The organism is Nostoc sp. (genome assembly GCF_054880495.1).
On sequence record NZ_JBTYKD010000313.1, the window covers coordinates 1 to 44,728 of the forward strand.

General features: G+C 41.7%; 44 protein-coding genes. 17 read left to right on the top strand and 27 right to left on the bottom strand.

The annotated features are described in order from the left end of the window. Both ACYTXL_RS27140 and ACYTXL_RS27145 read left to right on the top strand, forming a co-directional pair. Positions 1–203 (top strand): hypothetical protein (locus ACYTXL_RS27140; protein ID WP_461927406.1); only part of this gene is annotated, 203 nt, incomplete at its 5' end. A gap of 18 nt (positions 204–221) precedes the next feature. Next, positions 222–692, top strand: coding sequence for a DUF4079 domain-containing protein (locus ACYTXL_RS27145; protein WP_461927407.1), 471 nt, complete (start codon positions 222–224; stop codon positions 690–692). A 50-nt stretch (positions 693–742) separates the two neighbouring features. Here the strand turns inward: ACYTXL_RS27145 and ACYTXL_RS27150 are convergent, their stop codons facing one another. Then, positions 743–1,417, bottom strand: coding sequence for a DUF1997 domain-containing protein (locus ACYTXL_RS27150; RefSeq protein WP_461927408.1), 675 nt, complete (start codon positions 1,415–1,417; stop codon positions 743–745). A 178-nt stretch (positions 1,418–1,595) separates the two neighbouring features. Here ACYTXL_RS27150 and ACYTXL_RS27155 point away from each other — a divergent pair, with 178 nt between their 5' ends. Beyond that, positions 1,596–2,252 (top strand): NAD(P)H-binding protein, encoded by a 657-nt coding sequence (locus tag ACYTXL_RS27155; RefSeq protein ID WP_461927409.1) that lies wholly within the window; start codon positions 1,596–1,598, stop codon positions 2,250–2,252. On the opposite strand, the gene ACYTXL_RS27160 is transcribed toward ACYTXL_RS27155, so the two are convergent. Then, complete coding sequence (locus tag ACYTXL_RS27160) at positions 2,235–2,366, bottom strand: hypothetical protein (protein WP_461927410.1); 132 nt, start codon at positions 2,364–2,366, stop codon at positions 2,235–2,237. The genes ACYTXL_RS27155 and ACYTXL_RS27160 overlap by 18 nt on opposite strands. A 39-nt stretch (positions 2,367–2,405) precedes the next feature. Then, complete coding sequence (locus ACYTXL_RS27165; RefSeq protein WP_461927411.1) at positions 2,406–2,696, bottom strand: hypothetical protein; 291 nt, start codon at positions 2,694–2,696, stop codon at positions 2,406–2,408. Positions 2,697–3,228: 532 nt separating this feature from the next. Here ACYTXL_RS27165 and ACYTXL_RS27170 point away from each other — a divergent pair. Next, positions 3,229–3,915 (top strand): glycoside hydrolase family 24 protein, encoded by a 687-nt coding sequence (locus tag ACYTXL_RS27170; protein WP_461927446.1) that lies wholly within the window; start codon positions 3,229–3,231, stop codon positions 3,913–3,915. A 7-nt stretch (positions 3,916–3,922) separates the two neighbouring features. On the opposite strand, the gene menH is transcribed toward ACYTXL_RS27170, so the two are convergent. From menH to metG, 5 genes are all read right to left on the bottom strand, one after another. Next, the gene (gene menH, locus ACYTXL_RS27175; RefSeq protein WP_461927447.1) at positions 3,923–4,738 is read right to left on the bottom strand and encodes a 2-succinyl-6-hydroxy-2,4-cyclohexadiene-1-carboxylate synthase; all 816 of its coding nucleotides are present in this window, start codon (positions 4,736–4,738) and stop codon (positions 3,923–3,925) included. 187 nt (positions 4,739–4,925) lie between these two features. Next, the gene (locus ACYTXL_RS27180) at positions 4,926–5,327 is read right to left on the bottom strand and encodes a metal-sensing transcriptional repressor (protein WP_461927412.1); all 402 of its coding nucleotides are present in this window, start codon (positions 5,325–5,327) and stop codon (positions 4,926–4,928) included. Between the two features lie 287 nt (positions 5,328–5,614). Continuing rightward, entirely contained in the window at positions 5,615–6,823 is a 1,209-nt protein-coding gene (lptC, locus tag ACYTXL_RS27185) for an LPS export ABC transporter periplasmic protein LptC (RefSeq protein WP_461927413.1), read from the bottom strand. After that, positions 6,823–7,452: a LabA-like NYN domain-containing protein gene (locus ACYTXL_RS27190; RefSeq protein WP_041565095.1), complete on the bottom strand. Its 630-nt coding sequence runs from the start codon at positions 7,450–7,452 to the stop codon at positions 6,823–6,825. The genes lptC and ACYTXL_RS27190 overlap by 1 nt, the downstream gene beginning before the upstream one ends. Before the next feature lie 166 nt (positions 7,453–7,618). Then, a complete protein-coding gene (gene metG / locus ACYTXL_RS27195; RefSeq protein WP_461927414.1) occupies positions 7,619–9,223 on the bottom strand; it encodes a methionine--tRNA ligase in 1,605 nt (534 codons plus the stop codon). 383 nt (positions 9,224–9,606) lie between these two features. Between metG and ACYTXL_RS27200 the strand changes: the two genes are divergently transcribed. Together ACYTXL_RS27200 and ACYTXL_RS27205 are read left to right on the top strand one after the other, a co-directional pair. After that, a complete protein-coding gene (locus ACYTXL_RS27200) occupies positions 9,607–10,332 on the top strand; it encodes a lysophospholipid acyltransferase family protein (RefSeq protein ID WP_461927415.1) in 726 nt (241 codons plus the stop codon). 73 nt (positions 10,333–10,405) lie between these two features. Next, positions 10,406–11,233, top strand: a complete 828-nt coding sequence (locus ACYTXL_RS27205) for an alpha/beta fold hydrolase (RefSeq protein ID WP_461927416.1) — start codon at positions 10,406–10,408, stop codon at positions 11,231–11,233. Between the two features lie 153 nt (positions 11,234–11,386). Here the strand turns inward: ACYTXL_RS27205 and ACYTXL_RS27210 are convergent, their stop codons facing one another. Next, positions 11,387–11,722, bottom strand: a complete 336-nt coding sequence (locus ACYTXL_RS27210) for a CFI-box-CTERM domain-containing protein (protein ID WP_461927417.1) — start codon at positions 11,720–11,722, stop codon at positions 11,387–11,389. Then, positions 11,719–12,066, bottom strand: a complete 348-nt coding sequence (locus ACYTXL_RS27215; RefSeq protein ID WP_461927418.1) for a hypothetical protein — start codon at positions 12,064–12,066, stop codon at positions 11,719–11,721. The genes ACYTXL_RS27210 and ACYTXL_RS27215 overlap by 4 nt, the downstream gene beginning before the upstream one ends. A 935-nt stretch (positions 12,067–13,001) precedes the next feature. Here ACYTXL_RS27215 and ACYTXL_RS27220 point away from each other — a divergent pair. Both ACYTXL_RS27220 and ACYTXL_RS27225 read left to right on the top strand, forming a co-directional pair. Further along, positions 13,002–13,238 carry a hypothetical protein gene (locus ACYTXL_RS27220; RefSeq protein ID WP_300419369.1) on the top strand — a complete coding sequence of 79 codons (237 nt, stop codon included), beginning with the start codon at positions 13,002–13,004 and terminating at the stop codon, positions 13,236–13,238. Then, the gene (locus tag ACYTXL_RS27225; protein WP_461927419.1) at positions 13,235–13,582 is read left to right on the top strand and encodes a type II toxin-antitoxin system PemK/MazF family toxin; all 348 of its coding nucleotides are present in this window, start codon (positions 13,235–13,237) and stop codon (positions 13,580–13,582) included. The genes ACYTXL_RS27220 and ACYTXL_RS27225 overlap by 4 nt, the downstream gene beginning before the upstream one ends. A 430-nt stretch (positions 13,583–14,012) precedes the next feature. On the opposite strand, the gene ACYTXL_RS27230 is transcribed toward ACYTXL_RS27225, so the two are convergent. Continuing rightward, on the bottom strand, positions 14,013–14,921 hold the full coding sequence (locus ACYTXL_RS27230) for a nucleotidyl transferase AbiEii/AbiGii toxin family protein (protein WP_461927420.1): 909 nt from the start codon (positions 14,919–14,921) through the stop codon (positions 14,013–14,015). Between the two features lie 250 nt (positions 14,922–15,171). On the opposite strand from ACYTXL_RS27230, the gene ACYTXL_RS27235 reads away from it, so the two are divergent. The 3 genes from ACYTXL_RS27235 to ACYTXL_RS27245 all read left to right on the top strand — a co-directional run bounded on the left by ACYTXL_RS27235 (position 15,172) and on the right by ACYTXL_RS27245 (position 17,218). Beyond that, entirely contained in the window at positions 15,172–15,420 is a 249-nt protein-coding gene (locus ACYTXL_RS27235; protein WP_461927421.1) for a hypothetical protein, read from the top strand. A 266-nt stretch (positions 15,421–15,686) separates the two neighbouring features. Continuing rightward, complete coding sequence (locus ACYTXL_RS27240; RefSeq protein ID WP_461927422.1) at positions 15,687–15,872, top strand: hypothetical protein; 186 nt, start codon at positions 15,687–15,689, stop codon at positions 15,870–15,872. A gap of 149 nt (positions 15,873–16,021) precedes the next feature. Further along, a complete protein-coding gene (locus ACYTXL_RS27245; protein WP_461927423.1) occupies positions 16,022–17,218 on the top strand; it encodes an EcsC family protein in 1,197 nt (398 codons plus the stop codon). A gap of 145 nt (positions 17,219–17,363) precedes the next feature. Here ACYTXL_RS27245 and ACYTXL_RS27250 read toward each other — a convergent pair whose 3' ends face one another. Further along, a complete protein-coding gene (locus ACYTXL_RS27250; RefSeq protein ID WP_461927424.1) occupies positions 17,364–17,579 on the bottom strand; it encodes a hypothetical protein in 216 nt (71 codons plus the stop codon). Between the two features lie 260 nt (positions 17,580–17,839). On the opposite strand from ACYTXL_RS27250, the gene ACYTXL_RS27255 reads away from it, so the two are divergent. The 3 genes from ACYTXL_RS27255 (at position 17,840) to plsX (ending at position 20,697) form a co-directional block, all read left to right on the top strand. Then, the gene (locus ACYTXL_RS27255) at positions 17,840–19,324 is read left to right on the top strand and encodes a leucyl aminopeptidase (protein WP_461927425.1); all 1,485 of its coding nucleotides are present in this window, start codon (positions 17,840–17,842) and stop codon (positions 19,322–19,324) included. A gap of 64 nt (positions 19,325–19,388) precedes the next feature. Next, on the top strand, positions 19,389–19,559 hold the full coding sequence (locus tag ACYTXL_RS27260) for a hypothetical protein (protein WP_461927426.1): 171 nt from the start codon (positions 19,389–19,391) through the stop codon (positions 19,557–19,559). Positions 19,560–19,674: 115 nt separating this feature from the next. Beyond that, positions 19,675–20,697 (top strand): phosphate acyltransferase PlsX, encoded by a 1,023-nt coding sequence (gene plsX / locus ACYTXL_RS27265; protein WP_461927427.1) that lies wholly within the window; start codon positions 19,675–19,677, stop codon positions 20,695–20,697. Between the two features lie 10 nt (positions 20,698–20,707). On the opposite strand, the gene ACYTXL_RS27270 is transcribed toward plsX, so the two are convergent. After that, positions 20,708–20,839, bottom strand: a complete 132-nt coding sequence (locus ACYTXL_RS27270; RefSeq protein ID WP_461927428.1) for a hypothetical protein — start codon at positions 20,837–20,839, stop codon at positions 20,708–20,710. A 73-nt stretch (positions 20,840–20,912) separates the two neighbouring features. Here ACYTXL_RS27270 and ACYTXL_RS27275 point away from each other — a divergent pair, with 73 nt between their 5' ends. Both ACYTXL_RS27275 and fabD read left to right on the top strand, forming a co-directional pair. Continuing rightward, complete coding sequence (locus ACYTXL_RS27275; RefSeq protein ID WP_461927429.1) at positions 20,913–21,905, top strand: beta-ketoacyl-ACP synthase 3; 993 nt, start codon at positions 20,913–20,915, stop codon at positions 21,903–21,905. 204 nt (positions 21,906–22,109) lie between these two features. Further along, positions 22,110–22,991 carry an ACP S-malonyltransferase gene (gene fabD, locus ACYTXL_RS27280; RefSeq protein WP_461927430.1) on the top strand — a complete coding sequence of 294 codons (882 nt, stop codon included), beginning with the start codon at positions 22,110–22,112 and terminating at the stop codon, positions 22,989–22,991. A 5-nt stretch (positions 22,992–22,996) separates the two neighbouring features. Here fabD and ACYTXL_RS27285 read toward each other — a convergent pair whose 3' ends face one another. The 4 genes from ACYTXL_RS27285 to ACYTXL_RS27300 all read right to left on the bottom strand — a co-directional run bounded on the left by ACYTXL_RS27285 (position 22,997) and on the right by ACYTXL_RS27300 (position 35,053). Beyond that, positions 22,997–28,498, bottom strand: coding sequence for an ATP-binding sensor histidine kinase (locus ACYTXL_RS27285; RefSeq protein WP_461927431.1), 5,502 nt, complete (start codon positions 28,496–28,498; stop codon positions 22,997–22,999). Between the two features lie 73 nt (positions 28,499–28,571). Continuing rightward, positions 28,572–34,103 carry an ATP-binding sensor histidine kinase gene (locus tag ACYTXL_RS27290; protein WP_461927432.1) on the bottom strand — a complete coding sequence of 1,844 codons (5,532 nt, stop codon included), beginning with the start codon at positions 34,101–34,103 and terminating at the stop codon, positions 28,572–28,574. A 151-nt stretch (positions 34,104–34,254) separates the two neighbouring features. Then, entirely contained in the window at positions 34,255–34,890 is a 636-nt protein-coding gene (locus ACYTXL_RS27295) for an rRNA large subunit pseudouridine synthase E (protein ID WP_461927433.1), read from the bottom strand. 7 nt (positions 34,891–34,897) lie between these two features. After that, the gene (locus tag ACYTXL_RS27300) at positions 34,898–35,053 is read right to left on the bottom strand and encodes a hypothetical protein (RefSeq protein WP_461927434.1); all 156 of its coding nucleotides are present in this window, start codon (positions 35,051–35,053) and stop codon (positions 34,898–34,900) included. Between the two features lie 251 nt (positions 35,054–35,304). On the opposite strand from ACYTXL_RS27300, the gene hisC reads away from it, so the two are divergent. Beyond that, positions 35,305–36,354 carry a histidinol-phosphate transaminase gene (gene hisC / locus ACYTXL_RS27305; RefSeq protein WP_461927435.1) on the top strand — a complete coding sequence of 350 codons (1,050 nt, stop codon included), beginning with the start codon at positions 35,305–35,307 and terminating at the stop codon, positions 36,352–36,354. A gap of 50 nt (positions 36,355–36,404) precedes the next feature. Here the strand turns inward: hisC and ACYTXL_RS27310 are convergent, their stop codons facing one another. From ACYTXL_RS27310 to ACYTXL_RS27355, 10 genes are all read right to left on the bottom strand, one after another. After that, the gene (locus ACYTXL_RS27310) at positions 36,405–36,944 is read right to left on the bottom strand and encodes a GNAT family N-acetyltransferase (RefSeq protein WP_461927436.1); all 540 of its coding nucleotides are present in this window, start codon (positions 36,942–36,944) and stop codon (positions 36,405–36,407) included. A gap of 154 nt (positions 36,945–37,098) precedes the next feature. Beyond that, the gene (locus ACYTXL_RS27315) at positions 37,099–37,575 is read right to left on the bottom strand and encodes an NUDIX hydrolase (protein ID WP_461927437.1); all 477 of its coding nucleotides are present in this window, start codon (positions 37,573–37,575) and stop codon (positions 37,099–37,101) included. Between the two features lie 528 nt (positions 37,576–38,103). After that, positions 38,104–38,490, bottom strand: coding sequence for an oxalurate catabolism protein HpxZ (gene hpxZ / locus ACYTXL_RS27320; RefSeq protein ID WP_461927438.1), 387 nt, complete (start codon positions 38,488–38,490; stop codon positions 38,104–38,106). A gap of 68 nt (positions 38,491–38,558) precedes the next feature. Then, on the bottom strand, positions 38,559–39,656 hold the full coding sequence (locus tag ACYTXL_RS27325; RefSeq protein ID WP_461927439.1) for an MFS transporter: 1,098 nt from the start codon (positions 39,654–39,656) through the stop codon (positions 38,559–38,561). Next, the gene (locus ACYTXL_RS27330) at positions 39,644–39,808 is read right to left on the bottom strand and encodes a hypothetical protein (RefSeq protein WP_461927440.1); all 165 of its coding nucleotides are present in this window, start codon (positions 39,806–39,808) and stop codon (positions 39,644–39,646) included. Before ACYTXL_RS27330 ends, ACYTXL_RS27325 begins: the two co-directional genes overlap by 13 nt. 27 nt (positions 39,809–39,835) lie before the next feature. Then, on the bottom strand, positions 39,836–40,612 hold the full coding sequence (locus ACYTXL_RS27335; protein WP_461927441.1) for a sulfite exporter TauE/SafE family protein: 777 nt from the start codon (positions 40,610–40,612) through the stop codon (positions 39,836–39,838). A gap of 356 nt (positions 40,613–40,968) precedes the next feature. Beyond that, positions 40,969–42,024 (bottom strand): DMT family transporter, encoded by a 1,056-nt coding sequence (locus ACYTXL_RS27340; protein ID WP_461927442.1) that lies wholly within the window; start codon positions 42,022–42,024, stop codon positions 40,969–40,971. A 229-nt stretch (positions 42,025–42,253) separates the two neighbouring features. Beyond that, positions 42,254–43,633: an LLM class flavin-dependent oxidoreductase gene (locus ACYTXL_RS27345; protein ID WP_461927443.1), complete on the bottom strand. Its 1,380-nt coding sequence runs from the start codon at positions 43,631–43,633 to the stop codon at positions 42,254–42,256. A gap of 68 nt (positions 43,634–43,701) precedes the next feature. Continuing rightward, positions 43,702–44,313, bottom strand: coding sequence for a glutathione S-transferase family protein (locus tag ACYTXL_RS27350; protein WP_461927444.1), 612 nt, complete (start codon positions 44,311–44,313; stop codon positions 43,702–43,704). A gap of 20 nt (positions 44,314–44,333) precedes the next feature. Then, positions 44,334–44,728, bottom strand: a 395-nt coding sequence (locus ACYTXL_RS27355; RefSeq protein WP_461927445.1) for a nucleoside/nucleotide kinase family protein, incomplete at its 5' end; no start/stop codon positions are given.

The window sequence follows — 44,728 nt, forward strand, 5'->3', positions numbered from 1 at the left end:
TAGTTCCCCTTCTCCCAACTTGGGAGAAGGGGTTAGGGGATGAGGGCAAAACGCCTTCTCAAAGCAGATTTTTTCTTAAGTTGACACCAATGAGCATTGCTGTGCCCCTACGACAGATGTGGTTCAAATACATGAAAACTGCTGTAATTTGTGCAACTTTAAGCACAGAAAATAGAGTTATGCTAATTTTTATGAATATTTAATACTTGGGCGAGAACACGATGACTCTGGAACTTTCTGCGTCGGTAAAATATTGGCTGAACTTCATTCATCCGGTGCTGATGTGGGCGCTATTAGCACTCTCAATTTATGCTGCCTACTTGGGGCTGCAAGTACAGCGTACCAGAAATGCTCAGGGGGAAGAAAAGAAAGAACTGATTAAAGGTAGATATAACGTCAGACACTACCAAATGGGGTCTATACTCCTAGCTTTCATGGTGACAGGTGCGATCGCTGCTATGGCTGTCACTTACATTAATAACCAAAAGTTATTTGTCGGGCCTCACCTACTAGCAGGACTGGGTATGATGTGTTTAATTGCATTTTCTGCTGCTTTGTCTCCTTATATGCAGAAAGGAGCAAATTGGGCGCGTGCAACTCACATTCTGTTGAATTTCACCCTTTTGGGAATTTTTGCTTGGCAGGCTGTTACTGGCGTGCAAATTGTCCAAAAAATTCTCACTGCTACATAGTAAGTAATCCTTTGTCAGTTGTCATTAGTTTATGGCAACTGACAAATGACTCACCGTTTTTGCTTGGAATTGCCACCACAGGGTATTTCTAAAGATTTCTGAAAATCTTCCTGAACTTTGCGAGTTAAGCGGCGGGAGACTTGGCGGACAATTTGGTTAAGTAAGCGATCGCCTGTAGATTGAATTATAGCCTGGGGTAAGCGCTGAATAAACCTGGGAAAGTGCAAATAAACCATTAAATCCAATTCCCATTCAACTCTGGTAACCTCGCCAATACTAGTAGAAGCATCGCTTTCTATTAACTGTAGAGATGCGCGATAGTCTACGTCATAACCAGGCGGCTGGTAATCAGGAATGGGAATTGTACGGATGCGGTAAATACCTTCTTCTGGGGGCAACAATTCCAAACCAATTTTCGGTTCTACTTCATAACCAAAAGCACCAAAACGACCAATTACTAAAGCGTAGCCATTTTCCCCAAGTGATTCCACCTTCATCGGTTGAGCGCAATGAGAAAACCATGAAGCGTGAGCATTAAGATACTCGGCAACCTTCTCTATTGGGGCAGGCATTTCCATAAAATCTTGATAACGACCAGAAAATGTTGTGAGCGTCGCTACATTTGCTTGTCTGAATATGTCCTCGGCTTGTTCTTGGCTGGACGCTACAGGTAAAACTGCTTCTGTTATTTCCCAGGATTTATATTCGCTTTTTCTTGAAAGCATAAATGCGTTACTGTATAATTTTGCGTTCGTCTATATTAATAGTTCCCCAGATGCTTGGGTCATTTCGTACTAGTATCCCATTTTCACCCAAACCTCATAAATTTCCCATCAACTCCATAGAATTACTAAAATAAAGAACTAAGCAAGCACATAATAGTTTCCTAGGATAGCATTTCTCATGAAAGCATTTGTAGCAGGGGCAACGGGTGAAACAGGTCGCCGAATTGTCCAAGAGTTGATAGCGCGGAATATTCCCGTCATAGCCCTGGTGCGGGATATTGAGAAAGCTAGGGGTATTCTGTCTCCTGAAGCCGAATTGGTGGTAGGTGACGTGTTACAACCAGAAAATCTGACTGCTGCGTTGGGAGATAGCACAGTTTTGTTAGTTGCTACTGGGGCAAAACCTAGCTTTGACCCCACTGGCCCCTATAAAGTGGATTTTGAAGGGACTAAAAATTTAGTAAATGCTGCTAAGGCAAAGGGAATTGAGCATTTTGTCTTAGTTTCTTCTTTGTGTACTTCGCGGTTATTCCATCCACTGAACTTGTTTTGGCTGATTTTGCTATGGAAAAAGCAAGCTGAAGAGTACATCCAAAAAAGTGGTCTTACTTATACGATTGTGCGTCCTGGCGGGTTGAAGAATGAAGATAACCCCGACCCGATCGTGATGCAGAGTGCTGATACACTCTTCGACGGTAGCATCCCCAGGCAAAAAGTCGCCCAAGTTGCTGTTGAGGCGCTGTTTGAAGCAGATGCACGCAATAAAATTGTCGAAATTGTTGCCAAACCGGAAGCAGCCTCAAAAAGCTTTCAGGAACTATTTCAACAGTCCTGATATCCGATCTAAATTCACCGCCCCTTGATTCAACTCGGTAAAGCGATCGCTCCATCCCACACCCAAAACGTAGGGGTAAAGCGCAATGCTAAACCCCTTATTCAGGACAGACAAGGGATCACTCTGAAAAATTACCTCTGAAAAAATGCAATTTTAGTATGATAAGAGAGACAAAATATGGTCAGGTGTCATAGCTGTTAAACCTTCAATATTGACAAAGTGCTTAATATTATAAGTTGCAAAGTAATCTACTGGATAGATAATCACTAATCCTGCTAGACGAATATCAAAAATTCTTGCTGATATACAGTTATAATTAACCCCTAATTCTAAGGTTTTTTCTGTGGTTAATTGGTTAGGATATAGTACTTCAAATTTACCGCTTAAATAAATTTCAGTAATCAGTTGATTAACCTCCCAAGAGGTTAATGATTTATTCTGCATTGCAGCAGGATTAGTTAAAATTCTGTATAGATTTCGCGTAGGGGCACGGCATTGCCCATGCGTGTCAACTTAAGAAAAAATCTGCTTTGAGAGGACGTTTTGCCCTCATCCCCTAACCCCTTCTCCCAAGTTGGGATTCGGGGAACTAGAAAATTTGCTCCCCTCTCCCAATTTTGGGAGAGGGGCTGTTCTTGTGAGGGTCAAACCTCGAAAGCTTGCCAAGCTTAACTCCTACGTTAAGTTGACACCAATGGGCATTCCCGTGCCCTTACCAAGGTATTTGTATCATAATTAAAGTCAAACAGTATTAAGACAATACTTATTCGGTATTTTTGGGAGTATGTCGCTTGCTATACTTATTAATGCTCGTTTTTTCTAATTCTTAAAAAAATGAGCGAATCGGCAATGATAACTGACAATAAAGTATGAACTTTGCCAGAATGAGTACGTCAATGATTATTGTTAGCAAAGAGAGCAAATTTGAAGGAGTCGGACTCTGAAAGGCTTTGAATTCAAAGGCGTTGAAAAACTTATTGGGCCAATAGCCGCGCTTCTGGGCTTTGTATATTTGTTGCAATGGTATATTGGAGACTTGCGATCGCCTTCTGATCCCATCTTTGAAGAGAAACAGCCGCCTTTGGTGATGAAACAGGGCGATCCCTATATCCGCGCTTTAATGCGAACCATCTCGGCGAGTGAGGCTAGTGGGAACCGTCCCTATTCGCTGTTGTATGGTGGCCAGCAAGTCAACGATCTTAGCCGACATCCTGAGATATGCGTCACAATTGTCACAGGCCCCAACACAGGTAATTGTTCCACTGCTGCTGGTAGATATCAAATTATCAACGTTACTTGGTATCGTTTAGCCCCCCGTTATCACCCAAAGCCGATGCAGATGATGTTTTGGACTGCTTATAGTTTTGAAGCAGAATATCAAGATGTAGTAGTTTACCGTTGGTTAAATGATTCTAAAGTTTGGGGAATTGATATTTCCCAACAGTTGCGTCACGGAAAGTTAAATGATGTTTTGCGGCGACTCTCTCCTACCTGGACAAGTCTCGGATATGGTATAGAAACAAATTTTATTAGTAGCTCTTTGCCTAAAGTTTATCAGAAAATGTTGCAAGAGGAATTAACCGCAGCCAAGCAACCACCAACAGTAAAATTAACCCCAACTCCGCAGATTCAGCCATTAGGTAAGCAGCCAAAGAAGCAGTAAAATAAGTTTACTGTTTCTGGAAAAACTCTCTGATATTTTGCACAAATTCTACAGCCTTTTCAAAGTGAATGTTATGTGCAGTATTACTAATTACTTTTAGTTGGGCAATTTTACATATATTAGCCATTTCTGTATTTATATCTCTAAACTTTTCATCATTTTCACCAGCTACTAAAAGTAAAGGCGTTGTATTGTCTTTAAGTTTTTCCCATAAAGATGGTTGATTACCAGTCCCCATAAATTGGAGTGATTTCGTTAATTCAGTCAGATGATTCTGCAAACGATTTTCTAGCAATCTTTCAAATTCTGGATGATTTTTGATAGAACCAAAAATTGGCTGACTATACCAATTTGACAGAAAAGTCACAAAATCAGTTTTAATAATACTTCTGCTTAATTTTCTAGCTATTTGAGCATCACGTCTAACTCGTTCTAATCGATCTGCTTCTGTTGCTAAACCTGGGGAAGCTGATTCTAATATAACTTTAATAAAATGTTCTGGGAAATGTAGAGTTAGATATAAAGCCAATCTTCCCCCCATTGAATAACCAATTAAGTAGCATTTATCTATTTTTAATTCATCTAATAAATTGATTATTGCTTGAGCTGTGGGTTCTATTCTATAGTATTCATCACCTCCTAAAACTTGGGTTTTACCATGTCCTGGGAAGTCAAGGGTGAGATAAGAAAAATCTTTAGCTAGTAATTTTATGGCTCCATCAAATTCATTAATGTTTCCCATGAAACCGTGCAAGAAAAGAATTAGAGGTTTGTTTATATTGACATTTAAATAATAGTTAAATTTATATTTTTTTAAAGTCATTTCCGCAAGCTTCATTACGAATTACGAACTTGTACTCAGCGCAGCCGTTGGCGCAGCCTCTCGTAGAGAAGTATTACGAATTATTTGAATTTTGGCATAAATAACCCTCTGCCTCAGTCAATACAGCAAATCTGGCATCTCTACAAAATGTCTTGTCGTGCTAGTTAATTTTTTATTTTTCTAATTATTAAGGTAAAAATCGATCTAAAGCAGCTTTTAACTGTTTAATTTCAAGATCAATATTACCCTCATGTGCGGCTCTAGCAATACACTCAGTTAAATGTTCATCCAAAACAATTCGCGCTACCCGATCCAATGCGCCGCGCACTGCGGCAATTTGCAGTAGAACATCAGGACAAGGGGTACTTTGCTGCACCATTCCCTTAATACCGCGAACATGTCCTTCTATACGCGATAATCGATTGACAATTCGCCGTAAAGACTCTTCGCTATGGATATGAGGATGAGTCGATTCTTCAGTCCCATGAGTATGATCTGTATACTCATGGTCTGTATCTTGATGGTGGGAATGTTCTGCTTGCTGGGATATTGGCAAGGATTCCTTACCTAATCGGTTTGATCCATTCATGAGTTATCAAAGGACTTGTAGTTTTAAGATCCTAGTTTAGGACTCGACCAACCCAAAATTTCTGGGTCAGGGTGGAGGTGGGGGGATGAAGGAGAATTAAAATTTCGTTCATCTAGTTTAAAAGACTTCCAAATAAAAAATATCCAACTATTTCTTGTGGGATGGGCGTCTCGCCCGTCCATAAGAACTGGGGGGGCAAGACTTCGGCGTGAGCGCTCAGTCGAACGCTGCCCACCCCACGAGAAGAGGAGTTCAAAGACTCCCTACTCCCTACTCCCCTAACTCTACTACTGACGATTAGCTTTTTCTTGGGGAATAATTTCTGTTACTACTCTACCGCTAGAACTGCCACCTTTGACAACAATATTTTCTGTTTGCAGATTACCAACGGCTGTTTCACCCCGAAAATTTAACGGTGGGTCAACTTGCCGATAAACTACATTTCCCTGAGCTTCAACTAACTTATTGTCTAAATACCAAGTTAATGAATTAGATTTCAAAGACTGGCGACGCTGACCAATGGCGTTGACATTACCTGTTAAATAAACCGTTTTTTGCGGTATTTTCATTTCACCTTGATTGGCGGTAACAGTAAGATTTTCGACACGCTGGAACACCCGCACGGGGGAATTTGTAATGACAGTTTCTGCGTTCATGTTCCAGGTCATAGAGTTACTAGCAATTTGCACTGGTGGGTCTAGTAATTCTAATTGAGCATTCTGTTGAATAGTGGCAATTTTCGTTTTTAAGTTGACTTCGGCAGAATTTCCTTTGCCGCGATCGCTAATTTTATTATCTTTATATCGGTCAATTTGTATGGGGCGATCGCCAATCAATTTTTCTTCTTTTATTTTCCAGATTAAATGCTCGGTTCTAACTTGCATCTGGGGATCAGCGGAATTTGCTACTACCCTTCCAGAAAATTCCATGCGCTGTTCGCGGGTTTTAACTCGCGCTTCCTGCGCCACTGCTTGTAGTTGTTTATGACTCCCGTTAATCTGGTTGCGGACAATCAACAAATCTTCTTGAGGACGCCATTCTAATTCATTACCTTGCAACACAACCCCATTATTAGGGTCTGTGGCAAATATTTTACCTTTAAGAAACAACTGCTTCCCATTTTGTTCAATGTCTGCTACATCTGCCTTGATTTGGTAAACCACTTTCCCATCTTGGTATAGTTCACCATAAGGACTTTCAGCCTGACCAATTTGTTTTTCTTTAGTGTATTTCGCCCGTGTCGCTCTAACTTTCCAAATCGGTCGTCCGACTTCATCTGCTTGTTCTAGGGTGACACCAAAGAAAGTTAAATTGTTATCTTGATTAGCTGATCCCCCAGTATTTTGTTGAGAAGCTGTGGGGGATTTACCCCCGCAAGCAACTAAACCAAATATCAATAAAAAGGTTAAAGGTAAAAGAAGGAAGGAGCGAGTGGAGGAGAAATTTTGGATTTTTTTTCCCACCTCTCTCCCCTTTTGATGAAATTGATGCGCCATTATTCTTGGATTTCTAGATGTCCATCACTAGTTCTGGGGTCTTCCAAAAAACCTATACCAGATAACGGCCGATATGGATAGCTTTGGCGAGGGGTTTTTTGAATATCTTCTTTGATGGCTTCTAAATCAATGTAGCGATCGCTTACATTAATTAAGCTGTCGCTGGTCATCGAACGTAAACTCACCACTTCTACCCGCACGCCGCGATAGCTGACTGAATTTACCGCATAAGCCAAATCTCCATCACCGCTAACTAAAACTGCGGTATCATAAGAATCAACTAGCGCCATCATATCTACTGCTATTTCTACATCCAGGTTAGCTTTTTTAGAGCCATCTGGTAGCTGTACTAAATCCTTCGCAATGACTCGATAACCATTGCGACGCATCCACAGCAGAAACCCCTGTTGCTTCTCGTTTGTCCGGTCTACCCCAGTGTAGAAAAAAGAACGCAGTAATCTAGAACCTCCAGTTAATCGGCACAAGAGCTTCGTGTAATCGATTTCGATCCCTAGTTGCAATGCAGCGTAAAATAGATTTGAGCCATCTATAAATATGGCAACCCTGCCCCGATTCTCCAAAACTTGTTCTGGCGTAAAAATTGAATCGGTTTCAAAATTATTCAACATCATTGTCATACCTCAATTTTTATCCCTGTTATTTTTGATACAAATTACCAACTTTTAGATGCTAGTCACAGCGGCTTATGATAATGTTCCGGGGCTAATATAAGTTAAGCCCCGATAAATTTTTTGAGAGAATAAGAAATTGAACAAAATCAGACTTTGATCAGGACTAATCGCTTTTCGGGGGTTCTATTCGCTTAAAAATTGGTTGGGGTGTACCCAACTGTTGTTTACTCGATAGTATTCCCCATGTCGAATGCATGGGAAAAGGAGCGATAACTGAACTTTGTATTTGATCGTTAAAGTTTATTCCGAAGCCCAGCTGCTGATAAATATCGCTACTGATGTTCGGAATAATTGGGGAAAGCAGATAAGCTGCTACTCTAACTGATTCTAGAACTGCGTAGAGAACTTTTTCCACCGTCTCCTGCTGTCCTTGCTTATATAATGACCAAGGAGCTTGTTGATCAATAAACTTATTACTAGCTTGCACCAGTAAAAGGATGGCCTCGCAGGCTTGACTGAAAGCTAGCTCCTGGTAGGCTTGTTTTACCTGTTCACCTAAACGTAAACCAATTGTTTTCAAAGGATTTTCGTCAGGAATTGCTTCATTGCCGATTGATGGAACATTATTCTCAGCGCAGTATTTCTTCACCATGTTTAAGGTGCGATTGAGCAAATTACCTAAATCATTCGCCAAATCTGCATTCAGAACATTAATGAACCTAACCTCATTAAAATCTCCATCCTTGCCAAATTCGATTTCCTTAAGGAAGTAATAACGAACGGCATCACTACCATAGCGCTGAACTAACGCCACCGGATCAAGGGTGTTACCCAGACTTTTGCCCATCTTCTGACCATCTTTGGTCAAAAAGCCATGCCCAAATACTCGCTCTGGCAAGGGTAAGCCAGCCGACAACAACATTGCTGGCCAGTAAACTGCATGGAAGCGCAGAATATCCTTACCAATTAGGTGCAAGTTAATCGGCCACCATGTTTCTAAAGCATTTGCTAAAGTCGGTTCTGCATCTGGTTCTAGTAATGCTGTGACATAACCTAGCAGCGCATCAAACCAGACATAAAGGGTGTGCTTGGGATCAGTTGGTACAGGAAAACCCCAATCTAGATTTACCCGCGAAATTGAAAAGTCTTGCAGCCCTTGATTTACAAAGCTGAGGACTTCATTCCGCCGACTTTCTGGTTGAATAAAATCTGGTCTAAATTGATAAAATTCTGTCAGCTTATTTTCATATTTGGATAAGCGGAAAAAATAGTTTTGCTCGTCTCGCCACTCGACTTCTTTGTTAGTATGAATCGGGCAACGGTGTCCTTCTAAGAGATCCCGTTCTTCTTTGAATTCTTCGCAGGATACACAGTACCAGCCTTGTTGTTGTCCCTGGTAGATATCACCAGATTCCCAGACTCGCTCAAAGAATTCTTTGACGATCGCTTCATGACGAGGTGCAGTAGTCCGACTAAAACGATCGTATTGAATATCTAGTAACTGCCACAAACTAATGAAGCTAGGGACAATTTCATCGCAAAACTCTTGCGGTGCCTTGCCTAAACTTTCTGCCGAGCGCTGAATTTTTTGCCCATGCTCATCTGTACCTGTAATCAGCAATACCCGATGCCCCAGTAGCCTCTGAAATCGCGCGACTACATCGGCTGCGATCGTAGTATAAGCACTGCCTATATGAGGGACATCGTTTACATAATATAGCGGTGTTGTTAGTGCAAATGTCTTTTTTGTTTTATTCACTAGATTCATGCAATATAAAAATTAACTTATTAAAATGTTTTACATCTTAGCTTTGTCCGGTAAAATTACAAAATTATACAATATTATTCCCATTTTTTCCAATAATACCTTAATACTAGCAAATTTATCAGGTCAACAATCCTTTTGTAATATGCATCAATTCATCTCATTTTTGCCTAAAAGATCGAAATTAACTAATCATAGTTTTTTTTAATAGTTACTATTAAATGATACTATTGTATTCAGGAATACATAATTCCCAAGGTAAAAAATCTAGCTGCTTTTGGGGATTAGACATTTCTATCTTAAGACGGTGATGGCAATAGTAAAGAAATGTAAAAATTAATTTAAGATAAACTGGCATATTTACCGGAAAAATATATTGATTAGGTATGAGTCGAAATAGCCCCCTAGAGATTTCTCGCGCTTTGGTGGCGGCATTTTCAACCCAAATGTTTCGCTATTATGAGGATCGCATTCCCCAGGATACCAGCGTACTGGTAGTCAGCAATCACCGCAGCTTTATGGATGCAGTGGTTTTAATGGCGGCGTTATCGAATCCGATTCGCTTTGCTTGCCATCACTACATGGGACAAGTGCCAGTAATGCGGGAGATTGTCACCGGACAATTGGGGTGTTTCCCCTTGGAGGAAGCTGAAAACCGCCTGCAAAGCTTTTTTTCACAGTCGCAGGTGCTATTACAGTCGAAGCAGATGGTGGGAGTATTTCCAGAAGGGACAGAACCAATGGTGAAATTTACTGTGCCAAACCATCTGGGTGAATTTCATCGGGGATTTGCTCATTTGGCATTGCGAGCGAATGTGCCGGATTTAGCTATTTTACCGATCGCGATCGCCTCCTTAGAAGAGGTAAACACGTCTGGCTTCCCCTTAAAGCTTTTGAGCCTATTTGACCCTTCAGAACCTTTATTTAACCAAGGTGGTTGGCATCCTTTGGTAATTTATCGGCGGGTTGCGGTGTTAATCGGTCGCCCTTATTGGATTACACCCCAACAGCAGAAAAAATATCACGGCAAACAGGCCAGAACTATTATAGCTGAACTGACGGAACACTGTCACGGCGAAATTAGTAGCTTACTGCGTCAAGGTTGCTATTAAGGTCAAAAGAACCGAAGCTTTATATAAACAACAATCAGCATTTCAAAAGTTTTATACCATTGACTAGTAACAAATGACCATAACAGAAGTTGAGCTAAACCCTTGTTTCCTGACTCCTGAAAGAGTACAGCCAGACTATCCTTTGTTGGTATATTTGCCAGGAATGGATGGAACTGGCCAACTATTGCGATCGCAAACTGCTGGATTAGAAACTGGCTTTGATGTCCGCAGTTTGGCGATCCCACGCAAAGACCTTAACACTTGGGATGTGCTAACTAAGAGTGTATTGGACTTGATCGACGCCGAATTAGAAAAAATCCCTCAGAGGCCAGTTTACCTATGTGGTGAGTCCTTTGGTGGTTGCTTGGCAATGAAAGTGGCGATCCAAGCGCCACATTTATTTAAGCGAATTATCCTAATTAACCCAGCTTCGTCCTTTCATCTTCGTCCTTGGTTGAGTTGGGTATCCCAACTTACTTACTTAGTGCCATCAGGATTGTATGATGTTGGCGCACTGGGGTTGTTGCCCTTCCTAGCATCTTTGCCACGCATTTCTCCAAGCGATCGCCATGAACTGTTGAAAACTATGCGTTCTGTACCGCCAGAAACCGTTCATTGGCGGTTGTCTTTACTGCGAGAGTTTAATGTTGATGAGGAACAATTAGGCCGCTTAACTCAACCAGTTTTGTTAATTGCCGGTGCTAGCGATCGCCTTTTACCTTCTGTAACTGAAGTCAAGCGGATAGGGAATATCTTACCAAATAACAAGATTGTGGTGCTGCCCCATTGTGGACACGCTTGCTTACTAGAACAAAATATTAATCTCTATGAAATTCTTAAGGCTAACGACTTTTTAGAAAGTAATGCTGATATCGGTACGGGGCTAGAGATGAGAGGATAGGGTGAGACGCGAAACTCATATCTTGTGCTGTTCGAATTAGGCTACTAAACCTTATTCACTGCTTTACCATTAATAAAAGCTAAAAGCTTGGATAACATCAGTATCCAGAAGTACTAAGTTTATCCCTACATGGCGTCTTAGACTTAGATATGACTACTTTTCATTGGGTAAATAGTTAGCTAGATTACCCAGTATAGACGCCATCACTTTTTTAACATTTGGGTGCTTTTTAATGTAGCTTGCAGCTATCGGGCCAAAGCGATAATAATGACTAATGAATTTCCTCCCTAAGATATTTTTGGTCAAATATTCATCCCTGAAGTAACGATATTTCATTACCTCTGGTGCATAGGGTGTACCGTAGGTGGCTGTGACAACAAAGCAACTGTCCGAAGAATTGTTAGTAGAGTTGGAAGTAGGTTGATACTGCTGTTTCCTAGAAATCTCCATAGCTGCCTTTTCTAGCCGAGTAAAAAATTCACTATTCAACACATATTGTCTATTAGGCGATCGCCCGTCTCATCGAGCAGCCTGGAATTGTCAGTTATCAAAGCATCTTTCAAATCCATTACCGCACGAGAAAGAGGCGATCGTTCCTGGGGTGGGATACCTGCCATAAACCGTTCAGCTTTATTAATCAGGCTTTCATACTGTTTTGCCCGTGCATTCTGTTTCCACAAATCCTGACTACGCTCAGTAGCGGCTCGTTTCTCCTCATCACTCATGCGCTTGTTTGAATGTCCATAGGCAATTTTGACACTCTTACCAATAGCGGGAATACTGGCTGTAACTTTAGCAATCCCATTAATATCGTAAGAAAATTCAATCTCCATTGGATAATGATTAAAATAGTTGCAGTAATACCATAAAGAAGCCAATGTTTTTTTAAATGGCTTGGTGTTGCACTTTTATCATTAGACATCTCCGAAAACTGTCAAACCCCTACTATCACTAATTTGTGAAAAGTGATCGTCTGATGGCAAACATAGCTTTGCTGTACGGTAGAATAAGCATTAGAGATACTTGCTGTTTAAAACAAGAAAAAACATTGCATCTCTTTAAGAGAATTAAGCGGGGATAATTCCAGATTTTTATGACTAGAAAATAAATGTTCCTATTCGGAATCTAACAAGCCCACAAATAGTCATAATTATCTGCTCGTATTTATTTCTATTTAATCTGAATCGTTCTTGAGCAACTCGAAATATTTTTATTAGACGAATTAAGTGTTCGACAAATACTTAGCCAATAAATCCTGACCCTGACAGCCGACCTCTTCCAAGATGCCCTCAATCTTCTTCATCGCTAAGGGCGAGGGTTTAGAGCGTCAATTTTCCCAACTATTAATTGTGGTATAAATGAGTAACGCCTACACTGTATTATTTGTTATATACTAATCATGTCAAAGCTATATAACCACCGTATATACACTGGAATATGCTTTTAGAGTAAACTTATTTTGCTTTAATTAAGGGAGTTTTTTAAGTAATGTTAAATTTGAATTCAAGCGAGTCCAAATTGGGAAACAGCGTAGTTTACCGCCGTAGGCATCGCTTCAGCTTCTCCCATAACTGGAGTGCGATCGCACGGAAAGACCTTAACACTTAGGATGTGCTAACTAAGAGTGTATTGGACTTGAGCCACGCAATATTTTAACTTTTGCCTTGTTACGTGAGAAGATAGGGTAAAGGACATCTAATATCTCGTCACCTTCAAATAATGCTTGCGTCCTCAAAAAGCTTAACCACATATTTTTGGAGACTCTCAAATGGTTGCTCTCAAAGAGTTCCTCAGCCATGAATTAGACAAATTGAATGAAGAACAACTCAAACAAGTTAGTGATTTTATTGCCTTCCTCAAATTCCGCAGCAGAAATGTTAGCTGGCAAATAGATAAAAATCAAATGGCTGCTCTTTACAGTGAATTTGCTCAGGAAGATCGTCAACTAGCTGAAGCAGGATTAGATGAATATGCAGAACTTCTTACACAAGAAGATTTGAAATGAGGGTTCAACGAGGTGAAGTATGGCTAGCCAATTTAGAGCCTACCAAGGGTTCTGAACAAGCAGGAACAAGACCAGTTATTATCTTTCAAGATGATATCGTCGCCGAATTTTCCACCACTGTCATCACCATTCCTTTAACAACAAATTTACGTCGTGTGTCTTTGCCAACCTGTTTATTAATTCCAAGTGGTGAAGGTGGATTAGAACGAGATTCAGTTGCTCTTTGCCACCAATTGCGGGTAATTGATAAAACCAGATTGCAAAGAAAACTGGGCGTTTTGACTCCAGAAATACTCACTATTTTAGAAGGTAAAGTGTTGTTGACATTAGGTTATCAGTTGTGAAATCCGAACCTCAGTCACCCTTCGCACGTCTACAGTTAAGACCCAGAATAATTAAATTGGGAAACAGCGATCGCATCAGCTTCTCCTATAACTGAAGTGCGATCGCACGGAAAGACCTTAACACTTGGGATGTACTAACTAAGAGTGTATTGGACTTGAGCCACACAATATTTTAACTTTTGCCTTGTTAGGTGAGAAATAGGGTAAAGGACATCTGTCTTGTGTTTCTATTCCGTTGGGAAAAGCACACTGAATCAGCTTATAGGTACTCAACAGATAAGGTGCAATACTAATTTACAATGGCGATTAGCTTACTCATACCCCTATGATCTGCTCACGGCTTGGGAGTCAATCTATTTTCCTACCAATGCTAATGTAAGATTTATCACGCGGTCAGATAATGGTAGTGATGATTGCATTTTAAATTCCTTTAATTCATAGATTCAAAGTCAACAAGAAGCCAATTTATTCCATCCATTATTATTGGAAATTTTTCTGAAGGTATGTTTAACTCCTGAAAACACTTATCTCTATATCTTTCTTTTTCAGTAAAATTAGTGATGGCTTTAACTAATGGCTTTTTTACTTCGTAGCTTTCTGAAGCTTTAGCGATTGCACGTGCGGGTATTTCGTTATTTACACGCAATATTGCTAAGTCAATCAAATCTCTAGATTGTGTACTTGAATCGTTCCATCGGTCAGCATTAGCCATTAGTTTTGATGTAAATCTATCGCTTATACTTAGACAAGGAATTTTTGTCCATTCTGGATAAACAGGAGGGTCTAAAGTAAAAATACCATTGGCTACAATTTCTACTTTAATAGTTGTTTCATTGATTACAACAGGGAAACGAATACCATATTGATTTATTGTATTTTCACCTAATTCGATATCTATTGTACTTTTAAATAATGCTACAATTCCTTCGTCATAAATCAAATTTCTTAAATACCTGTAATTTTCAGTTCCATAAGGGAAGAGAAAATCAATATCTTTACTAAGCCTGTATTCATCATACTCTAACGTCAAGAGTGTACCACCGCCAAAGTATGCAGAAGCTTTTTTGAAAACTTCTGGATTGAAAGCATTAAGGATTTTAAGTATATTATTGTGATGGTCGAGATTAAACATTTCAAAATCCGGTAATATCCAAGAGTTATATTTCTTTGCTAAATAATGAACAAAATCCTTTTCTTCTTTTTTTAAATTTTTGAAGGTAGTTTGATGATGCCAATTGCGTTGATACAATTGAACAATTTCTTTCTCACTCATTTGATATACATTTTTTAGCTGCCAACCAATAGACTCTAGAAATGGTAGCTTTTGTGGATTGAGCATCAAATTAATTTTTAAATTTTATCTTGTAGTTAGTTTCCTGTTAAAGGGCTAGACAGATGGATATACACATTGAACTTTACACCCTGAGAAAGTGCTGCTCTGACCGCTTTAACATCTGCTGTTATTATAGTAAAGTGTGGCTGAAGTTTGCCTACCTTTAACAAGTTGTCTGATTAATTGAGATGGTACGTGGATTGATGCCGTGCTATGATAATTGAATTTGTTTTATTAAACAAACTCAAAACAGACTATGACCAAAACAACAGTCAAATTGCAAATTCCTTTTGAATCACTTCTAGATGCCATTGCCAACCTTCCTTTAGAAGAAAAACATCAATTGTGGCAATTATTAAATGAGGAAATTAACCAAGGCGAAGGAAATTTCCTTCAAGAAGACTCTTCTGATTGGGGTTCCCAAGGACAGCCAAAAGGGAAGCCAGTAGAATATATCTCTGGAGTTGGGCTAACAGTTGTTGGTGGCAAGGATGCTCCAACCTGATTTGCTTGAGTGTGGCGACGTAATTATAGTAACTTTGCCTACTAGTACTCCTAGAGGACTTGAACAGTAAGGAACTCGACCTCCTGTAGTGGTCGGTATACCTTGGGGAGAAGTCCGCTATCCAATAGACTTATCCGGAAATGAGAACTTTATTTGCCTAAAACCTAACTCTGGAGAGGGTTTTAGAGGTTTTTGTTTTATTTAAGCTCAAAAGCAAGCTATGTAAGAGTTTCAGCTATTTTGAGCTTTATTTGTGGATAGGTCTAATGCTAATAATTGCACCTTCAACTACCCAGAGTGGTTCTTGGGTGTTCAATAATCCCAGTTTATACCCACGTTTGTCAGCTGGTGCTGCTGGTTTGCCTCTGTCTTCCATTGTCTTGCTAGATCAAACGCGGGGATTAGATATAAATCGAGTTTTGGCGTATTTGGGAACACTTACCCCTGAGTAATATGTTCCTATTTTTGATGGATTAACACAGTTATTCAGACAATAAAATAGTTGCTCTTAAACTGATATTTACGTTTATAGACGGATGTCAAGCCACTCACACTTTCGCTACAAGTTAAAGAGAGAGGCTTTACAAGATGGTATCAAGCAATGGCAGACAAACCCCAAAAAATAGAGGTGAATAAATTAGTTAATTCACCCAGAGAAACTTCAGAAGTAAAAATCACGGCTCAATCATCGGTAGAAAATAAACCGTCTGGATTAGAGTCTTTTGTTGAAACTGTTGCTCAGACTGGCAAAGTAGTTTTTGACACAGCAGTAGGGGTGGGAGAAGCGACGGCGAAACAAACACACAAGTTAATTGAACAAACAACTCAAACTAGCGGTCAAATTGTAAATCGCCTTAACGAAAATTGGCTAATTAGAAAACTATCTGGAGTGTTAAATCTCAATTGGCTAATTGGTACTACTAACCTTGTTGATTTGGAAAAAGCAGAAGTTGCGGTAAATAAGCTCAAGCAACAGTATCCCAATGAATTACCCAGCCAGATTGCTCACCGAATCATGGTGGAAAAAGCAACTCAAGCAGCCACAGTTGGACTAGCAACTAGTATTTTACCAGGAATAGCAGTGGCATTGTTTGCAATTGATTTAACAGCGACAACAAAATTGCAGTCAGAAATGCTTTATCAAATTGCATCTGTCTACGGGCTAGATTTAAAAGATCCTGCCCGTAAAGGTGAAGTTTTAGCAATTTTTGGTTTGGCTTTGGGTGGAGAGCGTCTTTTGAAAGCTGCGGGATTAGGCTTGCTGCGAAATGTGCCTTTGGCGGGTGTAGCGATCGCGGCTAGTTCAAATGCGACGATGATCTATTCATTGGGGTATGCTGCTTGTCGATTTTACGAAGCCAAGCTTGATGAATCAACTTCACTCACATCGCCACAGACATTGGCAACATTAAAAGCCGAAAGTGAGAAATATTTGTCAAGTGCGATCGCTCAAGAAGCCGTCATGGATCAAATTTTAGTTCACATGATTCTAGCCAGTCATCCAGAAAAGACTTGGAAAGAAATTTTGCCAGAATTACAAGCTCTAAAGCTCAGTCCTACCTCGTTGGATGTCATTGCCCAAAATATCGAATCACCTAAGTCTTTAGATATATTGCTCAATCAGCTGAATCGTGATTTTGCTATGCCTTTGTTGGCTCAGTGTGACAAAATTGCCCAGCTTGATCATCAGACTACACCAGTTGAGCAAGAAATAATCAAAGCGATCGCCAGGAAATTTGACATTGACACAAATGCAATTGGGGTATATGGCATTGGGCGGAAAGCAGAAGGTAAATAAGTGGAGTTATGAACGGAGATCACAAGTCTCAAAGACAGAACTAGCCCTTTCAAGGTGATTCAAAAGGTTGAGTGAGGCTAAACATTTTTAATAAGTTTAAAGCCTGCCAAGTCGTTGGACTTTGGCAGGCTTTTGCAGTATTTTACTAAATTAATGTTCTGTGATTAATCTTTCCAAATATAACTACTTCTCTTTGTTTCAAACCTTTTACCTTTCTTAATCGAGCTTTAGGTTGCTGTTTATCTAGTCTAAGTTTTTGTCTATTTAATTCCTGAGCTATTAATTCTTGAGCGCGGCTTTCAATTTTAATTTGGCTTTCTATTAGCTGTTCTTTAATTTTTTCTTTTAGGCTTTTACCCATTCTTCTTACTCTGACTCTTTTAGTTTTTTAAGATGACTCTTGTACCGTGCATCAGCCTTTTGAATTAAGTGTTTATAAAAAATTTTTTGGCTAACACCGGATTTGTCACACGCTAAATTATCCCTAATGTCCCTTGCTCGCTCACTCGCCATTACCCCCTTATCCCCAGTGGGGTTCCCACCTTGCCCACTCCCCTCACCATGAAACAAGAATTTTGAGCAATACTGGTACAGGAAGGAATATTTACACAAAATCCCAAAATGACAATTAAACCTAGTGATCAGCCTTTGCTAGAGTGGGCGGGCGATAGTTTGGCAATTGGATTATTTGAAGATGCAGTAGAGTTAACCGGAGAATTAGCTACTTTAGATCAAAAGTTTTCCGGGATCTTAAAAGAACTGATTGCTGAAGAAGAATTTAAAGGTAAAGCCAACACGACAATCTTCACCCGTGTAAATGCTGGTAGCCCAGTGCGTAAACTGATTCTGGTAGGTTTGGGTAAACCAGATGCACTAAAACCAGATACTCTGCGACGGGCTTCTGCGGCTGTAGCCAGGGTAGGAAAAAAGCAAAAAAGCAAAATTCTGGGATTTAGTTTTCCATTATGGAACAACGATCCAGCCACAACTGCCCAAGCGATCGCCGAAGGTGTCGAATTAGCACTTTACGAAGATATTCGCTTTAAATCTGAACCAGTAGAAGATAAAGGATCACAAATAGAAACCGTAGATTTACTAGGTTTTGGTGGGCAAGAAGCAGCCATCACCCGCGCCAATCAAATCGTTTCCGGGGTAATTTTGGCACGGCAGTTAGTAGCAGCGCCAGCTAACGCAGTCACACCAATTACTTTAGCCGAAACTGCTCAAGCGATCGCCACAGAACACGGTTTACAACTGCAAATTCTGGAACGAGAAGACTGTGAAAAGTTGGGCATGGGTGCTTTTTTGGGAGTAGCCCAAGCTTCCGATTTGCCACCGAAATTCATTCACTTGACTTATAAGCCAGAAGGTACACCCAAAAAGAAATTAGCAATAATTGGTAAAGGTGTAACCTTCGATTCCGGCGGACTCAACATTAAAGGTGCTGGTAGCGGCATCGAAACCATGAAAATGGATATGGGCGGAGCAGCTGCCACGTTGGGCGCAGCAAAAGCAATTGCTCAACTCAAGCCAGATGTTGAAGTTCACTTTATTTCTGCGGCGACTGAAAACATGATTAGCGGTCACGCCATGCACCCTGGAGACGTTCTCACAGCATCTAATGGCAAAACAATCGAAGTCAACAACACTGACGCTGAAGGACGTTTAACCCTAGCAGATGCCTTAGTGTATGCCGACAAACTGGGCTTAGATGCGATCGTCGATTTAGCCACCCTAACTGGTGCCAACGTCATAGCCTTGGGTGATGATATTGCTGGTTTGTACACTCCCGATGATGCTGTCGCTTCCCAGATCGAGAAAGCTGCTGAAACTTCAGGAGAAAAAATTTGGCGGATGCCAATGGAAGAAAAATATTTTGAAGGGCTAAAGTCTGGCATCGCGGACATGAAAAATACAGGCCCGCGTCAAGGTGGTGCTATTACTGCTGCCCTTTTCCTCAAACAATTCATCAAAGAAACCCCTTGGGCGCACTTAGATATTGCAGGACCAGTGTGGACAGATAAAGAAAATGGCTACAACGGCGCAGGGGCAACCGGTTACGGCGTTCGGACGCTAGTTAATTGGGTGCTGGGGAGTGGGGAGTAGGGTGCTGGGGAGTAGGGGGAGCGTGGGGAGATGAGGGGGATGAGGGAGATGAGGAGAATAACCAATGCCCAATACTTCTCTTCTTAGGCTGCGCCAACGACTTCTCTACGAGACCCTTCTCTACGAGACGCTACGCGTAGCTTGCTTCCACGAAGTGGTACGGCAAGCTCAGGGCATCGCGCTACGCGAACGCTCAGTACAAGTGCCCAATACCGAACAATTCGTGCTATCTTAAGCTTGCCAGCAAAAATTGTTGCAATAGTAACAGAATTAATTTGGCAGTGAGAAAGTTAAGCTTTTTCGGCAAAGCCATCTGGTAAAATTTGTAAGGTTTCTAGAAGCTGTGAGCAATGAGATCGACTCGCGTAAGGATCGCAATTGACGCAATGGGAGGGGATCACGCACCCGGTGAAATCGTTGCTGGCGCAATGCGAGCACGAGAAGAATTGGGTGTAGATATATTGTTGGTTGGTGATCCCCAACAAATAGAAGCTGCCTTGCCATCAAAAACAAGTTTAGGGCAGGTGGAGATCGTGACTGCGGAGGAAGCGATCGCAATGGATGAGGAGCCTTTAAACGCAGTTAGACGCAAACGCAAGGCTTCTATCAATGTGGCCATGGATTTGGTCAAGCAGCAACAGGCAGATGCGGTATTTTCTGCCGGTCATTCTGGGGCAGCTATGGCATCAGCTTTACTCCGCTTAGGACGATTACCGGGAATTGACCGCCCAGCGATCGGGACAGTTTTTCCCACGATTATTGCTGGGAAGCCAGTGCTGGTACTTGATGTTGGCGCAAATGTCGATTGCCGTCCCAAGTTTTTAGAGCAGTTTGGCGTCATGGGATCGGTTTACAGTCAGTATGTCTTGGGTACAACCGAACCTAAGGTAGGTTTGCTGAATATCGGCGAAGAAGACTCTAAGGGCAATGATGCAGCCGTCCGCGCCCACCAAATGCTACGCGAAAATTCCCAAATTAATTTCATTGGCAATGCCGAAGGGCGTGATGTGCTTTCCGGTCGCTTTGATGTAATTGTCTGCGATGGCTTTGTGGGCAATGTATTGTTAAAATTTGCCGAAGCAGTCGGAGAAGTGATTCTGCAAATTCTGCGGGAAGAATTACCCCAAGGATTGCATGGTCAAATCGGTTCAGCACTCTTAAAACCAAACCTGAAACGGGTTAAGCAGCGAATGGATCACGCCGAACACGGCGGCGCTTTGCTGTTAGGCGTGGCAGGAGTCTGTTTTATCGGTCACGGTAGCTCGCAAGCTCCTTCAACTTTTAATGCAATTCGCATGGCCAAAGAAGCCGTTGACAACCAGGTGATACAACGAATTCAGTCCCAATATATCCTAGAGCGCGAGAGCGGTTAGTCATTAGTCATTAGTCATTGGTCACTTGTACTGACTTGTACTGAGCGGCGTCGTTGGCGCAGCCTAAGAAGAGAAGTAGCGTTCGCGTAGCGTCTCGTAGAGAAGTCGTTGGCGTAGCCTCTCGTAGAGAAGTATTGGTCATTTGCAAAGGACAAAGGACAAAGGACAAGGGACAAGGGAGAAAAGGCAAAAAGCTGATAGCTTGGAGATTAGGAGTGCAAAATTTAGGTGTAGCAATTACCGGAAGTGGCTCGGCAGTACCAGCAACTTGCCTACACAACCAGAGATTGACTGAACTGGTTGAAACATCAGACGAGTGGATAACTACAAGAACTGGAATTCGTCAACGGCGATTAGCGCTGCCATCTGAGTCCTTGAGTGTACTCGCTACTGCCGCCAGCAGTCAGGCGATCGCATCTGCGGGAATTAAACCAGAAGACCTAGACCTGATTCTGCTGGCGACTTCCACCCCTGATGATTTGTTTGGTAGTGCTTGTCAAGTACAGGCTCAATTGGGAGCCACCAACGCAGTAGCCTTTGACTTGACTGCTGCCTGCTCCGGCTTTGTGTTTGGTCTGGTTACAGCAGCCCAATACATTAGAACAGGAGTCTATCAAAATGTACTTTTGATCGGGGCAGACATTCTCTCTCGCTGGGTAGATTGGCAAGATCGGGGTACTTGTGTATTGTTCGGTGATGGTGCAGGGGCAGTAGTATTGCAGGCTTCTAAAAGCGATCGCTTGTTAGGATTTGCACTCAAAAGTGATGGCACTCAAAATCATCACCTGAACCTTGCATACACAGGCGCTTCCCAAGAACTGCTCCCCGGTGTAAATATCACCAAAGGCACTTACCAACCTATTACAATGAACGGCAAAGAAGTCTACCGCTTTGCTGTCCAAAAAGTCCCAGAAATCATTGATAAAGCCTTGTTTCAAGCCAACCTCAGTATTGACCAAATAGATTGGCTGTTATTGCATCAAGCCAATCAGCGAATTATCGATGCCGTTGCCCAACGCCTGAATGTCCCAGAACATAAAGTTATCAGTAATCTCGCTCACTACGGAAATACCTCTGCTGCCTCCATTCCCTTAGCTTTGGATGAAGCAGTGCGGCAAGGTAAAATTAAACCCAATGACATCGTTGCTGCATCCGGCTTTGGTGCCGGTCTTACCTGGGGCGCGGCAATTTTTCAATGGGGAAGGTGACTCAATTTTGGATTTTGGATTTTAGATTTTAGATTGATCCCACATATGAATACACACCCACGATCAAGAATTTTAGATTTTAGATTTGTTCTCGCGTTGAAATTCGCTTGCTCTGAGACCTTGTTAAATTTTGGATTGAATAATCCAAAATCCAAAATTTAAAATCTAAAATTCAGTGAATATTTTGTTCTTTGTTAATGACCAATGACTAAAACTGCATGGGTGTTTCCCGGACAAGGTTCCCAAACGCTGGGAATGGGAATTGACTTATTAGATATACCTACCGCTAAAGACAAGCTTGCCCAAGCCGAGGAAATTTTAGGCTGGTCTGTAACAGAAATCTCTCAAAACGAAGAAGAAAAGTTATCACAGACGCTATATACCCAGCCAATTCTTTATGTGGTAGAAAGCATTCTTGCTGACCTTCTCCGAGAACGAGGACACCAGCCAGATTTAGTTGCTGGTCACAGTTTGGGAGAATATACTGCCCTTTACATAGCGGGTGTCTTTGAGTGGTCGGCTGGTTTATATTTGGTGAAGCGTCGTGCGGAACTTATGGATAGTGCCGTCGGTGGGATGATGGCGGCTTTGATAAACTTTGACCGCGAACAGTTGGAAAAAGTCATTGCCCAAACCCCTGATGTGGTGCTAGCAAATGACAATAGCTCGACTCAGGTGGTAATTTCAGGCACGACTGAGGCTGTACAAGCGGTGCTGTCTCAAGTTAAAGCAAAGCGTGCTATTCCCCTAAAAGTTTCTGGAGCATTTCATTCACATTTAATCGCACCAGCAGCTGCCCAATTCCAAGATATTTTAGAATCTGTGGAATTTCAGCCAGCTAGCGTGCCAGTGTTGTCTAATGTCGAACCAATTCCGTCTATTGATGCCGAGATTTTAAAGCACCGCCTGAACAAACAAATGACTGGTTCTGTAAGATGGCGAGAAATTTCTCTGCAATTACCAGCCAACGGTATCCAGCAAGTAATTGAAATTGGCCCTGGTAAAGTTCTAACTGGCTTGATTAAACGTAATAGCCCTGATTTAATATTACAAAATATCCAGAGTACTGCTGATTTACCTGTTTAATTTTTTTATAACTTCATTTCAATTATAAATTCTGTACCCTCACCCAGAACAGAGTTAAAACTCAATTTGCCGCCGTGGGTTTCTTCAACAATTTGACGAGCGATCGCTAATCCTAATCCTGTCCCTTTCCCCACGGCTTTTGTAGTAAATAAGTGGTCAAAAATCTTTTGTTTGATGTCTTCACTCATCCCCTTACCATTATCAGCGATCGCAATTTTCACGCCTTCATTTACCAGTGAGGTTTTAATTGTAATTCGGTTGGGATTGTCCTTAATTTCTTTGAAACTCCGTCCCGTATTTGATTCATCCAGCGCATCAATGGCATTGGACAGAATATTCATAAATACCTGATTTAATTGCCCAGGAAAACATTCAACTTGCGGCAAATTACCATAATCAGTTATCACTTCAATTGCTGGACGTTGTTCGTTTGCTTTCAGGCGATGTTTGAGAATTAAAATCGTACTGTCAAGACCTTCGTGGATATTAAACGGCACTTTATAATCTTTATCAGCGCGGGAAAAAGTTCTTAAACTAGTGCTGATATTTTCCAGGCGATCGCACGCAATAGACATAGAATCAAGCATTTTGGGCAAGTCTTCTAAGCTATAATCCAAGTCGATTTTTTTAGCGTGGTTAATAATTTCATAATTTTTGTTGGGGAAACTTTCTTGATATATTTTCAAATGTTGAATAATATCACCGAAGGTAGGTTTAGCTTGTTGGAGACTAGCAGTAATAAAACCAAGAGGATTATTCATTTCGTGACCTACACCAGCAACTAAATTGCCCAATGCAGACATTTTCTCACTTTGCACAATTTGTAATTGGGCATTTTGCAAGTTGTGTAATGCCTGTTCTAGTTGTTGGACATATTGCTGCGATCGCTCATAAAGTCGAGCATTTTCTAGGGAAATCGCCGCTTGAGTGCAGAGTAAATTCAGGAGTTCGACGCGATCGCTTGTAAATGCCCCCGTCGCTAAATTATTCTCGAGATATAAAATACCCAGCAACTTGCCTTGATGCAAAATCGGGCTACACAAGATACTCTTGGGCTGCTGACGCATGATATACGGGTCATTGGCTAAAATCGGATCAGCCGTCGCATCAAGCAGCACAGCAGTCTCCCTGTTGTTCTTCACTTTATAAATCAGCTTTAGAGGAATATCTTGACTCTCCTCAACGGGAAGGCGCTGCAATACTATCGGCTCCGAACCCTCAATAATTGACCCTTTGATCAGCAGGCGATCATCTCGCAACAGCATTAGCACGCATTTATCAGCCCCGGCATTTTCGATGACGATCAAAAGCAACGATGAGAGCTGTTTTTCCAGTTCGATTTCACCTGAGATACTTTGGGAAAGCTTGAGAATAGCAGCTAAATCGAGAGAATCACAGACGCTGGAGGAACTAGAAGAACTATTTGAGGTGACTGTTCCTAATGCAAAGACGGTTTCGTTAACCGAGAAGGTAGTGCGAGTTTGTTGGAGAATAGGAGCCAGGAGTTGGGGATAGCGTCTTTCCAAGTCAGCGACTTTGGCTTTTGCACCCCAACGAGCATAGCCATAGTAAGCCTTCGTCATGTATGACTGGGCAATCTCCTGTTTACCCCAGTGGAGGTAAAATTTTGCGGCTAGTTCATTAGCCACCGCTTCTTCCTGAATATAACCATTTTCTTTGGCTCCAATGATGGCGCGATCGTAATGTTCAATTGCTTCGGCTTTATTGCCAAAAACCCGTTGCCGTTCTGCCTCAACTAAATACCATTTATGCAGATGATTCATCGGGGCATTTTCCGCCCACTCTTGCAAAATAGTTTGATGGGTTTCCACCAAGACGAGAAATTCACCTTGCTCCGATGGCTGTGTGGACAAGAGTGTCAAATACGTCAGGGCTGCATAGAAATGAAAAATGGGAATAAAAATCATCCCTGATACTGCCATTAAATACTGTTTGGCTTGGGCGTTATAGTCTAGGGCAGCCCTGTAGTTACCAAAAAAGTAGGCAAGCATCAGTTTGTAAGTGTAAGCAATAGCGATCGCTGTGAGATCCTTGTCCTGATGGTGCTTAGGAAGCATCACCGTTTCATCGTAGGCATTGCCAATTAAGCAATCCGACAGAATACGGGCTTCCCTCAAGTTCTCCACAGTCTGCTGCATCATATCCAAATAAGTCTGGGCAGAATGTTGTTTTATCTGTACTAAGACAGCCCTGTAAGCTGCTATTTCGGGTTGCCAAATGTCCAGTTCTACCCCAGCAAAAAGTTTGGCAATGAGGTAATTGAGGGAGTTGTAGCCAGCGTTGAGAAAATCACCAGTTTCCATACCAGTTGCATAGCCATCTTTCATCGTCAGCATCGTTGCCCTGAGAGATTCCTGATGATGTTGAACCCAGTTCGCAAACAGAAGTAGAACTTTACACTTGAATTCCCCAACATTAAATTGATCAAGCAAGTTTATTGCTAATCGCCCAAAGGTATACCCAGATTTCACTTCTCCCAAAAAAGCACACAACACCATACTGTGAATCATATACCCCACCGTTGATCCTGGTGCATTCCCAAACTGGAGTGATAAACTCACCATCGTTGCGCTCAGTATGGGCAGTAATCCGGGCATTGCCTGTAGAATTGGTGAAAATAATATTCCTAACAGTTGCATAGCTGCCTGAGTGTGGCGTTGCCTGCGGCCGGCGTTCGCGCAGCGTCTCGAAGAGAAGCCATCGCTCATTACAGGTAGATCGACTAATTCCTCAATCTCTCTGTCACCTTGAAGACTGGCTACGGTTTGTAGGGCTTGAGCAATTTTGGCTTCCTCAGGTGCAATGGGGAGTTCAACCCCCAATTGAAAGAGTGCATCTCTTCCCACTGCAATCGCTTCTAATATCTTGCCCTGGGCTGTCTGGGCGACGATTTGAATTTCGTAAATTTTGATTTTGTCTAAAATCGTCTCAGCTTCTTGTAACACCACTGCTGCTATTTTTTCCATACCATCAAAATCAGCATTCAAATAAGCGGCTTCGGTAGCAGCAACATGGAGATTCAGAGTCAATTCATATTGATCTTGCCAGCAGTTGGCTGTCAGTATGTCAATCCCTGTTTGCAAATAAACTCTTGCCGCAGTGTAAGCTGTAGAATTTCTCGCCTTCACTCCAGCTTTTAAGTTAAGTTGGGCTAAGGCTTCCCGTTCTTGCGGTTCGGTGATTAGCTCAATTCCTTGGTTTAAATGCAGGGCAATATCAAATAGTTTTTCTTCCAGTTCTACTTCCGAGGAACTGTGCAGTAGTAATTTTCCAATTTTGAGATGAGTTGCTGTTTTTTGCTCATCGGGAATCAGGGAATAAGCCGCTTGTTGTACTCGGTCATGTAAAAATCTATATTTGGCTATTTGTTTACTGGTATTCTGATATGACAGCGCTAATTGCTCGCATTCTTCTCCTTGATAAAACTTATAAATATTACTAATCGGTAAAATCAACCCTTCTTGCAACGCTTTCCATAAATATGAAGCCGTTTCGATTTGGGATTGTTCACAAACAATTGCTAAAGTTTCTAAATCAAACTGGTTGCCAATACAAGCAGCTAACTGTAACACCTGTTGAGTTGATTGTGACAGTTTTCGCAACTGAAAACCCATAAAGGCGACAACATCATCGGTAACCGCAAGAGTTATCACTTGTACAATGTCACATTGCCACCCCCCCTTACCAAGGGGGGGGTATGGGGGGGTAAATTCAATTAGCTTATCCTGATGCAATGCTTTGAGAAACTGTGTAGCAAAAAACGGATTTCCTTGAGTTTTTTGATAGACTAATTTAGAAAGATTCCATGCTAAACTTTCCTTACATTTTAATGTGTCTGCAACTAATTGATTTACTTGCTCTTGACTCAGTGGGGCTAAAGTAATCGTGCTAATCGTTGCTTGGTTTTTTTGAATTTCACTCAAAGTCAACATCAATGGATGTCCCGGATTGACTTCGTTATCACGGTAAGCACCAATTAACAAAAGATGCTTTGTATCAGCCATCAATAGCTGCATTAACTTCAGCGATGCTGAATCTCCCCATTGCAAATCATCTAAAAACATCACTAAGGGATGTTCTAAGCTGGTAAAAACTTGGATAAATTTTTGAAACAATAAATTAAATCTATTTTCTGGCGCCGTTCCTGATAATTCTATGGCGGCTGGTTGTTCACCAATAATTCTTGATAATTCGGGGATAACTTCAATAATTACTTGTCCATTTTCTCCAACTGCCTCTAATATTCGGTTTCTCCATTGCTGGATTTGGACATCACTTTCAGTTAATAATTGCCCAATTAAATCCCGGAATGCTTGCACAAAGGCACTGAAGGGGATATTTCGTTGAAATTGGTCATATTTACCTTTGATAAAATAACCCCGTTGCCGCACAATTGGTTTATGAACTTCGTTGACAACCGCAGTTTTACCAATTCCCGAAAAACCAGCTACCAACATCATTTCTGTTGCGCCAACGCTGACTCTTTCAAAGGCTTGGAGTAGAATTGATACTTCAGTTTCTCGTCCATACAGTTTATCAGGGATGATGAAGCGATCGCACACATCCCTTTGGGCAATTTCAAAGCCCCCGATCCTACCAGTTTCTTGGAGTTGAGTTAAACAATTTTCTAAATCAAATTTCAGTCCCAAGGTACTTTGATAGCGGTCTTCACCATTTTTTGCCATCAATTTGCTGACAATCTCCGAGACTACAGACGGGATTTGTGGGTTAATTTCATGTACTAGGGGTGGAAGTTTTGCAATATGACAATGCACCAACTCCATCGGATCGTTTGATTGAAATGGTAAAACACCAGTAAGTAACTCGTAGAATGTCACAGCCAGAGAATAAAAATCAGTCCGATAGTCAATTCCCCGATTCATTCTCCCGGTTTGTTCTGGCGAAATATAAGCTAGTGTCCCTTCTAAGACATTGGGATTAATTAGTGTTTGGGTTTCTCGTGGTAGTAAAGATGCAATACTAAAGTCAATTAATTTAACTTGTTTTGTTTCGGGATTAATTAAAATATTGGCGGGTTTTATATCTTTATGAATAATCCGCTCTCGATACAATACATCTAAGGTATTGCACAGTGCGATCGCAATTTCTAAAAACTCTATCAGAGATTCTACGCTTTCCCCCACTCCCCACTCCCATTCGGCTACGCTCACGGCAAGCCCATTCCCTACTCCCCACTCCTTTAGAGAAATCCCTCCAAAGTCTTCCATCACCAACGCATAGCCATTTTGGTAAGGTTCTAGGCTGTAGGTTTGGATGATTAGGGGTGAGTTGAGATTTTTGAGAATAGTGTACTGATTACGAAACTGCACCAGTTCACTGAAACTCGGATAAGGATTTTTCAGTAGTTTAATCACTACTGGTAAGGAGTCAGTTTCTCGATAGCCACGATAAACCAGAGTTCTGAAACCATTGTAGAGTTCTTCACTTACTTGATATCCGGGAATAATGACAAAAGTACTAACCATGCTGCTAAATTCTTAAGGCTTTTAGATTTAGTATTCCCGGATATCTGAGGTTGTTTACCAAAAGAGCAAAAATTTACAAAGGAATTTCAATGATAAATTCTGTACCCTCACCCAGAACAGAGTTAAAACTCAATTTACCACTGTGAGTTTCTTCAACAATTTGACGAGCGATCGCTAATCCTAATCCCGTCCCTTTTCCCACAGCTTTTGTAGTAAATAAGTGGTCAAATATCTTTTGTTTGACTGATTCATTCATTCCTTGACCATTATCAGCGATCGCAATTTTCACGCCTTCACTTTTTAGGGAAGTTTTAATTATAATTCGGTTGGCATTGGCCTTAATTTCTTGAAAATTATGTCCTATATTTGATTCATCCAGAGTATCAATGGCATTTGCCAGAAGATTCATAAATACTTGATTTAATTGTCCAGGAAAACATTCAATTTTAGGTAAATTGCCATAATCAGTTATCACTTCAATTCCTGGACGTTGTTCGTTTGCTTTCAGGCGATGTTTGAGAATTAAAATCGTACTATCTATACCTTCATGGATATTAAATGGCACTTTGTAATCTTTATCAGCGCGGGAAAAAGTTCTTAAACTAGTGCTGATATTTTCCAGGCGATTGCACGCCATCGCCATTGAATCAATAATCTTGGGTAAATCTTCTAAGGTATAATCCAAGTCAATTTTTTCGGCATGGTCTTTGATTTCATCATCTGGATTGGGTAGACTTTCTTGATATAGTTTCAAGTGTTCAAAAATATCTGCAATGGTGGGTTTAGCTTCTTGGAGGCTGGCAGACATAAAGCCTAAAGGATTATTCATTTCATGGGCTACCCCAGCAACTAAGTTACCCAATGCAGACATTTTCTCACTTTGAACAACTTGTAATTGGGCTTGTTGTAAGTCTTGTAATGCTTGCCCAGCTTGTTGATATAGTCGAGCATTTTCTAGGGATATTGCTGCTTGGGAAGAAAGTAAGTTAACTATACTGAGGCGATCGCTAGTAAATACGCCAGAAGTTAAGCTATTTTCTAGGTAGAGAATCCCCACCATCAGCCCTTGATTAAGAATTGGAGTACAAAATACACTCAGGGGTTGATGTTGCAGCATATACTTGCCAATTAAACCAGGAATATCTGTTTTACAATTATTAATTACAACTGTTTGTTGGGTATTTTTGACGTAATGAATAATATTTACGGGAATATCTTGACAATTGAAGAGTGATTGTGGCTCAAGAATGGTTTGTATTTCCTCATGAGCAATAAAAGTAATTGCCCTAACTTGCCAAGTATCATCAGACACTTGGCTCAACGGGGGCAACCCCCGCACGGCAGTGTCCTTTTCTTGGGGAAGAATTAGTGCAGATTTGTTCGCGCCAGAGTTTTCTAGGATAATCCGGGTGAGACTGGCGATGAGTGTGTCTAATTCTAGAGAACTGGAGATAGCTTGAGCGGCTTTAAGGACAGAGGTAAAATCTAGAACGTTGGGAATACTGCTGTTGCTAATACTAGAAGTGCGAAAAGATGAAGAAGTGCCACTAAAGCTAATAGTTTCTAGGGAGTTGAGGTTATTTCGTTGCTCTTGCAGAATAAATTGAAGTAGTTGGGGATAGCCTTTTTCTAGGTCTTCTATTTTGGCTTTTGCGCCCCAACGAGCGTAACAGTAGTATGCTTGGTGCATATATGCTTGGGCGACTGTTTCTTTACCCCAGTTGAGGTAGAATTTGGCTGCTAGTTCGTTACTAAGTGCTTCTTCGTTAACGTATTCGTTTTCTTTGGCGAGAGAGATAGCGCGATCGTAATGTTCAAGTGCTTCTGTTTTATTGCCCAACACTCGTTGTTTTTCAGCCTCAACTAAATGCCATTTATGCAGATGATTCATGGGAGCATATTGCGCCCATTGGTACAGAGTGGTTTGATGGATTTGTACCTCGGCGAGAATTACACAAAGCTCAATTTCTGGCTTGGGAAATAGTGCCAGGTGCGTCAGGGCGGCATAGAAATGGAAAATCGGCGCAAAAATCACTCCTGCTACTGCGATCAAATACTGCTGGGCTTGGTCAATGTAGTCGCTCGCAGCCTTGTAGTTACCAAAAGAATAGGCAAGTAAAAGTTTGTGGATATATATCTCGGCCATCACCGAAACTTCATTAGCCTGGCGAAGCTTGGGAATCATGATTTCATCATAGATAGTGCCACTCAAACAATCCGGCTGAATCCGGGTTTCCCTGAAGTTCTCTGCCGTCTGCCGCATAAGATTTAAATGGGTCTGAGCAGAATGTTGCTTCACCTGAGTCAAGACAGCGTTGTAATTTGCTATATCTGATTCCCAATTGCTTAGTTCAGCACCACTCCAAAAGCCGGCATAGCTGTAACAACAAACGTTATAACCAGCGTGTAAAAAATCGCCAGTTTCCATACCAGACGTAAAACCAACTTTCAGTGTCGGTATCGTTGCCCTAAAGCTCTCTTGGCGATGCTGAATAAAGCCGCCAAACAACATTAGAATTATGGATTTGAATTCCCGCACATTAAACCGATCGAGCAAATTAAATGCCAATTGCCCAAAGCCATAGCCTGTTTCGACCTCTCCCAAAAAGGTACACAGCACCATTCCGTGAAGCACATACCCTACCGTGGAGGCGGGTGTATTCCCAAACTGAAGCGATAGACTCACCATTTTCGAGCTAACTAGGGGCAATAAACCCGGCATTCTCTGGATAATAGGTGTAAACAACATTCCTAACAATTGTATGGCTGCTTTTGCTTGGGGATCAGTCATCACTGGTAGGTCAGCCAGTTCCTCAATTCGTTTGCCTTCGAGTTGACTGGCAAGAACTTGTAGAGCTTTAGCAATCTCAGCATCGTTTGGCTCGATAGATAGCTCAACTCCCAATTCTAAGAGTGCATCTCTGCCCAGTGTAATCGCTTCTAATAGTCTGGTCTGGGCTGTCTGGGCAGCAATTTGAATTTCGTAAATTTTAATTTTGTCTAAAATCGTCTGGGCTGATTGCAACACCTGTACCGCTATCTGTTCCATACCATCAAAGTCAGCATTCAAGTAGGCGGCTTCGGTAGCGGCAACATAGAGACTGAGGGTCAATTCATATTGATCTTTCCAGCAGTTGGAGGTGAGTAGCTCAATCCCGATCTGTAAATAGACTCTTGCCGCAACATAAGCGGTAGAATTTTTGGCTTTACCTCCTGCTGCCAAGTTAAGTTGAGCCAAGGCTTCTCGTTCGCTTGATTCGGTAATTAACTCTTGTCCTAGATTCAAATGCCCGACAATATCAAACAGTTTTTCCTCTTGTTCTCTCACAGAGGAATTTTGTAGAAGTAATTGGCCAATTTTGAGATGAGTAGCTTGTTTTTGGTTATCAGGAATTAGAGAATAGGCAGCTTGTTGTACTCTGTCATGTAAAAATCTATATGAAGCTGTCCTTTGTCCTTTGTCATTTGTCATTTGTTTGTTATTTTCTAATGACAAGTGACCAATACTTCGACAAGGCTCAGTACAAGTAACCAATGACGAATCTTGATAAAACTTATAAACATCAGTAAGGGGTAAAATCAACCCTTCTCCTAAAGCTTTCCATAAACTAGCAGCCGTTTTAATTTCTGATGATTCCGAAACAATTGCCAAAGTTGATAAATCAAATTGATTGCCAATACAAGCCGCTAACTGCAATACGTTTTGAGTTGATTCAGGCAGCTTTTGTAATTGTAATACCATGAACTTAACAACATCATCTGTAAGCGCTTGCTGATTTATTTGTGTGATATCACATTGCCAATACCCTGACTCTAAGTTAAATTCAATTAATCCATCTTGATGTAATGCCTTGAGAAACTGGATAGCAAAAAATGGATTACCTTGAGTTTTTTGAGATACCAGTACAGAAAGAGGTAATGCCAAATTTTCTGTACATTTAAGTGTATCAGCAATTAATTGATTCACTTGCCCTTGACTCAGTGGGGCTAAAGTAATCGTATTAATCGTGGCTGCTGTTTTTTGGATCTCATTCAAAGTCAAGATTAACGGATGTAATGGGTTGACTTCGTTATCACGATAGGCACCAATTAAGAAAAGATGCTTTGTATCAGCCATTAATAACTGCATTAACATCAGTGATGCCGAATCAGCCCATTGCAAGTCATCTAAAAACATCACTAATGGATGTTCAACACTGGTAAACACTTGGGTAAATTTCTGGAATAATAAATTAAATCTATTTTGTGCCGCAGTTCCTGATAATTCTGTTACAGGTGGTTGTTGACCAATAATTCTTGATAATTCGGGGATAACTTGAATAATTACCTGTCCATTTTCTCCAATAGCTGCTAGAATTTGGCTTTTCCATTGCTGGATTTGAGCATCGCTTTCTGTTAACAATTGCCACATTAAGTCCCGGAAGGCTTGCACAAATGCACTGAAGGGAATATTCCGTTGAAATTGGTCAAATTTGCCTTCGATAAAATAACCGCGTTGTTTGACAATTGGTTTATGAACTTCGTTAACTACAACGGTTTTACCAATACCCGAAAAACCAGCTACGAGCATCATTTCTGTGGCACCAAGGCTAACTCTTTCAAATGCTTGGAGTAGGTTTTTTACTTCTGTTTCTCGTCCATAGAGTTTATCAGGGATAATAAAGCGATCGCACACATCCCTTTGAGCAATTGGAAAACTCTTAATCTCACCAGTTTCTTGAAGTTGAATTAAACAATTTTCTAAATCAAATTTCAGTCCTAATGCACTTTTATAGCGGTTTTCGGCATTTTTTGCCATCAATTTCATCACGATATCACAAAGAACTTGGGGAATAGTCAAAGCAACCTCACCCCAACCCTCTCCTTGGTAAGCAGAGGGTGCTTTATGCGGGTGAGGTTTATTCATATTTGGCGGAAGTTTAGCAATATGATAATGCACTAACTCCATCGGGTCGTTTGATTGAAACGGTAATTCTCCCGTTAATAATTCGTAGAAAGTTACACCTAAAGAATAAAAATCAGTCCGGTAGTCAATCCCGCGATTCATTCTTCCTGTTTGTTCTGGGGAAATATAAGCGAGTGTCCCTTCTAACACATTGGGACTGATGAGCGTTTGAGTTTCTCGTGGTAGTAAAGATGCAATACTAAAGTCAATTAATTTAACTTGTTTTGTTTCTGGATTAATTAAAATATTCAGGGGTTTAATATCTTTATGAATAATGCGATCGCGGTAGAGTATATCTAAGGTATCGCACAGTGCGATCGCTATGTGTAAAAACTCAGTGAGATTTCCTAGACTTTCCTCTGTTGCCCATTTTTTAAGAGAAATTCCCCCAAAGTCTTCCATCACCAACGCATAACCATTTTTGTAAGGTTCTAGGCTGTAGGTTTGGATGATTAGAGGTGAGTTGAGATTTTTGGCAATGGTGTACTGATTACGAAACTGCACCAGTTCACTGAAACTCGGATAAGGATTTTTCAGCAGTTTAATCACCACTGGTAAGGAGTCAGTTTCTCGATACCCGCGATAAACCAGAGTTCTGGAACCATTGTAGAGTTCTTCGTTAACTTGATATCCGGGAATATTGACTCTTGTACTAACCATACTGCTAAATCCTGAAGACTTGTATATTAAGTATTCCCAGATATATGAAGTTATTTACAAGCAAGAGTCAAGATTTATACTGGAATTTCAATGAAAAATTTTGTACACTCACCCAGAATAGAGTTAAAACTTAACTTACCAAAAATGCCCTTCAAACTTCCAAGTTGGGACGAGCATTTGCCTTTGGAGGAGAACTTTTCGATTTACTGAAATTATGCAGAAATTGGAGTTCAAATGTCGTAAGGTCGCGCCATTGACCCAATTGTAGGTCATCTAATTGTAGGTGGCCTATGCTGACCCTAACCAGCCGTAAAGTCGGAAAGCCTACAGCCGCAGTCATGCGCCGTACTTGGCGGTTTTTTCCCTCTGTCAAAGTCATTTCCAGCCAAGCTGTCGGTACATTTTTGCGAAATCTAATCGGTGGGGTGCGTTCAGGTAGCTGTGGTTCTGTTGTTAACAACCTAACTTCTGCTGGTTGAGTGCGGTAATCTTGAATTTCCACACCTATTTGCAACCTTTTTATTGCATCTGCATCTGGAATTCGCTCTACCTGTACCCAGTAAGTACGTTTATGACCAAAACGCGGATGGGCGAGACGATGTTGCAATTGTCCATCGTTCGTTAACAGCAGCAACCCTTCACTATCCCAGTCTAAGCGTCCCACAGGATACACATCAGGTACATTAATATAATCTTTCAGGGTGCTATGTGTGGGAGCATCTTTTGTAAACTGGCTGAGAACGCCATAGGGTTTGTAAAAAATAATATATCGGTAATGATTTGTCATTGGGCACTTATACTGAGCGAAGTCGTTGGCGCAGCCTCTCGTAGAGAAGTATTGGGCACTTATACTGAGCGAAGTCGTTGGTGCAGCCTCTCGTAGAGAAGTATTGGGCACTTGTACTGAGCGAAGTCGTTGGCGCAGCCTCTCGTAGAGAAGTATTGGGCATTAGTTATTCTTTTCCTGCTTCTCGCTTCTCCCCATAGGGGCTGACGAGTGCTTACTGAGCAAAATTATGCAAGGTTTAGGCATTAAATATATCAAAATAAAAAAGATTGAATGCCTAGTCAACTCCTAACTCCTGTACAGACGCGATTAATCGCGTCTCTCCCAACTCCTGTACAGACGCGATTAATCGCGTCTCTCCTAACTCCCAACTCCTAACTTATAAAAATCTGTTTTTACCATACCCCATGCCCTATGAGCAACTACTTTCGCTCTAATGTTGACGCAATGGCTAGCTACATTCCCGGTGAACAGCCCCAACGCGGTGCACAGATTATTAAACTCAACAGCAACGAAAACCCCTATCCTCCTTCGCCTGCGGCATTAGCTGTGCTGCGAAATATCGATGGCGAGTGGTTGCGGCGATATCCAGAACCTTTCGGGGGAGAGTTCCGGCAAGCTGCAAGTAAAGTTTTAGGAGTTCCTAGCGATTGGATAATTGTCGGAAATGGCAGTGACGAGTTGTTGAGTGTAGTAATTCGAGCTTGTGTAGAACCTGGGAAGAAGGTAGTTTATCCGATGCCAACTTACGTCTTATATCGCACATTAACAGAAATGCAAGCTGCGGAAATTATTGAGATTCCCTACAGCGAGGACTACAGTTTACCTTTGGAAGAACTGGTTGCTGTCGATGGTTCTGTGACATTCATTGCATCACCTAATAGCCCATCGGGGCATGTGGTAGCAACAAATGATCTACGAAAATTAGCCAGCCAGTTATCTGGAGTTTTAGTGATCGATGAAGCATATATAGATTTTAGCGAAGAGAATGCTTTGGCTTTGGTAAAGGAATATGAAAACATCATCGTGATTCGGACACTTTCTAAAGGGTACTCATTGGCAGGATTGCGCCTGGGGTTTGGAGTCGCAAATCCCAAATTGCTGCATGGATTATTTAAGGTGAAAGATAGCTATAACATTGATGCGATCGCTTGTGCAATTGGGTCTGCTGCTATTAGCGACCAAGCTTATAAAAATGCTTGTGTAGCAAAGATTAAGGCATCGCGGACTAAGTTAGCAACAGAGTTAAAACAATTAGGTTTTCATATTTGGGATTCTCAAGCTAACTTTTTGTTGGCACAACCAAGAGAAGGAAACGCAGAATATCTCTATCAGAAACTGAAAGAACGGGGAATTTTAATCCGCTACTTCAAGCAGCCAAGACTAGATGATAAATTACGCATTACTGTTGGTACTAATGAACAAAATCAGGCTTTAGTGGAGGCGTTGATTTATTTGTTATAGAGTGGGCAACAGAGGGTCTAAAACCCCGACTACGCCTTGAATTTTGACTTCTATGCTTCTGAGAAGTTGCTTGTTGCAAAAAGTTTACTTTCTGAGCGCTGCACAGCATATATATAGTGCGGTATGTCGCGCCAGAGTGTCTCCTGAACGATTTTGAGGCTGTTCTTCTCAGCTACACGCCGAGAGGGGATGTTTTCAGGGCGAATCAGGGAAATGACGCGATCACTATCCAGCACGTTAAAGGCATACTCCTGGCAAGCACATGCGGCTTCAGTTGCGTAACCTTGCATTTGTTGGTCACGGCGGACATGATAACCAATTTCGAGTTCTTGGTGTCCCTCTACCTCCTGCCAAACCAATCCACAGTCGCCGATTACCTCGCCCGTCGCCTTTAGAACCATCGCCCACAAGCCGAGGCCGTGCTGTGCGTAGTTGCAACGATGCCGATCAATCCACTTTTCCACCATCTCGCGGTCAAAGGGCTTTGGATAGTAGCGCATCGACTCTGCATCGCCGAGGACAAGCAGTAGCGCGTCGAGGTCAGAAAGCGTCATTTCCCGCAAGAATAGGCGTTGGGTTTCCAATATCATTGGTGAATCCTCCTTTAGCCATTGTCTAGTTTATCTTTGCCTAGTATGTAGTAAGCACTTCATTGTTTATAGCGCGATCAAATTAAATTGTTACAATCATATATCTTTTATCCTTTCATGATGGTTATTGAAAAAGGCAACTATAGCTAAATAACTAATAAAATTGCACTTTACCAAGTTTTTTTAGAGCAAAGAATAATGAACTAATATGTAATGTTTGCAGCAATATACCATTATCAATACCTTCAATTACCTTATCTAGGGGTAATAAAACCACATCAATTTCTTCGGTAACGTCTAACTTTAAATCAGCTACACGTTCTACATCTATTGCTAAAAAACAATGTGTTAAATTGCTATGATTAGCTGGGTTTGGTGATAATATACCAGTTGCAATAAAATTATTGCTAGTGTAACCAGTCTCTTCCAATAATTCGCGTTTTGCAGCTTCCACTGGGAAAATATCTTCAGCTTCTACAGCACCGCTAGGCAATTCTAGAATTGTTTTTTTCAGACCATGCCGATATTGCTTTACTAAAATAACTTCCTGATTTTTGGTTAAAGCTACAATATTTACCCACGTTGGATATTCAAGAACATAATAGGGGTCAACTATTGTTCCGTTGGGCATTTGGCAAATATCAGACCGTACTGAAATCCATTTATCTTTTAGTATATGTCTAGATTTTAATACAATCCAATTAAATGAATGTACCATATTTAAACCTCTATTTTTCTGCTTTTTGCAGTAATTATTTCTAATGATTTTAAATCTGGTAAAGGTAGTAAGTAAGTGGGTCAAATTAAATATAAAACCTTACTCTGCCTCTGGCTTCCCTCTCCTTACTAAGGAGAGGGATTGAGGGTGAGGTTTTATCTTATATTTAATTGTGCCTTCCTACTTATTATACCCATCGGATGCTCAAGTTGCTGCCAGAAATAAAATGGTTCTTTGCCAGTAAAAGCAGCAATAAACAGAGCAATCCTATCTGATTTTTGAAAATTGTCGGTGTCCAGATCCCCGACTTCTCAAAGAAGTCAGGGATCTAACTTTTCACGAATGATTTAGGATTGCTATATAGAGGCGACGGGATAGGTTGTCATCTCTACTCAAAAATATCTGGGGCAATTTTGGTAATGCTAATCATAGTTTTGAAATTCACACTGGCAATAATGAAACATGGGCTGAAACCACTTTCCATCCTTCGCTAAACCTGTACCAAGTCTGGCTTTGTCGCCCGAAACGTTCTACACCATTAATATTACGGCGAAATTCTAAAGTCACTGTTGCTGCATCTTTCCCAAAGGTTACAACCTTGAGATTCAAGATTTCTCGCTCTATTTTCGGGTTTGGTCGATTCTGGCGAAAGTTACGAACCTCCTCGCTGCCATAGAGGTTTTCTGTGATCCCAAACCGCACTACTTCTGGCGCATCCCAAAACAAGCTATCCATCACCTCCAAATTGTTATTACCAAGAGCTTTTTCATACTTGAGGTACAAATCAGTTACTTCAGTTACAACAGTAGGGTCATTTATAGTAGTCATTGTTGTTACCAATTTTTGGTATTATGGCTGATTATGCGCTCTTTCAAATAGTCAGAGCTATTTTTCTTTTAAGATCCTTCAGCATGTAGATTCAGACAAACCAGATCACGGAAGGTGGAGATTTGCTGCATAAAGAAAATTGAGCCTGCAATACAAATACTTGCACCAAGAATGACAGTATTGCTACTACCAATTTTACTTGCTAGTGCGCCAGCTATTAAGTTTCCTATAGGTACTGCGCCTGTAGATGCCATAACGTAAAGACCTGTAATTTGTCCGCGATTTTCATCGCTCACCAACATCTGAAGCAAAGTGCGTCCGGCAATTATCTGCAAAATAAAGCCGAAACCCGCTGCAAATAATGAGAGTAGCGAAAGCCAGAACACGCGGGATAGGGCAAAGACAATCAAGCTTATCCCCATAAAACCTATACCCAATGCTAGAACTTTACCCGACTCCAGTACATTACTATACTTAGTTAAATAGATACCACCAGCTAAGGTTCCTAAACTGGAAGCTGTGATCAAGAAGCCGAAGGTGTTAGGGCCGCCTTGCAAAATATCTTTGGCAAAAATCGGCCCCAAAGCTAAGTAAAATCCCCACACGCAACAGACTAAAGCTGAACCAATCAAGACTGATCTAATTGGCAAAAACCCAAAGGCATAGTTAAAACTAGTTTTCAATTCTTCTAAAGGTTTGCGTGTGGAAATGACGGCTTTTCTGGATGTCAGCCGTATTGCTAAGAGGGCAATAATTACAGCAATGTAACTGATGCTATCAATCAGGAAACACAGCCCCGATCCCACCGCCACAATCAACAAACCTGCGATCGCAGGACCCAACATACTCGTCACACTCACCAGAGAAGAGTACAAAGCAAAGGCATTACCAAGATTTTCCTTAGCAACTGTTTCTGGAAGAAATGCCTGCCGAGTCGGAATATCGAAGGCGTTGATAATCCCTTGCAGCACACCAAGAATTGCAATGTACTCGATATTAATCGTACCGCTTAGGGCTAGCCACGTCAGAGCTAAAGATTGAAGCATCCCCAAAATCTGGGCAACCAGCAGAATTTGATGACGATTCCAGCGATCGGCGATGATTCCACCCAGAGGGATCAACACAAGCGTGGGAATTTGGCTGGCAAAGCCCACTAGACCCAGCAACCAAGCGGAATCGGTGAGGCGATATACAAGCCAGCAGCCACTTGGATCATTGACGTACCAATCAGAGAAATTGCCTGACCTATGTAGTACAGGCGAAAATTTCTGGAACTAAAAGCACGCAGCATGACTTGTGATTTTTTTGATGCTTCCATACATCACCCCTGAGTAGTTCCCAGTTCTTAACCGTGAATAAAAAAGTAGGCAGTCATGCTGAAGGCAACAATCATGACAAATTTCCGAATTAAGTGGGGTTCAAGTCTACGAGCATAATGAGCGCTTAAGTAACCGCCAAGAGAGCCACCAACTGCCATCAAAATAGCTTGATGCCAAGCAATCACACCTGCAAAAATAAATGGAACGATCGCAATACCATTGATACAACTCCCTAAAAATGTCTTAAAAGCATTCATTTTGTGAATACTTTTGATGCCTAAAAATGTCAGAGTTGCCAGCATTAAAATTCCTAAACCTGCGCCGAAGAAACCGCCATAGATTGCGATCGCAAGTTGAGCCAGTACCAAATTAAACAAGGGTACAGATTCCGGTGATGTATTCTGGTTTTGACGCTGCAACCACTTTTTGAACGGTTCACCAAAGGTAAACACAACTGTTGCTAGCAGCAGCAGATAGGGAATCAGCTTTTTAAATACATCTGGTGATGTATACAACAAAGCTATGGAGCCAATCATGCCACCAAATAAACTGACACCACATAGAAGTAAAAAATCTCGCCGCTCGATACCTAAATCTTGACGATATGCTCCAGCACTTGCTAAAGCCGCCACCCAAATTGCAGTATTATTGGTGGCATTAGCTGTGATCGGCGGTACACCCGTAAAGATGAGAGTTGGAAACGTGATAAAGCTTCCACCACCCGCCACAGCGTTCAAACCGCCTGCAATAAAAGCGGTACTAAACAGAAGTAAACTATGGAAAAGTGTTAATGATGGCGGCATTATTTACGAATTATTAATTTGGGAATATCACTTGGAGAATGGGCAATGAAGTCAGCACCGTGAGCTTTTAATTCCTCCTCAGTTCCATAGCCATAGGTAACACCAATTGAAGCAATGTGATGGTGCTTGGCTCCAATGATGTCATGTGAGCGTTAGCCTTCGCGGAGCATCTGGTAGAGAAGCTTAACGAAGTTATCGCCTACCATCACCACAGCAGAGGATAAAAGTTTTTCTGTTAATAAAATGGCTTTGAATCTTACTCCCCAAAGCTAGTAGGGAAGGGGCTGTTCTTGTTAGGTCTGTATTCGACTCAAGACAGAAGCGCTGTAAAGTATTCTAAAATTCCCCATGCCCAATTAACTCCTAATTTTGAGAGATTTCACAAAGCCTTCGGCACTAAGTAAGGCGATCCCCAATGTGACAACACCAATCCCCACACTCTGAATCAAGTTTAAAGTTTCGCTAATGCTTATCCAGGCGACTAGCGCTGTCAATGCTGGACTGCTAGAACCGATAATGGAGGCGGTAGATGCGCCAACCATCCGAATCCCCACATTGTTTAGGGTGTGTCCGATAAAGCTGACAAGACCCGAAAAGATACTGCCAATCCATAGGGGTGTCCAGTCAAGTTGGGCGATCGCAGCTGGCCAAAACAGTAAGCTAATACCAGAGAGCAGTAGAGTGGAGGCAAAACTGATCCAGGTAAAGGGAATTGGATGGAATTTTTCTAAACATTTTTGAGCAATGATGCAATAAAAGGCGTAAACGATCCCAGCGCCAAAACTAGCGAAAATGCCGATCGCAATGATATGACTGCTGTAGGTGGCAGAAGATTGGGGAATGGTGAGAGCGCTTCCCACCAGAATAATACCCATCACCAGCCAACGGAACAATGTGGGGCGATCGCCAAAAAACCTCCAAGACAGTAAGGCTGTAAATACGGGATAGGTAAAGAAGAGGGTCAAGGCAATGCCTGTGGGAATTAAGCCAATAGCAATGTAGAGTGAGGCAATATACACAAACATCAATACCCCACAGCCAAAGGCTTGGATTAGAACATCCCTGCGATCGCGATTGAATAAGTCTTTTAATTCTTTTCCAGCAGATGGATATAGCTTGAATGATAGAGATGCCATGAGTGGAACCACTAGCAGCATTCGCATGAACATCAGCAAGAATGAATTCTGCAAATCCGGTTTAACGTATCCACCGAGTAAAAATAAACCCAGTACGAGATGTTCTGAAAACAAAACTCGGACAGTAACGTTGTGAAACGTCAAAACAAAGGAGGATAGTAGAACCGTCAAGATGCCCAACACGATAAAAAGTTTTCTTAGAGACGACTTGATTGTAAGCTGAAAAACATCTAATTTGCATAACGGAATTAAACATAACTCTTGTGGGGTGGGCATCTTGCCCGCCCTAATTATGCAAGTTGAATGTGGAACAACTTATAACTGAAACCACTGGATTAACAAACCAGATGAAGTCAGGACTTACGCAAACAATAGCTGAAACCCTTATTTTTCGGTAGGGGCAATTCATGAATTGCCCCTACAGCGTCTAGTTTTGCGTAAGTCCTAAAAGTTTGAGGAAATCAAAGCCGTCGCTTCAAAAACACTGCCAGTTGTTCAATCAAAACTATGGCAAGGAACCAACGCTCACAGGTTCAGGAGCAATATTTGTGCTAAACTGATTTACCGGACGGGGCAAACCGAGATTTTCACGCAAAGTACTGCCTTCATACTCAGTACGAAATATTCCTCGGCGTTGCAGTTCGGGAATTACCAAATCCACGAATTCATCTAAACCTCCAGGCAACCACGGCGGCATGATGTTGAATCCATCAGCTCCACCATTGACGAACCAATCTTCTAACTGATCGGCAATGTGTTCTGGTGTTCCGAGAATCGTTCGATGTCCTCGCGCTCCTGCAATCCACAAATACAGTTGCCGGATTGTTAAATTCTCTCTGCGGGCCAGATCGGTGATCAGTTGCAAGCGGCTTTTGCCACCGTTGGTATCTGGCAGATCAGGCAGTGGCCCATCTAGGGGATACTTAGACAAATCATGACCACCCACTAGCCCAGAAAGCAGCCCTAATCCTACCAGGGGATGAATCAACTCCTGAAGTTGCTCATATTTATCCTTAGCTTCCTGTTCAGTCTTACCAATTACCGGAAATACCCCTGGCATAATCTTGAGATGATCAGGGGAACGTCCGTATTTAGCCAATCTCCCCTTGACGTTGGCATAAAACGCTTGAGCTTCTGCCAGTGTCTGTTGAGCGGTGAAGATCGCCTCTGCTGTCTGAGCAGCCAAATCCTGGCCAGCCTCAGAAGATCCAGCTTGTACGATTACTGGATACCCCTGCGGTGGACGCGCCACATTCAGCGGCCCGCGCACCGAGAAATATTTACCCTTGTGGTGGGGAATATGCAACTTTTCTGCATCGAAGTAAATACCTGACTCTTTATTGTGGAGGAAAGCATCGTCTTCCCAACTGTCCCAAAGTTTGGTGACAACATCCACAAATTCCCTCGCCCGTTCATAGCGCAGCGAGTGTTCTAGGTGGTTTTCTTGGCTGAAATTCTGCGCTGCGGCTTCAGCAGCAGAGGTTACAAGATTCCATCCAGCCCGACCACCGCTGAGATAATCCAGTGACGCAAACTTGCGAGCGAGATGAAAAGGTTCATCATAAGTCGTTGATGATGTCGCCACCAATCCTATATTTTCTGTCACCGCAGACAGAGCCGACAACAAGGTTAAAGGTTCAAAGTGGACACTGAATTGTCCCGAACGGCTAAAAGCCTCAGTCCCTTGCCCTCGATCCCAGACGGCTAAACCATCTGCGAGGAAAAGCATATCAAATTTACCCCGTTCAGCCGTTTGTGCCAGGTGTTTGTAATGTTGGAAGTTCAGACCTCCATCAGCCGGGGTGTTGGGATGTCGCCATGCTGCGACGTGATGACCACTACCGGGTAAAAATGCTCCGAGTTTAAGTTGTTTTTTTGTACTCATGTTTGTATTTGCGAGGGCGTACTTATGCTTTTTTCGTTCTCTTGTTTGCAACAAGAAAGTGTTAGTTATTAGGACTCTGGTATTGTTACTTGCATGGAGGATCGTTTAGAGAATTCATCGTACCAATGGGCAAGTTTTAGATATTTCTGCCGCCATTGCAGATCAGGAAGACGGATTTCTAGTCCAAGTGCAGAGGCGAGGGTTATATGAGCAAGTTTCGGAGTTTGGTCGAGTTTATCTGATATCTTCTCGAAATAGTCCAAAATTCTCAACGCCCGCTCATGCTCAAACTCGATCACTTCAAAAGACTGCTCACTCAGGGGACGCCTTAACTCCCGTACCCAGACAGCAATGCCATCTATGAACCCGCCAGTCATACCTTCAAGTTGCTGCAAAAAGCCATTAGAAATGTCAGCAACTAGTTTGATCTCAGGATTTAAGTGATTCAGATAGACGCATATTATACGTGTTTCACTCAAAATAAATCCGTCGTCAGTTGCTAGCGTTGGCACTTTACCTGTAGGGTTGTAATTCAGTAGGTCGCTGTTCGGATCTCGTGCAATGACTTTTTGGGTTTCGATCTGATTGCTGAGGTTCAGTTCTAGTGTTGCTATCCGTGCAATGCGTGCATAGGGCGAGTTAGGTGTATAGAAGAGTTTCATAAAAAGCGCGATCGTCATTAGATACTGGGTTCAAACGTTTATCCTTTTAACAGATTATTTGCTCTCAAGAAGAGAATCGGTTCTGCCAAATTATTGTTTTTCAATAAAGCATCGGCATACTGCACAGGATTAGATTCCGCAAAGTAGATTCGTTGTGCGGCATGGTATCGCTGACGATATAGACGAATTGCGTTTTCCCAAGATCCAAGCCGTGCTGTATCCCTATCTACCCCACGCTGCTCGGCCACCTCAAAATCTGTATCTATATAGATACGATAGTCAAAGTAAGAGACAATCTCTGGTCGTAGCAGAAAACTGGCAGCAAAAAGAAAGATGTCTCCAGGATTGGCTTTATTAAGTGCCTCTTCCACTGGAGCATCTGTTTCCAAGTCGAACCCATGTGCCTGGTAGATTAAATTACCCCCAGGCCCCA

What these genes read in the sequence shown, in the direction of transcription:
- ACYTXL_RS27225 (WP_461927419.1), top strand. Translation starts at nt 13,235, where the DNA reads ATGAGGGTTCAACGAGGTGAAGTATGGCTAGCCAATTTAGAGCCTACC.
- ACYTXL_RS27230 (WP_461927420.1), bottom strand. Translation starts at nt 14,921, where the DNA reads ATGCTCAATCCACAAAAGCTACCATTTCTAGAGTCTATTGGTTGGCAG.
- ACYTXL_RS27315 (WP_461927437.1), bottom strand. Translation starts at nt 37,575, where the DNA reads ATGCCCAACGGAACAATAGTTGACCCCTATTATGTTCTTGAATATCCA.
- ACYTXL_RS27235 (WP_461927421.1), top strand. Translation starts at nt 15,172, where the DNA reads ATGACCAAAACAACAGTCAAATTGCAAATTCCTTTTGAATCACTTCTA.
- ACYTXL_RS27190 (WP_041565095.1), bottom strand. Translation starts at nt 7,452, where the DNA reads ATGTTGAATAATTTTGAAACCGATTCAATTTTTACGCCAGAACAAGTT.
- ACYTXL_RS27285 (WP_461927431.1), bottom strand. Translation starts at nt 28,498, where the DNA reads ATGGTTAGTACTTTTGTCATTATTCCCGGATATCAAGTAAGTGAAGAA.
- ACYTXL_RS27180 (WP_461927412.1), bottom strand. Translation starts at nt 5,327, where the DNA reads ATGAATGGATCAAACCGATTAGGTAAGGAATCCTTGCCAATATCCCAG.
- ACYTXL_RS27345 (WP_461927443.1), bottom strand. Translation starts at nt 43,633, where the DNA reads ATGAGTACAAAAAAACAACTTAAACTCGGAGCATTTTTACCCGGTAGT.
- ACYTXL_RS27215 (WP_461927418.1), bottom strand. Translation starts at nt 12,066, where the DNA reads ATGGAGATTGAATTTTCTTACGATATTAATGGGATTGCTAAAGTTACA.
- ACYTXL_RS27295 (WP_461927433.1), bottom strand. Translation starts at nt 34,890, where the DNA reads ATGACAAATCATTACCGATATATTATTTTTTACAAACCCTATGGCGTT.
- ACYTXL_RS27330 (WP_461927440.1), bottom strand. Translation starts at nt 39,808, where the DNA reads ATGGAAGCATCAAAAAAATCACAAGTCATGCTGCGTGCTTTTAGTTCC.
- ACYTXL_RS27290 (WP_461927432.1), bottom strand. Translation starts at nt 34,103, where the DNA reads ATGGTTAGTACAAGAGTCAATATTCCCGGATATCAAGTTAACGAAGAA.
- ACYTXL_RS27335 (WP_461927441.1), bottom strand. Translation starts at nt 40,612, where the DNA reads ATGCCGCCATCATTAACACTTTTCCATAGTTTACTTCTGTTTAGTACC.
- ACYTXL_RS27255 (WP_461927425.1), top strand. Translation starts at nt 17,840, where the DNA reads ATGACAATTAAACCTAGTGATCAGCCTTTGCTAGAGTGGGCGGGCGAT.
- hisC (WP_461927435.1), top strand. Translation starts at nt 35,305, where the DNA reads ATGAGCAACTACTTTCGCTCTAATGTTGACGCAATGGCTAGCTACATT.
- ACYTXL_RS27270 (WP_461927428.1), bottom strand. Translation starts at nt 20,839, where the DNA reads ATGACCAATACTTCTCTACGAGAGGCTACGCCAACGACTTCTCTACGA.
- lptC (WP_461927413.1), bottom strand. Translation starts at nt 6,823, where the DNA reads ATGGCGCATCAATTTCATCAAAAGGGGAGAGAGGTGGGAAAAAAAATC.
- ACYTXL_RS27165 (WP_461927411.1), bottom strand. Translation starts at nt 2,696, where the DNA reads ATGCAGAATAAATCATTAACCTCTTGGGAGGTTAATCAACTGATTACT.
- ACYTXL_RS27240 (WP_461927422.1), top strand. Translation starts at nt 15,687, where the DNA reads ATGCTAATAATTGCACCTTCAACTACCCAGAGTGGTTCTTGGGTGTTC.
- plsX (WP_461927427.1), top strand. Translation starts at nt 19,675, where the DNA reads ATGAGATCGACTCGCGTAAGGATCGCAATTGACGCAATGGGAGGGGAT.
- ACYTXL_RS27260 (WP_461927426.1), top strand. Translation starts at nt 19,389, where the DNA reads ATGCCCAATACTTCTCTTCTTAGGCTGCGCCAACGACTTCTCTACGAG.
- ACYTXL_RS27200 (WP_461927415.1), top strand. Translation starts at nt 9,607, where the DNA reads ATGAGTCGAAATAGCCCCCTAGAGATTTCTCGCGCTTTGGTGGCGGCA.
- menH (WP_461927447.1), bottom strand. Translation starts at nt 4,738, where the DNA reads ATGACTTTAAAAAAATATAAATTTAACTATTATTTAAATGTCAATATA.
- ACYTXL_RS27250 (WP_461927424.1), bottom strand. Translation starts at nt 17,579, where the DNA reads ATGGGTAAAAGCCTAAAAGAAAAAATTAAAGAACAGCTAATAGAAAGC.
- ACYTXL_RS27155 (WP_461927409.1), top strand. Translation starts at nt 1,596, where the DNA reads ATGAAAGCATTTGTAGCAGGGGCAACGGGTGAAACAGGTCGCCGAATT.
- ACYTXL_RS27310 (WP_461927436.1), bottom strand. Translation starts at nt 36,944, where the DNA reads ATGATATTGGAAACCCAACGCCTATTCTTGCGGGAAATGACGCTTTCT.
- fabD (WP_461927430.1), top strand. Translation starts at nt 22,110, where the DNA reads ATGACTAAAACTGCATGGGTGTTTCCCGGACAAGGTTCCCAAACGCTG.
- ACYTXL_RS27340 (WP_461927442.1), bottom strand. Translation starts at nt 42,024, where the DNA reads ATGCCCACCCCACAAGAGTTATGTTTAATTCCGTTATGCAAATTAGAT.
- ACYTXL_RS27150 (WP_461927408.1), bottom strand. Translation starts at nt 1,417, where the DNA reads ATGCTTTCAAGAAAAAGCGAATATAAATCCTGGGAAATAACAGAAGCA.
- ACYTXL_RS27145 (WP_461927407.1), top strand. Translation starts at nt 222, where the DNA reads ATGACTCTGGAACTTTCTGCGTCGGTAAAATATTGGCTGAACTTCATT.
- ACYTXL_RS27220 (WP_300419369.1), top strand. Translation starts at nt 13,002, where the DNA reads ATGGTTGCTCTCAAAGAGTTCCTCAGCCATGAATTAGACAAATTGAAT.
- hpxZ (WP_461927438.1), bottom strand. Translation starts at nt 38,490, where the DNA reads ATGACTACTATAAATGACCCTACTGTTGTAACTGAAGTAACTGATTTG.
- metG (WP_461927414.1), bottom strand. Translation starts at nt 9,223, where the DNA reads ATGAATCTAGTGAATAAAACAAAAAAGACATTTGCACTAACAACACCG.
- ACYTXL_RS27350 (WP_461927444.1), bottom strand. Translation starts at nt 44,313, where the DNA reads ATGACGATCGCGCTTTTTATGAAACTCTTCTATACACCTAACTCGCCC.
- ACYTXL_RS27205 (WP_461927416.1), top strand. Translation starts at nt 10,406, where the DNA reads ATGACCATAACAGAAGTTGAGCTAAACCCTTGTTTCCTGACTCCTGAA.
- ACYTXL_RS27300 (WP_461927434.1), bottom strand. Translation starts at nt 35,053, where the DNA reads ATGCCCAATACTTCTCTACGAGAGGCTGCGCCAACGACTTCGCTCAGT.
- ACYTXL_RS27245 (WP_461927423.1), top strand. Translation starts at nt 16,022, where the DNA reads ATGGCAGACAAACCCCAAAAAATAGAGGTGAATAAATTAGTTAATTCA.